Below are 57,671 nucleotides of genomic sequence, written 5' to 3'. Positions count from 1 at the left end.
GCTCGTCGACGAGGCGGTCGGCGCCGGCGAGGATGTGCTGGCTCATCAGCGAGCGCACCTTGCGCACGTCGCGCCGGTGCAGGGCTTCGACGATCTTGGGGTGGTCGCGGCGCGCGCCCTCCACGTGCCCTTCGATCGAGGCGTAGAAGCGGTTGGGCAGGTGCTTGACGGCCGCGGCGAGCAGGAGCGCGAGCCGGCGCGAGTCGGCCGCGAGGTTGATCTCACGGTGGAACGCGTGCCCGAGGTCGGCCATGCGATCCGTGTCGTCGACGTCCTCCGCGCGGTCGTGCTCGGCGAGGATGGCGTCGAGACGCTCGAGCTGCTCGGGGGTGATGCGTTTGGCGGCCCGGGCCGCCAGCTCGCTGGCGAGCTGGGCCTGTACCCAGAACAGGTCGCGGACGTCCTGCTCGGTGAACGCGGCGGCGACGAAACCCCGGCGGGGGACCAGTTCGACGAAGCCCTCGCTGCGCAGGGAGAGCAGGCCCTCGCGCACCGGGGTGTTGCTGACCCCGACGGCCTCGGCGATCGGCTCGAGACGCAGGAAGTCGCCGGGTCGGACCTTGCCCGAGATGATCTGCTCGCGGACGTACGTCGCGACCTCTTCAGGTAGCTGCTGACGCCTGCTGTCGCGGTCCGGGATCCTGACCACCTCGTCGACCATGACATCTCCCGTATCGAACATCATATGGCAGACGCCGCTGTCCGATTTCCCGTCGATCGCGGAGTGTAGCAACGGTGACCGGCGTCCCGTCGCGCCGACGCGCCCAATCCTTGATGCGACGTACTGTGCATTTTATATTTAGACCCTCGATGAGGGAAGGTGCGAGCATGGACGTGCGCGCGGGCAGACCGGCCTCGGCTGCCCACTGGAGCTGGGCGGAGGTCCTGCCGGCGGACGAGGCCCGGCGGGTGCAGGAGGAGCGGCTGCGGGAGCAGCTCGACCACCTCGCCACGCACAGCGCCTTCTACCGGGCGAAGTTCGCCGAGCACGGGGTCGACGCGTCACGTGTGCGGACGGTGGAGGACCTCGCTCACCTGCCGTTCACCGAGAAGCAGGAGCTCCGTGACAGCCTCGCCGCGGCGCCGCCCCTCGGACACCACCTCGCGGCCGACCCGGCCGACGTCGTCCAGATTCAGGCGTCGTCCGGCACCACCGGCAGCCCGTCCTACGTCGGGCTCACGGCCGACGACGTCATCACCTGGTGCGAGCTCGGGGCGCGCGCCCTCTACGCCAACGGCTTCCGGCCAGGCGACCGGCTCCTGCACGCCTTCGGGATGAGCAAGGGGTTCGTCGGCGGTCTGCCCGTTGTGCAGATCCTCCAGCACATGGGGATCGTCGACATCCCGATCGGCGCCGAGGCCGGCGTGGAACGGCTGCTGCGGGTCCAGGCCGACCAGCGCCCTGAGGCCGTCATCGGCACGCCCTACTTCCTCACCCACCTCGCCGAGCAGGCGCCCGCCGTCCTGGGCCGCGAGGCGCACGACCTCGGCGTCCGATCGATCAGCGTCGGTGGGGAGCCCGGCGGAGGTCTGTCTGCGGTCCGCGAGAAGCTCGAGGGGCTCTGGGGCGCGACCGTCCGCGAGATGCTCGGCGGCACGGACATCGCGTGCACCTACTGGGGCGAGTGCGAGGCGGCCGACGGGATGCACTTCCTCTCGCCGGACCTCATGGTCGCGGAGCTGATCGACCCGGCCGACGGCACCGTGCTCGATCCGGTCGCGGGCGCCGAGGGCGAGCTCGTCTACACCGCGCTGCGGCGGCAGGCCTCGCCGCTGCTGCGCTTCCGCACCCGTGACCAGGTCGTCGTCACCGGCACCGACTGCGCGTGCGGGCGAACCGGCTACAAGGTGCGCTGCGTCGGGCGCACCGACGACATGCTCATCGTGCGCGGCATCAACGTGTTCCCCTCGGCGATCCGCGACCTGGTCGGCGGGATGGCGCCGTCGACGACGGGGGAGATGCGCATCCGGCCCGACTTCGACGGCCACTCCACGCAGCGCCCGCTGCCCGTGGTCGTCGAGCACGCAGCGGACCTGCCCGCCGAGCGCCACGGCGAACTGCGGGCCTCGATCGAATCGACCATCCGGTCCGCCCTCAACGTCAAGACCGCCGTCGACCTGGTGCCCGAGGGGACGCTGAAGCGCCCGGACCACGTCAAGGTCGCCCTGGTCGAGCGGGCGGGCTCGTGACGCTCGCGTCGCACGTCCAGGACGGTGCGCTCGGGGCCTGGTTCCGGTCGGGGCTCGCGACGCCGGACGGGCGTGCGGCCGTGCACGACGTCCTGGCCGAGGCGCTGCGCGGCCGTCGACCGATGCGCTCCCCGCGGCACGCGGGTCCGGGCCATGCGGCCCAGGTGCAGGCGGCGGTGGGCGCCCGACTCGGGTTCGTGGTGCAGCACGCCCCGCCCTACCGGGCGCTGGCCGGGGCGCACCGCCTCGGCCTCGCCTCGCCGGGCCACGTGCACGAACTCGCTGCCCGGTTCCCGAGCCACGCCGCGCTCGATCCCGTTCGACGCCGCGAGGCGCTGCGCTGGCGACCGAGTGCCGCCGGCTGGGTGGACGCCGGGCCGTGGCCCGGTCCGCGCGAGCGTGCTGCTCGCCCGGCCCGCCCGTCCTGCCGTGACGTCGTCGGCGATGTCGTCGGACGGGCGCTCGCGCTGCTCGACGTCTGCGCACCGCCCGGGCGGCTGGGCGGCCGGGCGGGCGAGGCCGAGCTCGCGCGGGCCTGCACGGTCCTCGTGGGCTGGGGGACCGGTCTCCCGGTCCGCGCTTCGGTGCCGGAGGAGGTCGCCGACCTGGTCGCGCTCGCGAGCGAGTCGGGCGTGCTGCACCGCTGGCGCGAGCGCGCGGGCTCGCCGCCGTGCGGCGTGGCGCTGGGCGTCGCCGACGCCGTGTTCGTGCCGGGGTGGGCCGAGGGCGGGGCCGTCGTCTCGGGCGCCGGCGACGGGGCACTACTCGTCGACGTGCTGACGACCGCGGACCCGCTGCGCCGCCTCGACCAGGTCGTCGGCCGGTTCCACCACCTCCTCGCCCGTGCCTGGCTCGACGGGCAGGGTCGCCACGGCGTTGACGAGGTGGGGCTCTACCTCGCCCGGCACGGGGTCCTCGTGACCTGGCCGGTCGACGAGCTGGCCGTGCTGCTGGGCGGCGGGACGACGTCCTCGGGGTTCCGTGACGCGGCGTCCCGTGCCGCGGTCGCGGACGGAGTCAGGCTCGGGACAGGGTTCCTCGCCGCCTCTAAATAATATATTGTGCATGGCATGAAGCCTTACCGATCCATGCTCTTCGTCCCGGGCCACAAGGCGAGCTGGGCCGACAAGGCCGTCGCCTCGGGGACCGACGCCGTGATCCTCGACCTCGAGGACTCGGTCCCGGCCGCGGACAAGGACGCCGCACGCACGACCGTGCGGGAGACGCTGGGGCGCCTGCGCGCCGAGGGAGTCCGCGCCGACCTCTGGGTGCGCCCCAACAGCATGGACTCGGGCCTGTTTGGCGCGGACGTCGAGGCGGTCCTGGCCGAGGGGCTCGCCGGGCTCTTCCTCCCCAAGGTCTTCACCGCGGAGGAGATCGTCCGCATCGACGCCGTCGTCTCGCACCTCGAGGCGCGTGAGGGCCTCGCGGCCGGGTCGGTCGGCCTGATCATCAGCTTCGAGACCGCGGTGGCGATGGCGCACTGCGAGGAGATCGCGGCCGCGAGCCCCCGGGTGTCGAGCCTGCTCGGGGCCACCGGACCGAGCGCCGACGTCGGGCGGGAGCTCGGCTTCGAGTTCACCCCGGAAGGTCTCGAGACGCTGTACCTGCGCAGCCGGATCGTGCTGGCGGCTCGCGCCGCCGGGTTGCACCACCCCGTCACGGGCGTGTGGCAGGACATCAAGGACCTCGACGGCTTCCGGCGCTTCGCGCTCGACGCCCGTGGACTCGGCTATCGCGGGATGGTGTGCATCCACCCGTCCCACGTGGCGGTGTCGAACGAGGTGTTCACGCCGTCGCCGGAGGCGGTCGACCACGCCCGCCGCATGATCGACGCCTTCCGCAAGGCCGAGGCCGAGGGCAGCGGGGCCGTCGACTTCGAGGGTCAGCACATCGACCTCGCCCACGCGAAGACGGCCGAGGGGATCGTCGCCCTCGCCGACGCCATCGCGGAAGGTGCCTAGCGCGCAGCGCACCGCGCGGTGTCGGACGGGCGCTCGCCGAAGCGGGCGCGGTACTGCTGGGCGAACCGGCCGGGGTGGAAGAACCCCCAGCGCGCGGCGACGTCGGTGACCGCGCCGCCGCGGGTCGAGAGCTCGAGGTGCACGCGGTCGAGCCGGACACCGCGCAGGTACGCCATGGGGGACATGCCGGCGACCTCGCGGAACCCGGCCTGCAGGGCGCGCTCGCTGACACCGACGCGGTCGGCCAGGTCGGCCGTGCTCGCGTCGCCCTCCGGATGGGCGTCGAGGTACTCCATGACCTCGCGCACCCGGGTGCGGGCGCTCGGCGACGCCGACGGGTGGAGCTGGTCGGTCAGCTGGCTCGGGATGGTCATCAGCAGCTGGGTCATCAGCGCCGACTCCATCTCGTGACGCGCCGTCGGCATCGTCGCGAGGCCCCCGGGGCGGGCCAGCTCGGCGTAGAGGAACCCGGCGGTCGAGAGGAGCGCCTGGCCCGGGCCCCCACGGACGTCGAACGTCAGCGCGAAACGGATGGACCCGTCGAGCGGCCGGCCGACGAGCTTCGCGGCGTGGGCCTCGAGCATCTCCTTGGGCAGCTTGACGACGTACTGGGTCGCATCCGGCGCGAAGCGGATCGTCAACGGGGCGTCGGGACCGAACACGTTGCCGGTCGTCCCGGCGCGAACGGCGCCCTCGGCGCCGTCCTGGCGCACGTCGCAGGTGCCGGCGATCGGCAGGTTCACGTGGTAGCAGCGCTGCATCGGGGGGCCGTCGATCGTCACGTCGGCGCCGTAGCCCAGCTTGCCGAGGACCACGCGCGAGGCGGGCGCGAGGTCGAGCCGGAAGTCGAGCGCGCGGCCGTCGGCGACGCGGACCTCGTGGTCGGCGAACGTCTCGGTGATCCGCTCGCGCGCCACGTCGAGGTCGTCGGTGCGGAAGCGGAGCGGACTCGCGTCGCCGGGCCTCGTCGTCTCGTCGAGCATGCTTCCTCGCAGGCGCTCGGGCCGGCCGCTGTCGTGAGCCAGAGACCTTATCCTAGCACATAATATTTTTTCTAGGGGGCCACCACCGAGGCTGTGACGTGCTTCGGTTGGCGGACTGAAGCCAGCGCTCACGGGATGGTGACTCGGCTCTCGTCGGCCCTAGCGTCCCGGTGCATGACAGAGGCACCTGTCCAGGAGCGCGCACCGGTCGAGGGCGACTGCCCGCGGTGCGGCGCCGCCGAGCTCCGCCGCTACCCGGTCAATTCCGAGGGCGGCTGGTTCGACGTCGTGAAGTGCCAGTGCTGCCTGTGCTCGGTGAGCCGCGAACACGGACCGCGTCTCGGACCCATCCAGCTGCTGTCCGACCTGATCTAGGAGGGGCCCGATGATCGCAGTCGACGTGGGCGGCACGTTCACGGACGTGGTCGCCCTGCGGGACGGGCGGATCGAGACGGCGAAGGTCTCGACCGACTACACCGACGTGGCCGCGCCGGTGCTCGAGGGGGCCGCGCTGTTGGGGGTCGGCGACGCGCCCGTGTTCAACCACGCGAGCACCCACGGGCTGAACGCCGTCATCACCCGCAACCTCCCGAAGATCGGCTTCCTGGCCACCGAGGGGCACCGCGACATCCTCGACATGGGCCGGGTCTGGCGGCCGGCCGAGGCGATCCTGGACCCGGGCTGGCGGCGCAGCTTCGGCGACGCCTCCCGTCCACTCGTGCCGCGCTACCTGCGCCGCGGGATTCGCGAGCGCGTGACGGCCGACGGCGGTGTGCTCTTCGACCTCGACGAGGACCAGGCCCGCGCCGAGCTCGAGGTGCTGCGCCGCTGCGGGGTCGTCGGCGTCGCGATCTGCCTGATCAACGCCTACGTGGACCACACCCACGAGGAGCGCCTGCGCGAGCTGGTGCGCGAGGTCCTCGGTGACGTCCCGTGCTCGATCTCCAGCGAGGTCTCGCCGCTGGCCAAGGAGTACACGCGGGCGTCGACGACGGTCGTCGACGCCCTGATGAAGATCATCTACTCGGACTACGCGGCCACACTCGAGAAGGGTCTGACCGATCTGGGCTTCGCCGGGCGGCTGCACTTCGCGGACTGCGCCGCGACCCTCGTCCCGGCGCACCGCGCCATGGAGCAGCCGTTCCGGATCGTGTTCTCCGGGCCGGCGGCCGGCACCGTCGCGAGCGCCCACTTCGGCTCCCTGATCGGGGAGACCGACCTGCTGTGCGCCGACGTCGGGGGCACGTCCTGCGACATCAGCGTCGTCACCGCGGGCGAGCCGTTCGTCAACACGACCTTCGAGCTCGAGCACGACCTCGTGGTCAACGCCCTCGCCAACGACGTCACGGCGATCGGGGCGGGCGGGGGCAGCGTCGTCTCGATCGGGCGCAACGGCGAGGTCCAGGTCGGTCCCCACAGCGCGGGCTCGACGCCCGGCCCGGCCTGCTACGACCGCGGGGGCACCGCACCGACCACCACCGACACCTGCCTGATGATCGGCCTCATCGACCCCGGCGGCTTCGCCGGCGGGCGCCTCACCCTGCGGCCGGAGCTCGCGCAGCAGGCTTTCGAGGGCCTCGACTGCGAGCTCACGCTCGCCCAGCGCGTGCGCCACGCCTACGAGATGGCCGTGCACACCATCGCCGAGGGCGTCGTCAACGTCGCGATCAAGAACGGCGTCGACCCCCGGGACTACTCCCTCATCGCCTACGGCGCGGCGGGCCCGATGCTGCTGCCCGCCGCGATGGACGAGGTGCACTGCAAGCAGGTGATCGTCCCGCCGAACCCGGGCCTGTTCTCCGCGTTGGGCCTGCTCTCGACCGACCAGGTGTTCACCCTCAACCGCAGCGCCTACATGATCCTCGGCCCCGAGGTCGCGCCCCGGATCGACGAACTCTTCGCCGAGATGGAGCAGCAGGTGCGCGAGCGGCTCGAGTCCGGCGCGACCGTGCGCCTCGAGCGCAGCTTCGACGGCCACCTCATGGGGCAGAGCTGGGACACCCCGATCGTGCCCGTGCCCGACGGCACCATCGACGCGGACGCGGTCGCCACGATGATCGCGTCCTTCCACACGACCTACGAGGAGCGCTCGCGCAACCGCTTCGACATGGTGCCGGTCGAAGGCGTCACCTTCCGGGTCCGCGCGATGATCGAGACGCCGAAGGTCGACTACCCCGAGCTGCCCGCCCGGGCGGCGGGCGAGGACCTGGCCCCGGCCCGGACCGCCACCCTGCGGTTCCTCACCGACACCGACCAGCAGGCCCCGGTCTACCGACGCACCGACCTGCGGGCGGGCGACGAGCTGGACGGTCCCGCGGTCATCGACGAGGGGCTCTCCACGACCCACGTGGGTGCGGACCAGCACCTGACCGTCGGCCGCCACGGCGAGCTCGTGATCACCAGGAGCGCACGATGACCCGCATCCGCGAGATGTCCGACGAGGACTTCGAGGCGACCTACCACGCTGACCGCTTCACAGCCTCGGTGATCCGCAACCGGCTCAAGTACGCCGTGGAGCACATGTCGACGGCGTTCCTGCGCGAAGCGTTCTCGCCGATCATCCGGGACTGGTACGACTTCGCGTGCACCATCAGTGGCCCGCCCGAGCAGGACTACCGGATGGCCGTGGTCAGCAACAGCCTGACGGTCTTCCTCGGCTCGATGCCCGACGCGGTGCGCAACGCGGTCGAGGAGTACGGGGCGGAGAACCTCGGGCCCGGCGACGTCCTGATCTGCAACGACCCGAACCGCGGCGGCCGGCACGTCAACGACGTGCTGTTCACGCGGCCCGTGTTCGTCGACGGGGAGATCGTCGCGTTCGTCAACATCTGCGCCCACCAGCTCGACATGGGCGGCACCGTGCCCGGCGGCTTCTCGGCGACCAAGGCCAACGTCTACGAGAACGGTCTGGTGATCCCGCCGATCCTGATGTGGCGCGGCGACGAGCCGGTGCGGTCGACGTTCAGCCTGATCTTCGACAACTCGCGCTTCGGGGCGATGCTGCTGCCGGACTTCAAGAGCATGCACCAGCAGCTGCAGCTCGGGGAGCGGCTCGTCCGGGAGAACATCGAACGCTACGGCCGCGACGCGGTACTGGGCACGCTCGTCTACGCCTGCGACACCTCGGCGGACCGGATGCGCGACGCGCTCGCCGCCGTCCCCGACGGCGACTACCACGGGAGCGCGACGCTGGACGCCGACGGCCTCGACGCCTCGCGCTCCTACACCGTCGAGGTCACCCTCCGGAAGCGCGGCGAGGACATCGAGGCCGACCTCTCCGGCACCTCCGGGCAGGCCCGCACCTGCATCAACTGCGGGATCACCGACGCGAAGACCGCGCTCGGCGTGGCCCTGACGATGTTGCTCGATCCCGAGATCCCGTTCACCTCCGGAACCTGGCGCCACGTCGACCTCGTGGCCCCGCCGGGCACGCTGGTGACCGCCCTGCCGCCCGAGGGCGCGCCGATGATGTTCTGGGAGGCGTCGGGGACGCTCATCGCCGCCGTCTTCCGGGCGCTGAACCCCGTGCTCGGCGAGAACGCCGTGGGCGGGGACTACGGCTCGACCAACACGCACAACGCCAGCGGGCTGCGCGCCGACGGGTCGTTCTGGACCAGCGCCACGCAGTGCGGCGGCGAGCACGGGCCCTGGGGCGCGACCCGCGACGGCGACGGCGACAGCTACACCGTGCTGTTCAACCTCAACAACCTCGACCCGGCGACCGAGACCATCGAGCACGACTCGCCGGTGGTCGTGCTGCGCAAGGAGCACGCGATCGACACGGGAGGCCCGGGCCGCCACCGCGGCGGCGCGGCCAACCTCAAGGACAGCCTCTGGCTGACCGACGCCGAGCAGTACCTCTCGCCGTTCCGCACCAAGGAGCCCAGCGGCGTCGGCGCGAACGACGGCCGGCCCGGCCCCAACGGGGCCATGTGGATCTTCCCGCCGCACGGGGAGCGCACCGGCCTGGTCGGGACCGGCGACGACGTCTACGCCGGCAGCACCCCGGTGGCCGGCGTGCTGGACCCGGCGACCAAGGCGCTCGACCCCGAGCACGGGACCTACCACCACTTCGGCGGCGAGAAGGCCTGGCGGACCACGGCCGGCTCGGTGCTGCGCTGTCTGACCAACGGCGGCGGTGGCTGGGGCACCCCCTTCACCCGCGACCCGCAGAAGGTGCTCGCCGACGTCCGCGACGAGTACGTCAGCGTCGAGGGGGCCGCGCGCGACTACGGCGTGGTCGTCGTCGGCGACCCGCACTTCGACCCCGAGAACCTGCGCATCGACGAGGCCGCGACGGCCGCGCTGCGCAGCGCCTGAGAGGAACCCATGCCCCCTACGTTCACCGAGCGCAACCTCTTCTTCGCGTGGAGCACCTACACCGGCGACTACGAGACCTACGCGCACTGGTACGACGTCGAGCACATCCCGCAGGTCATGGACACCACCGGGATGGTCGGCGCCCAACGGTTCCTGCTCGGGGACACGAAGAACCTGCCCGGCGTCGTCCCCGTCGACCTCGGCCACCTCGCCCTCTACGAGATCGAGGGCAGCTCCGCGGGTTTCCGCGAGGAGGTCAAGCAGATGCTGATGTCCGGCGCGATGGTGCTGCCGGACTTCATGAACCAGCCCTTCGACGCCCTGTTCCTGGCGCCCGTGAGCGAGCCGCAGTACGGGGCGAGCTGGGACAAGGCGGACGACTCCACTGCCCTCGACGACCGGCACCTGTTCTTCGCGTGGTGCAAACCTGCCGCCGACGCCGTGGCCGACGGGACGTTCGCCCGCTGGTACGACGGCGAGCACATCCCGCAGATCCTCGGCGCGACCGGAATGCTGCGCGCCCAGAGGTTCGAGTCCTCGCCGGTCAAGCCGCTACCCGGTGTCCGCGTCCCCGACCTCGGGCACCTCGCCCTCTACGAGATCGCCGGCGACCCGTCGGCGTTCCGCGAGGAGATCAAGCAGATGCTGATCTCCGGCGAGATGTCGATCCCGGACTTCATGAACCCGCCGTTCAGCTCGATGTTCATGAGGCCGGCGAGCCCGTTCCACGCGGCCACCTGAATGATCGACGTGCCGCACGCGGACGACATCCTCGTCGGGAGCCGGTGGCAACCGGCCACCGGCGAGCCCTACGCGGTGATCTCGCCCGCCACCGAGCAGCCGGTCGCCGAGGTGACACTGCCCTCGGAGAAGGACGCCGAGGCCGCCCTTGCAGCGGCGGACACCGTCGGTCGCGCGTCGTGGAGCCGGCTGCCGGTCGCCGAGCGCGTCGCGGCGGTCGGGCGGTTCTGTGCGGCGATGGAGGGCCGGCTCGACGAGATCGGCGAGCTCTGGGCGTCCGAGGCGGGCATGCCCGTGCGGTACAGCCGCACGCTGCACCGGTTCGGCGCCGTCGGATCGTGGACCGCCACGCTGGAGTGCGCGGCCGACGCGCTGCGCGACGACGTCCGCCCATCGCCGCTGGGCGAGACCCTCGTCCGCCGCGAGCCGGCCGGGGTCGTCGGGGCGGTGATGGCGTTCAACGGCCCACTGGTCACCGTCGCGACGAAGGTCGTGCCGGCACTGCTCGCCGGGTGCCCGGTGGTCGTCAAGGCGGCGCCGGAGTCGCAGCTGGTCCTGCGCGTGGTCGCCGCGTGCGCGGAGACCCTGCCCGAGGGCGCGCTGTCGATCCTCTGCGGCGGCGCCGACCTGGGGCGGGCGATCACCGCCGACCCCCGCGTGGACATGGTCAGCCTCACCGGCGGGCGCACCGCAGCCCTGGAGATCGTCGACGCCACGAAAGCCCGCTTCGCCCGCACCCACCTCGAGCTGGGCGGCAAGTCGCCAGCGCTGGTCCTCGACGACGCACCGCTGGACGCGGTGCTCAAGTCCCTGGTCCCCGGCGCCACCGGGGGCGCCGGCCAGGTGTGCGCGCTGCTCTCCCGCGTCCTCGTCTCCGAGCGGCGAGCCGACGAGCTTGTCGGGCGTCTGCGCGAGGCGTGGCAGGGGCTGCGCGTCGGCGACCCCCTCGACCCCGGCACGCGCATCGGGCCGATGCTGAACGCCGCGGGCGTCGCACGCGCTGCCGGTTTCGTCGACCGGGCCCGGGTCGCGGGAGGCCGGATCGAGGTGGGCGGCCGGGAGCCCGACGGGGCGGGCTTCTTCTACGAGCCGACCCTCGTCACGGGCCTCGACCGCGACGCCGACCTCGCGCAGCACGAGGTGTTCGGGCCGGTCACGGTCGTCCAAACCTTCACCGACCTCGACGATGGGGTCCGGCTGGCCGGCGACACGAGCTACGGGCTGGCCGCGACCGTCTACACGACCGACCGCGACGTCGCGCTCGACGTCGCGTCCCGCATCGAGGCCGGGTCGGTCGCGATCAACACCTTCGGGCCGACCGTCACGGCGCCGTTCGGGGGCCGGAAGGGCTCCGGCTGGGGACGCGAGTGCGGACCTGAAGGCATCCAGGAGTTCACCGAGCTCAAGCAGATCGTCCTCGGACCAGGAGTGTGACGTGGTGACGCAGCGACGCAGGAAACCCGAGCTCGCCCTTGTGACGGGCGCGGCCGGGGGACTCGGCTCGGCGACGACCCGGCGGCTGGTCGAGGACGGCGCGAAGGTCGTCGTCACCGACATCGACGCCGACGGGCTCGCGGCGCTGGCCGACGAGACCGGGGCGCTCGCGCTGCCGGCCGACGGGACCGACCGCGAGGCGGTGCGCGCGGTGGTGGCGGACGCCGTCGCTCGGCTCGGCGGGCTGGACACGGTGGTGGCCGCCCAGGGCGCCGCGATCGCCGGGACGGCCGCCCCGAAGCACGCCGACGCCTACGAGCGCGCCCTGGACGTGAACCTGCACGGCACCTACCACCTGGCCGGTGAGGTGCTCCCGCACCTCGTCGACGCGCAGGGCTCCCTGGTGCTGGTCGCGTCCACCGCCGGCCTGATCGCCGGCCCGCCCGGGACCGTGGGCTACACCGCCGCGAAGGCGGCGATCATCGGCGTCACGCGGTGGCTCGCCCGCGACTACGGGCCGAAGGGCGTCCGGGTCAACGCGGTGTGCCCGGGGTGGATCCGCACGCCGCTGGGGGAGGGGGCCATGAGCTACCTGTCGCAGCGCGAGGGGATCGGCCTGGAGGAGGCCTACGCGCTCATGGCGGCGCACGTGCCGCTGCGCCGGGTCGCCGAGCCGGAGGAGATCGCCTCCTGCTGCGCCTTCCTGGCCTCGGGCGACGCCTCCATGGTCACCGGTCACGTGCTCGTCGCGGACGGGGGCGGTGCCGTCGTCGACGCCTCGACCATCGCTCTCGACTGACGGGGCCGCGCGGATGAGCGAGGAGATCCTCCTGGGCCGGGCGGCTAAGGGTGTCGCCACCCTCACGCTCTCGCGGCCCGAGCGCCTCAACGCGCTGGACGGCCCGACGGTGGCGCGCCTGCGCGCTGCGATCGACGGGCTGGAGTCGGAGTGGCCGGCGACCCGGGTCGTCGTGCTGTCCGGTGCGGGGTCGTCGTTCTGTGCCGGCGCCGACCTGCGGTGGGTCGAGTCCGAGGTCCTGGGGGACGAGGCGGCGATGGCGGCGTTCCTCGACGACCTGGGCGGACTGCTCCGCCGCCTGGAGGCTTCTCCGCTCGTCGTCGTGGCCGCGGTGCACGGTCACGCCGTGGCCGGGGGCTTGGAGATGCTGTTGGCGTGCGACGTCGTGCTCGTCGCCGAGGGCGCCCGCGTGGGCGACGAGCACATCCGGCGCAACCTGGTCCCGGGGGCCGGAGGCACCCAGCGCCTTCCCCGCAAGGTCGGCCGGTCCCGAGGGCTCTACGCCCTGCTCACCGGGCGTCGGCTGACCGGTGCCGAGGCGGTCGACTGGGGGATCGCGCACGAGCTCGTCGCCGATGGCGAGCTCCTGGACACCGCGCTGGCCCGGGCGGCGGAGATCGCCGGGCGCGACGGGCACGCGCTGCGCGCCACCAAGGCGCTGGTGCGGCGGGGCACGGAGCTTCCGCTCTCCGAGGCCCTGCTGCTCGAGCTATACGAGCTGCGGCGCTACCGCGACATCTCCGGGGCGCTGGACCGCGGCGTCACCGGGTTTGCGCGCCCGGACCGGGACTAGGGCGTGCCCGCCAGGAACGCCTCGAGGATGGGCGCGGCCTTCTCTGGCTCGTCGAACAGCACCATGTGGCCCGCACCGGGAACGACCTCCGTCGTCGCGTGGCGCAGGCGCCACGCCATGAGCCGCGCGTTGGCCACGCGCACGACCGGATCGTCCTGACCGTGGAGGACCAGCGTCCGATGAGGCAGCGTCGGGAGCCAGCAGAAGCTGGTCCATCCCAGCACGGCGAGCTGCTGGAAGTGGTAGCCCAGACGGCTCGGGGGGTGGCCCTCGCGATCGGCCAGGATCGCTGCGAGGACGTCAGGGTCGCGGGCCGTCCGGCCGCCGGCGAGGATGGGGATCTCGCGGGCGGCGGCCTCCCGGCTCCGGTAGCGACGGGTGGACATCAGCGCGCGCTGGACCGCGAGGCCGGGCGGACGGGCCCAGACACCGCAGATCGTCGCGACGAGTGCCAGCCTGCGGACGAGCGCCGGATGGCGGTGCGCGATCTCCTGTGCCACCACGCCGCCGAGCGAGAACCCGAGCACGTCCGCCCGCTCGACGCCGAGCTCGCGCAGCGCGCCCACGACGTGGTCGGCGATCGCGGGAACCCGGATCGGCAGCGTCGACCGTTCCGAACGTCCGACGCCCGGGCAGTCGACCATGACGACGTCCCGGTCGGGCAGGTGCTCGAGCAGCGGCGTCCACGACTCCATCGAGCCGCCGATCCCGTGAATGAGGACCAGCGGCGGACCGACCGGTCCCGGTCGGCGCCGGGTGTGCAGGCGCAGCCCGCCGCTCACGACGTCCTGTACGAGGTCCATGTGCGCTCCTCGGACTCGGCAGATGCTCGATTTAATCTAGCATCATATATTTTACTGAGAAACCAGACGTTGAAGCTCGGTCGGCGCCTCCCACGGGACGAGGTGGCCGACCCCGGCGAGTTCGACGTGCCGAGCGTGGGGGATGAGCGCGGCGAGCAGTGCGCTGTTGCGCGGCGTGACCACCGGGTCGTCGCGGCCGGCGACCACCGTCGTCGGCCGGTCGATGCCGCGCAGTCGTGCCGGATCGCGCCAGGCGACGATCGCGCGTGCCTGCGCGACCACGCTCGCCGCGGGCGTCCCGCGGCGCAGCAGCTGCTCGGTGAGTTCGTCGACCAGCGCCGCGTCCGGGGCGAAGGAGCGCGAGGACGTGCGGAGGTAGAACCGCGCCAGCATCTCGGCCCGGGTGCGGCGATCGACCCCGAGCCGGCTCCTGGCGACCTGCATCATCGGTCCGTAGAGCCCTGGATACAGCACGGTCGGGACGTGCGCGGGCGCCGGCGGGATGGTCGAGACCAGCACCAGGCGATCGATGCGCCCGGGGTGTCGCAACGCCAGTTCCTGGGCGACGATCCCGCCCATCGAGAGGCCGAGCACCGTCGCGGTCTCCAGGTCCATCCGGTCGAGCCCGGCGGCCACGTCGTCGGCGAGGTCGGCGATCGTGAACGGCACGGCGGCCGCCCTCGACCACCCCGTGCCGCGGGCGTCGAGGCGGATCACGCGGTGGGTCCGCTCCAGTGCGTCCACCCACGCGCGGGGCCACACCAGCCCGCTCGCACCGATGCCGTTGAGCAGGACCAGGGGTGGCCCGTCGCCTCCGACGTGGGCTTGCACCCCGCGTCGCCCCGACCCGGACCCGATCGCTCTCCGCGCGATCTGCTCGGTCCGGATGCCCCATCCGGCGGCGGCGGCGGTGACGGACGCGACGGTTCGGCGCACGCTGCTCCTCCTCGGTCCGCGGCCCTTGACCTGAGCGGCCGCGTACTTCACATTATATACGATTAACGGTGAGGTGGATCACCGCAAGAGGAGACGTCGTGAGCTTCAACTGGGTCCTGGACAGCGCGGTGGAGCCGATCCCGCCCGCCGGGTGGGACAACGTCGCGGTCAGCTTCGACGGACACCACCGGCTCACCTACCGGGAGCTGAGGGACCGGTCCCTGTCCTACGCACGGGCCCTGAGCGAGCTGGGGCTGACGAAGGGCGACCGCCTTGGGCTGATGCTCTACAACGACGCGGAATACCTGCCGCTCTACTTCGCGGCGATGCGCCTCGGCGTGATCGCCGTGCGACTGAACTTCCGGCTGGCCGCGCCGGAGCTGCGGTTCATCCTCTCCGACTCCGGGTGCCGCACGGTGCTGATCCACGCCAGCCTGCTCGACCGGCTCGAGCCCGTCCGGGAGGAGAGCGGCGCGGAGACCGTCGTCGTGCTGCCCGACGGCGACCCGCCGGACCGCGACCTGCCGGAGTGGGCGCTCCCCGTCGAGACGCTGCAGAGGCGATCCCCGCTCGTGGAGGTCCCGGCGATCGCGCCGGACGATCCCATCGCCCTGCTCTACACGTCGGGCACGACCGGCCTGCCGAAGGGTGCGCTCCTGAGCCACGCCAACACCGTCGGCACCGCGACGATGCAGGCACTGAAGTGGCGGTTCTCGGAGCGCACGGTCGCCCTGGTCCCCGGGCCGCTCTACCACGCGGGTGGCTTCGAGGCAGTGACCGCGCCGGCCCTGCTAGCCCACGGCACCGCGGTATGCCTGCGCTCGGGGAGCTTCAGCATCTCCCACCTGCTCGACGTGATCGCCGCCGAGCGGGTCACCGACTGCCTGCTCTTCTCGTTCATGCTGGGCGAGATGCTGCGCTTCGACGACCTCGAGGCGCGGCTGCCCGACTCGCTGGACCACCTGATCATCGGCGGCGACACGATGATGCCGTGGACGGTCGGCGAGGTGCGGCGCCGCATGCCGCACGTGCGGCTGACCCAGGTCTTCGGGCTGACCGAGGGCGGCGCGATCTGCACGACGCTCGACGACGGCGACTTCGACGCCCAGCTGGGCAGCATCGGACGCCCGCTCCCGCTCGCGGAGGCCAGGGTCGTCGACGACACGGGCCGCCCGGCCGGGATCGACGAGGTCGGCGAGATCCTCGTCCGCAACCCGGGGACGTGCGGGGGCTACTGGCAGCGGCCGGACGCCAACCGGGCCACCTTCACCGACGGCTGGTGCCACACCGGTGACCTCGGCCTGGTCAACGCCGACGGCTTCCTGTCGCTGGCGGGCCGGGCGAAGGACATGATCCGGAGCGGCGGCGAGAACGTGTACCCGGCCGAGATCGAGAAGGTGCTGACCGAGCACCCCGGCATCAGCGACGCCGCCGTCGTGGGCGTGCCCGACCCGAAGTACCTCGAGGTCGGCTGCGCGGTCCTGGTGCTGGAACCGGACGTCGACCTGGACGAGGCAGCGCTGCGGTCCTACTGCCGCGAGCGGATGGCGGGCTACAAGGTGCCGAAGTACTTCGCCCGCCAGGACGAGCTGCCGCGCAACGCCTCGGGGAAGGTCCTGAAGTACGTCCTGCGCGAGCAGTACGTCGCCGTCGGCGACCAGCAGCCCGCCCACTGACCGGTGCCGTCGCCGGGTGCGGCGGCCCCTCTCGATCACATCAAAAACATGATATGCCAACAACGACGCGTTCACGCAGGAGGCGCTCATGACGACCCACCCGGACCTGGCCGACCCCGCCTGGGTGGTCGGCATCGACGTGGGGGGCACGTTCACCGACATCATCGGGCTGCACCGCGGGACCGGCGAGGTCCGCGACGGGAAGGTGCTCTCGACCCCTCGCCAGGAGGAGGGCGTGCTGGCGAGCATCGCGGCGATCGGGCTCGGGGCGCGCGAGGTCGCCGAGATCGTCCACGGACACACGGTGGGCATCAACGCCCTGCTCAGCCGGGCCGGCGAGCGGACCGGGCTGATCGCCACGCGCGGGCACCAGGACCTGCTCGACATCGGGCGCATGCACCGCGAGTTCGGTGAACGGTTCTACGACCCGACCTGGCTGCGTCCCCACCAGGAACGCCCGATCGTGCCCCGGGAGCTGCGCTTCGGCGTCCTCGAGCGGATGCGCTACGACGGGTCCGTCCTCGCCCCGCTGGACGAGGACTCGGTGCGCGAGGCCGCCCGCGAGCTGGCCCGGCAGGGCGCGAAGTCGGTCGCGGTGTGCCTGGTGAACTCCTACACCAACGACGAGCACGAGCGGCGCGCCGCCGAGATCGTCGCCGAGGAGATCCCCGGCGCCTACGTCCAGACCTCCGCGCTCTACCCGGTCACCAAGGAGCACGAGCGAACCACCACGGTGGCGCTCGACGCCTACGTCGGCCCCCGGGTCGTCGGCTACCTCGACCGCCTCGAGACCGGTCTGACCGAGCAGGGCTTCGTCGGCACGCTGTGGATCATGATGATGAACGGCGGCGTGGCGACCGTCGCCGACGCCGGCCGCGCACCGGTGTTCCAGCTCGTCTCCGGCCCGGTCGGAGGGGTGAGCGGCAGCATCCGCCTGGCGAACGAGGGCGCGACCCCCAACCTGCTGACCATCGACGTGGGCGGGACCAGCACCGACGTCGCCGCGATCCGCGGTGGCCAGACGCCGCTGACCGACCTGTGGACCCTCGAGACCGGCCTGACGCTGACCATGCCCCTGGTCGACGTGGAGAGCATCGGCTCCGGTGCCGGGAGCCTGATCCGCCCCAACTCCCTGGGCAACGTCGCCGTCGGGCCGGCCTCGGCCGGGTCGGACCCCGGGCCGGTCTGCTACGGCCGCGGCGGGACCGAGCCCACCCTGACCGACGCGTGTGCCGTCCTCGGGGTCCTGCAGCCGGACCTGTTCGCGAATGGGGCCATCGAGCTCGACGTCGAGGCGTCGCGGGCCGCGCTGGAGAAGGCCGGCGACCGGTGGGGGATGTCGGCGACCGAGCTGGCGGCCGCGGCCTACGAGGTGGCCTGCCAGGACATCGCGGCGAAGGTCCGCACGATCTCGGTCTACCGAGGCCTCGACGTGCGCGAGTTCGCGCTGCAGCCGTCGGGTTCGGCCGGCCCCATGCTCGCCGACCGCGTGGCGCAGATCCTCGGCGCTCAGGAGGTGATCGTGCCGCGCAGCCCGGGGCAGTTCTCGGCGCTGGGCCTGCTGCGCACCGACCTCCGGGTCACCCGCGCACAGTCGATCATGGCACCGCTCGACCCGGGCGGCACCGAGGCGATCGAGGCCGCCTTCGCCACCCTGGAGGCCCGGGTCCACGACGAGCTCAAGAGCCAGGGCGCCGACGTCGAGCGGCTGCACTTCGAACGGGCGGTCTTCGCAATGTACCGCGGCCAGACCTGGGACAACCGGATGCCCATCCCGCCCGAGAGCCTCACGGCCGAGCGCGTGCAGGAGCTGGTGCCGGCGTTCCACGCCTTCTACGACGAGCACTACGGCTTCGCCGCACGGGAGATCCCCGTCGTCGTGTCGACCGTCGAGGTGACCGCGGTGATCCCCCGCGAACAGGGCCGCTTCGAGCTCGCCCCCGACGAGGGCGACGCGTTCCTGCGCACGGCGGCGCTCGTCCTGCCCGGAGCCGGCAGCACCACAGCCGCGGCCGACGTGTCGGTGTTCGTGCGGGAACGCCTCGCTCCCCGCGAGCGGGTTGACGGCCCCGCGCTGATCACCGAGAAGTTCGCGACGACGGTCGTCCTGCCCGGGCGCACCGCCCACGTCGACGACGACCTGAACCTGATCATCGAGCCGAAGAGCTGAGGATCCCATGACCGTGACGACCCCCGCGCCCGCCGGCTCGGACGTCGAGCTCGACATCCTGCGCTACGGCCTCATCGAGGTCGCCCGCGAGATGCTCGACTCGCTGATGCGCAGCGCGTTCTCCCCGATCTGCCGCGACATCCTCGACTGCACCGTCGTCATCCACATGCGCACCGACGAGGGCTGGGAGGTGGCCGCCCTCTGGGAGGGCTGCATGCAGCACGCCTTCGTCGCGCCGCACATCGCGAACTTCCTCATGGACGACTGGGACATCGACACGATGCAGCCCGGCGACGTCGTCTTCACCAACGACCCCTGGCGCGGCTCGCTGCACCAGGCCGACGTCAACCTGTTCCGGCCGGTGTTCGTGAACGGCCGCGTCGAGTTCCTGCTGCAGTCCACCTCGCACCTGGTCGACCTCGGCGGCCCGATCCCCGGGGGCTTCTCCAACGGCGCGACGTCCCACTTCGAGGAGCAGCTCAAGCTCCCGCCGACGCTGCTCTACGCGAACGACGTGGCGGTCCGCCCGACGTTCAACTTCCTGCTGGAGAACAACCGCGTCCCGCACCTGGTGCTCGGCGACTTGCGCGCGCTGCACGGCTGTCTGGTCGTCGGCGAGCGCCAGCTCCAGGACCTCGTCGCGCGCGGCGGTCTCGAGCAGGTCCGGGCCGCCGGCCGGTACGCCATCGACGCCACCGAGGCGAGCATGCGCCGCGGGATCGCCGCCATCCCCGACGGGGACTACACCGCGGAGGATCTCCTCGACGAGGACGGCGTCACCGACGAGCTCATCCCGGTCCGCGCCACGGTGAAGGTCCGCGGCGACTCGATGGAGATCGACTTCTCGGGGTCGGCCCGCCAGCCCCTGGGCAACAGCAGCACCGCCTGGTGCGAGGCGGGGCGCTGCATCGAGGCGGTCAAGCTGATGGTCGACCCCTCGACGCCGGTCAACAGCGGCACCCTGAAGCCGATCGACGTGCTATTGCCCGCGGGCAGCGTGGTGCAGACGCTGCCACCCTCGAGCTGCTCGAGCCACGCCGACATCGGCCCGCGCGTGATCAACGTGGTGACCCAGGCGCTCGGCCAGGCCACCGAGGAGTCCTTCGCCTGCGACACCGGCACGGCGGTCTACATCGGCTTCAGCGGCATCGACACCCGGCCCGGGCACGAGGGCACACCTTGGGGTGCCTACGGGCTCGCCGGCGGCGGTTGGGGCGGCACCTGGAAGGAGGACGGCGTCTCCTTCTGCGTCACCCCGATCGGCAACTGCCGGACCTCGGTGCAGGAGCACGTCGAGATCGAGAGCCCGCTGGTCGTGGCTCAGCACGAGATGCTGATCGACACCGCCGGGGCCGGACGCTTCCGGGGCGGGCTCGGCTCCGTCTACACGATCGTCGCCGAGTCCGACACGCTGGTCACCGTCGTCGCGGACCGGCTGCGCCGCGGGGCGGCCGGGGCGAACGGCGGCGGACCCGGCGCCCCCGCCGTCGGCTGGTACATCGCGGGGTTCGACCTCGCCGCGCACGGCGACCCGATGAACCTGCGCGGCGCCGAGCCGCTGTTCGGCGTGTTCGACGAGCAGGGCCGCCCCGACCCGGTGCACGGCGAGTTCGGCCGCGGCGCTCGCTACACGACGGGCAAGTTCTCCAACCTCGTCATCAAGGCAGGCGACGCCATCCGCCTGATCATCGGCGGGGGCGGCGGGTGGGGCGACCCGCTGACCCGCGACCCCGAGCGGGTGCGCCAGGACGTCCGCAACCGGCTGGTCAGCGTCGAGGGCGCCCGGCTGACCTACGGCGTGGTGCTGGCCGACGGCGGGACCGACGGGGTGGTCGACGCGGCTGCCACCGAGGCCCGCCGCGCCGAGCTGGCCGCCGCTCGCGACGCCGGGACCTGGGAGGTCCCGATCGCGGCACCCCTGGAATGGACCGTCTGACACCCGGCCGACCCGAGCAGGAGCACACCATGGCCACCGACCGCCTCATGTTCCCCCGTCCCCAGACCGCGCGCATCTCGGTCGAGCGCACCCCCGTCGAGGCCGAGTGCCCGTCGTGCGGCAGCCGCGACGTCGCGCGCTACCCCGTGTCGAACCACCTCGGCCCCCGCATGGTCGTCAAGTGCCAGGCCTGCTTCACCCGCCTGTCGGTGACCCGCGGCGAGCCCGAGGACATGTGGCCGGCCTGGCGCTCGCCGACGCGCGACTGGCCCGCGTCCCGGGTCGGCTGAGCCGTGGTGACGACCATGTCCGACCTCGTGCCGCTGGGGCGGATGTACGCGAGCACCTTCGCCGAGTTCGCCGACCGACCCGCCGTGCGCGACGACCGCGGCGAGCTCACCTACGCCGAGGTGGGCGTGCAGGCCCGGCGCCTCGCCTCCTCGCTGCGCGGGCTCGGCCTGGCCCGCGGTGACCGCGTCGTGATCGTCGCGCCGAACAGCACCGAGTGGGCCGTGGTCGACCGGGCTGTCGCGATCGGGGGCTTCGCGCGGGTCGCGCTGCTCCCGCGCCTGCACACCGCCGAGCTGACCCAGATCGCGGCGGACGCGGACCCGTCCGTGCTGTTCGCCGACGCCGGCTGGCTCGGCGCCCACGGGCGGGCCTGGCTGCCGGCGGAGGTCGGGACGGTCGTCGCGATCGGACCGGGGGCGGCGCCCGAGGGCGCCGTCGGGCTCGCGGAGCTGGTGGCGGCGGGCCGCGACGAGGAGGCGCCGCTGCCCGACGGCACCGATCTCGCCGCGATCCTCTACACCTCGGGATCGACGGGTCGGCCCAAGGGCGTCGAGGTCACCCACGACAACGCCGGGGCCCGCATGCGCGGCATCGCACACGAGCTCCCGGCCCTCCGCGTCCTGGGCGAGCGGGCCGTCGCGCTACACACCGCGCCGATCAGCCACTTCAGCGGCGGCATCAACGAGGCCGTCACCGCCGCGGGCGGGCTCAACGTCTTCGAGCCTGCGTTCGACGCGGCCCGCGTCGTCGACCGGGCCTCGTCGGGGGAGATCACCGTGCTGCCCCTGGTGCCGACGATGATCTCGATGGTCATCGAGGAGCTCGAGCGGCGATCGGCGCCCACCGGGCGGGTCGGGGCGGTGACCGTCGTCCCGTACGCCGGCTCGGCCATCCAGCCCGACCGAGCCGAGAAGGCCCACCGCTGGTTCGGCGACACCATGCACCAGCTCTACGGGGCGAGCGAGGCCCAGATGCCGATCTCGGCTCTGGCGCCGCAGGACCACGTCACCGACACCAACGACCGCGGGCTGCCCCGGCTTGCGTCGGCGGGCCGCCCGGGCGCCCACGCCGAGGTCGCGATCGTGGACGCCGACCACCGGCCGCTGCCGTCGGGGGAGACCGGCGAGATCGCCACGCGTGGCGCGCACGTCGGGCCGGGCTACTGGCGCAACGACGCGGCCACGGCCGAGGCGTTCCGCGACGGGTGGTGCTACACCGGCGACGTCGGCTACGTCGACGAGCACGGCTTCCTGTTCCTCCTCGACCGCCGCAAAGACATGATCATCACCGGCGGGTTCAACGTGTACCCCCGCGAGATCGAGAACGTGGTGTCGGCCATCCCGGGGGTCCGCGAGGTCGCGGTGCTCGGCGCTCCGGACGAGCGGTGGGGGGAGTCCGTCACCGCGTTCGTCGCGCTCGACCCCGACCGCGGCCCGACCTCGGACGCCGTGATCGACCACTGCCGGGAGCACCTTGGCGGCTACAAGGTCCCCAAGCGGGTGATCCCCGTGGACGAGCTCCCGAAGGGCGGCACCGGGAAGGTCGACAAGGTGTCGCTGCGCGAGCGGCTCTGGGCCGGGCAGGAGCGTCGGGTGTGACCGCCGGCCCCCTGACCGGCGTGCGGGTGGTTGAGATGGCCGGCATCGGCCCGGCCCCGTTCGCCGCCATGTCGCTTGCCGACATGGGCGCCGACGTCATCCGTGTCGACCGTCCCGTCGCCGCCGAGATGCGGACCGCGCCGCCCGAGCAGGACGTGCTCAACCGCGGCAAGCGCTCGATCGTGCTCGACCTCAAGCACCCGACGGGCCACGCGGCGCTGCTGACCCTGATCGAGGACGCCGACGTCCTGATCGAGGGCTTCCGCCCCGGCGTCATGGAGCGCCTCGGACTCGGGCCGGAGGTGCTGCTCGCGCGCCGTCCCGGCCTGGTCGTCGGACGGATGACCGGGTGGGGCCAGAGCGGACCCCTGGCCGACACCGCCGGCCACGAGGTCAACTACCTGGCGGTGGCCGGCGTGCTCGGGTCCCTCGGGACCGCGGGCGGGCCGCCCCAGGTCCCGCTGCCGCTGATCGGGGACTACGGCGCGGGCGGCGCCTACCTGGTGATCGGCGTGCTCGGCGCGCTGTTCGCGGTGTCGCGCACGGGGCAGGGGCAGGTGGTCGACGCAGCCATGGTCGACGGCACGACCCACCTGCTGGCGGCGACCTACTCGATGCTGGGCGCCGGGGCCTGGAACGACGCCCGGGGCACCAACGACCTCGACGGCGCCGCCCCCTTCTACGCCGTCTACGAGACCGCCGACGGCGGGTGGGTGTCGGTCGGGGCCCTGGAGAACACGTTCTTCGCGACCCTGTTGCGGGAGCTGGGGATCGACGGGTTCGACCCCGCCGACCAGCACGACCGCGCCCGGTGGCCGCACCTGCGTGCGCTGCTGACCGCGGCGTTCGGCACCCGCACGCGCGACGAGTGGGCCGCGCACTTCGCGTCCTCCGACGCGTGCGTGACGCCGGTGCTCGGCCTGCGCGAGGCCGCGCGACACCCGCACCTGGCGGCGCGCCGCAGCGTCCTGACCGACGGCCGGCGCATCCAGCCCGGCACCGCGCCGCGGTTCGGCGCGTCCCCGCCGACCCCGCCCGGACCCTCGCCGCGACCCGGCGAGCACACCGTCGCCGTGCTGGCGGAGGCCGGGCTCCCGGCCGCCGAGCTGATCGAGAGCGGCGCGGCCCGCTCCGGCTGACCCGACCATCACGAAAGGCCGACTCGTGCCCTCGCTGCCCTCGCTCGACGACCTGCCCGGAGCCTCGTCCGTCCTGGGGCTGCTACGTCGGGTCGGGGCCACCGCCGTCAACGCCACGGACGTTCTCGCGCACGGTGGCTTCGTCACCGACGAGCAGTACTCGCCCTACGAAGTGGTGAGCACCCACCGGGTCCACAAGCTGCGCCGCTACTTCCCCGACGACGTGCCCCCGGATGCGCCAGTGATGCTGCTGGTGCACGCCTTGATGATCTCCGGCGACGTCTGGGACATCTCGCCGGACACGAGCGCCGTCGCGGCCCTGCACGGGATGGGCATCGACGTCTGGACCATCGATTTCGGGTGGCCCGAGCGCGAACCCGGCGGGTTGGAGCGCACCCTCACCGACCACGCCCTCGCCCTGAGCGACGCCGTCGACGAGGTCAGCGCCGCCACCGGGCGCGACGTCGTGCTGGGCGGGCAGTCCCAGGGCGGCATGTTCTGCTACCAGGTCGCCGCCTACCGGCGCGGCGCGAACATCGACTCCCTGATCACCTTCGGGTCGCCGGTCGACACCCGCGCGCCGATGGGCGTCCCGATGTCGCCCGAGAACGCGGCGGTGCTCGCCAGGGCGTACCTCGCCTCGGGTCTCGCCCGGCGAATCTCGATCCCGGGCTGGGCGATGCGGGCCGCGACCCAGATGCTCACCCCGATCGGCGTCGCCCAGGGCAAGGCGCAGTGGTACGCGAACCTGCACGACCGGGAGCGCCTGCTGCCCCGGGAGCGCCTGCGGATGTACCTCGACGGGCAGGGCTGGACCGCGTACGCCGGGCCGGCCTTCGCCGAACTGCTCGAGCAGTTCATGGTCCACAACCGGATGCTCGAGGGCGGCTTCGTCTTCCGCGACCGGCTGGTGTCGCTGGCCGACATCGACGTCCTGATCCTCACCGTGGTCGGCAGCGCCGACCTCCTCGCGACGCCCCCGGCGGTCCGCGCGATCCGGAGGGCGGCACCTCGGGCCGAGGTCTACGAGCTCAACGTCCCGATCGGGCACTTCGGCATCATCGGCGGCGCGCGGGCCCGCAAGCTCACGTGGCCGACAGTGGGCGGGTGGATCCACTGGCGGGACGGGCAGGGCGAGCTCCCCGCCGCGCTGGTGCCCGCGGACCGCGTGGAGGAGTGGGACGCCGACGCCCTGAGCGGGATGCGGCGATGGTTCGGGACCGCCGCCGATCTCTCGGTGGGCACCGCGGTCAGCGCGATCTCCGGAGCCGTCGGGGCCGTGCGCGGCGCGGAGGATCTCGTCCGGGCGGGGGTCGACCAGCTCGCGCGGCTCGGCGAGCTGGGCGACGTCGGGTCGGGGACGCGGATCTCGCTGGGGCTCCTGCTCGACGAGGCGGCGCGACGGGATCCGGGCGCGATCGTCTACGCCTTCGGCGACCGGGTGATCCGCCACGGCGACTTCAAGCGCCGCGTCGACAGCATCGTGGCCGTGATGCTGGGGCTCGGGATGCGCCCGGGGGAGCGGATCGGCGTGCGGATGGCGTCGCGCCCGTCGCTGCTCAGCGCGCTGGCCGCGATCAGCCGCCTCGGAGCGACCGCCGTGCTGCTGCGGCCCGACGGCGAGCTGGCCCGGGAGCTCGCGCTCGGCCGGGTCACCCGCCTGGTGACCGATCCGGAGAACGTGCCCGTGACCGCGGTCACGGACCTGCCGTGCTCGGTGCTCGGAGCGGGGTCGAACCGCGACGACCTTCCGGGACACGTGATCGACATGGAGGCGATCGACCCGGACCGGGTGCGCGTGCCGGCGTGGTACCGCCCCAACCCGCGGAACGCCGAGGACCTCGCGTTCGTGCTGTTCACCGGCTCCGGCGCGGGGACCCGCGAGATGCTGATCACGAACCGTCGCTGGGCGCTGTCGGCCCGCGGCGCCGCCGAGGCCGCGGGCCTCACCGCGACCGACACCGTCTACTCGGTCGCGCCGCTCCACCACTCGTCGGCGATCCTGCATGCGATGGCCGGCGCGATCGCCTCCGGCGCCCGGCTGGCCCTCGCGAGCGATCCCGACCCGGACACCTTCTGGAACGAGGTCCGCCGGTACGGCGCCACCCACGTCTCCTACACCTGGACGTCGTTGCGGGCGATCACCGACCGGCCGCCGCACGCGAACGAGCCCGACCACCCGATCCGGGTCTTCATGGGCTCCGGTCTGCCCCGCGGGCTGTGGCGCCGCGTGGCTGAGCGGTTCGCGCCCGCGCGGGTCGTCGAGGTGTACGCCTCGGCGGAGGGCGAGGCGATCCTCGCCAACCCGAGCGGGGAGAAGGTGGGCTCCGTGGGGCGGCCGCTGCCAGGCACCCCCGAGGTGCGGGTGGTCGACTACGCGCTCGCCTCCGGACCCCATGGGTCGAGCTCCGCAGGCTCCGTCTCCCGGGGAATCGTGACCGACGCCGACGGCTACGCCCGGCCGAGCGCGCCCGGCGAGGTGGGCCTGCTGGTCGTCCGCGGTCGGGGGTCTGCCCGCCAGGACGTGGTCCCGCTGCGCAACCTGGTCGAGCCCGGGGACAGCTGGCTGGCGACCGGCGACCTGTTCACCCGCGACGAGGACGGCGACCTGTGGTTCGTCGACCACGTGCGCAGCCTGATCACCACCGCCGACGGCCCCGTGCTGCCGTCGGTGGTCAGCGGCACGCTGGAGACCGTCCCCGGGGTCGCCCTGGCCACGGCCTACGGGGTGGGGGACGACGGGAACGACGGGAACGAGGTCCTCGTCGGCGCCGTGCGCCCGCTACCCGGCGCCCGGATCGCCGGTGACGCGCTCGCCCGCGCCGTCCACGGCCTGCCCCGGGCGCAGCGGCCCGCGTATGTCCAGTCCGTCCGCATCCCCACCACCACGTGGGCGCGCCCCGACGTGGCGTCGCTGCGCCGCGGCGGGGTCCCGGCCCCGCGCCGGAACGTGACGGTCTGGTGCCTGGCGACCGACGGGGAGACCTACGCGGAGCTGCCCCGCGCGTGACGCGCGCTCGTAGATTATATATGATGCGTGGATGCGACGTGCTGCGATCGTGTCCCCCGTCCGCACCCCGGTGGGGGCCTTCGGCGGGGCGCTGCGGGCCGTGTCGGTGGAGGACCTCGCGGCCGCGGTGGTGACCGCCGTGATCGAGCGGACCGGGGTCGACCCCGAGCGGATCGAGGACGTGGTGTTCGCGCAGTCCTACGCGAACTCCGAGACACCGTGCGTCGGGCGGTGGGCGGCGCTGCACGCCGGCTTGCCGATCTCGGTGCCGGGCCTGCAGACCGACCGCCGGTGCGGCGGCGGGCTCCAGGCCCTGGTCACGGGCTCGATGATGGTGCAGACCGGTGCCGCCGACGTGGTGCTCGTCGGCGGTGTGGAGAGCATGTCGAACATCGAGTACTACTCCACGACGGCCCGGTGGGGCTCGCGCGCCGGCACCGTGTCGCTCTACGACCGCCTCGACCGCGGTCGGGAGCGCTCGCAGCCCGAGCACCGCTTCGGTGCGATCAGCGGCATGATCGAGACCGCCGAGAACCTCGCCGAGCGCTACGGCATCACCCGCGAGCAGGCCGACGAGTTCGCCGCCGCGAGCCAGCAGAAGGCGGCCGCGGCGTGGGAGCGCGGGGCGTTCGCCGACGAGGTCGTGCCGGTGAGCGTGCCGCAGCGGCGTGGCGAGCCGGTGGTCGTCGACCGCGACGAGGGGGTCCGGCCCGACTCCACGCCGGAGACGCTCGGGAAGCTGCGCACGATCACCCCGGGCGGCACGGTCACCGCGGGCAATGCCGCCCAGCAGAACGACGCCGCGGCGGCCTGCCTGGTGGTGGCCGAGGACGCGCTCGGCGACATGGAGCCGCTCGGGTTCCTGGAGGGCTGGGCGGCGGCCGGCTGCGACCCGGCGGTCATGGGGATCGGACCGGTGCCCGCGGTCGAGAAGCTGTTCGCGCGGACCGACGCGACCTTCGAGGACCTCGACCTCGTCGAGATCAACGAGGCATTCGCGGTGCAGGTCCTCTCGGTGCTCGCCGCCTGGGGGTGGCACGACCCGGACCGGCTCAACGTCAACGGCTCGGGCATCTCGCTGGGACACCCCATCGGAGCGACCGGCATGCGGATCCTGACCACGATGCTGCACGAGCTGCGCCGGCGCGGCGGGCGGCGCGCACTGGAGACCATGTGCATCGGTGGCGGCCAGGGCATGGCCGCCCTGTTCTCGGCGGCGTGAGGGAGGCCTGACGTGGGACCCCTGGACGGACTGAAGGTCGTCGAGCTCGCGGCGGTCGGGCCCGGCCCGCACGCGGGCATGTACCTGGCCGACCTCGGCGCCGACATCGTGCGCATCGACCGGCCCGGCGGCGAGCAGATCGGCCGCCCCGACGCCTCCGACCCGATGCTGCGCGGGCGCCGCCGCGTCGACGCGGACCTCAAGACCGACGAGGGCCGGGCCACGCTGCGCGCCCTCGTCGAGCACGCCGACGTGGTGCTCGAGGGCTACCGTCCCGGGGTCGTCGAACGCCTCGGCGTCGGGCCGGACGAGCTCCTCGCGGTCAACCCGCGGTTGGTCTACGCCCGCGCGACCGGCTGGGGACGCGAGGGCCCGCTGGCCGACCGCGGCGGCCACGACCTCAACTACCTCTCGCTGACCGGGGCGCTGCACGCCCTCGGCGCCGCCGACGCGTGCCCGCCCCCGCCGCTGAACATGGTCGGCGACTACGGCGGCGGATCGATGCTGCTGCTCACCGGCGTCCTGGCCGGGCTGTGGCACGCGGCCCGCACCGGGCGCGGACAGGTCGTCGACGCCGCGATGATCGACGGTGTCGTCGGGCTCTCCCAGAAGGTGTGGTCGCTGCTCGCGCAGGACCGCTGGGTCGACGCCCGGGAGTCCAACGTCATCGACGGGCACGCCCCGTACTACCGGACCTACCGTTGCGCCGACGGCGGGTTCATGGCGGTGGCCGCCATCGAGCGGAAGTTCTACGCCCAACTCCTCGACGGGCTCGGACTCGACTCCGCCGACGTCCCCGACCGCGACGACCGCCACGCCTGGGGGCGGCTCGCCGCGCGCTTCGAGGACGTGTTCGCCACGCGGACCAGGCCGGAGTGGGAGGCCGTGTTCGCGGACCTCGACGCCTGCACGACGCCGGTGCTGTCCTGGAGCGAGGCGCCGCACCACCCGCAGATCGCGGCACGGGGCAGCATCGTCCACGCGCACGGCGCCCACCAGGCCGGGCCCGCCCCGCGCTTCTCGGCGACGCCGCCCGCCCTCCCCGCGCCGATGGCCGACCCGATCCCGCTCGACCACGTGCTCGCCGGCTGGGCGCCGTGACCGTCGCCGAGCACCTCCGTCCGGGCGACACGGTCCTCATCGGCCAGACCGTCGCCGAGCCACCGGTGCTGGTGGACGAGCTCGTCGACGCCGCCCGGACCGTCGAGGGCGTCACGGCGGTGTGCGGGTACGTCACGAGCGACGCGTGGCGACGGGCTACCCCGGGACACCCCCGCGTGGTCGGCTACGCCGCGGCCGGTGCCTTGCGCACGCTCGCCCCCGGCGTGCTCGACTACCTCCCGGTGCACCTGAGCCGCATCGAGGACCACGTCACGTCCGGCCAGTTGGGGGTCGACGTCGTCCTGCTGCAGGTGGGTCCGGCCGACGCCGACGGCTACCACGATCTTGGCGCCACGGTCGACTACGTCGCCGCCGCCGCACAGCGGGCCCGCGTGGTGCTCGCGGAGATCCACGAGGACATGCCGCGCACTCGCTCGCGGTCCCGTCTCCACCGGTCCCGTATCACCGAGGCCGTGCCGTCGCGACGACCCCTGCCGAGCGCCGCCGCCCGTCCGCCGAGCGCGACGGACCGGGCGGTCGCGGCCGCCGTCGTCGACCTCGTGCCCGACCACGCGGTGATCCAGATGGGCATCGGTGGGCTCCCCGACGCCGTCGCCTCCGAGCTGCGTGGCCGGCGGGGCCTGCGCGTGCGCTCGGGCCTGGTGGGGGACTGGCTGCTCGAGCTCGCGCACGCAGGCGCCCTCGCCGAGGGTCCGGGCACGGTGGTTGCCGGCATGGCTCTCGGCTCGCCCGAGCTCTACGCCTTCCTCGACGGCCACGACGGCGTGGAGTTCGCCCCGGGCGCCGACGCGGGCGCCGTCGACAGGTGCTCGCCGTTCGTCTCGGTGAACTCCGCGCTCGAGGTCGACCTCCTCGGCCAGGTCGGGGCGGAGTTCGTCGGTGACCGGCTGGTCGGCGGCGTCGGCGGCCAGGCCGACTTCTTCCGGGCAGCGCACCGCGGCGGCGACGCGAGCGCCGCGGTGGTCGCCCTCCCGTCGGTCACCCCGACCGGCGCGAGCCGCATCGTCGCCCGCGTCTCCAGCGGTGTCGTGACCTCGTCGAAGAGCGACGTCGACGTCGTGGTCACCGAGTGGGGCGCCGCCGACCTCCGGGCGTGCACGGTCTCGGAACGCCTCGAGCGCCTCGTGGCGATCGCGCACCCGGACCACCGCGACGCCCTGCGCGCCGGGGCCCCGCGCTCACTCACTCCGCGGGGGTGAGCGGGCGCAGCAGCGAGGCGACGACGTCGTCGACCTTCTCGAACCCGAGGATGTCGTCGATCATCCGGTCCACCGTCCCGTCGTCGAGCGGCAGCACGGAGAACGGCACACAGGAACGGAACTTGTCGGCGACCTCGTCCTCGCTGAGCGGGTTGTCCGGGTGCCCCTTCACGTACACGTACTCACCGGTGATCGCCCGACCGTCGCACAGCGTGGTGGTCAACCGCGCTCCCCATGCCGGGATCGACGGGTCTTCCTCAGCGGTGACCCGCGTCATGAGCTCGCGGACGTCGGCGCGTCCCCGCGCCTCCGGCGAGTAGGACTGCACGAACACCTTCCCGTCGTGGATCGCTGTGGCGATCGCGTAGGGCAGGCTGAACTGGCACTCCGGGACCGTCCGGGGCTCCCACTTGCGGTCGGTCGGCTCGCACACCGCGCGCCAGCCGGAGGTGGACACGGCGACGTGGATCGATGCGATGTCGGGGGCCGCGAAGCCGTGGGTGTCCATCTGGGCGAGGACGCCGTCGATCGACGAGTGCGAGAAGTAGCAGGCGCTGTGGCGCTTGGTGGTGATCCGGGTCATGGCCCAGTGCTCACCCAGCCTTCGTGTCAGAGCTTCCGGGTCGGTCTCCCACCGTGCCGTGCTCAGGAACCCGTTCGGGCCGGTCAGGACCTCTTGGCGAGGACCCGTGATGCCTCGCTCTGCGAGCTGGCAGGCGGTGATCGCGGTCTGGCAGACCAGCCCGTGGTGCACCCGGACCATGAGGGTCGCGGGCGCGTAGATCGCCATCGTGTGCGGTTGCGTCATCGTCCGCGCGATGCCCTGGGCGTTCTCCAGCTGCTCCTGGGAGAACCCGAGGAGCTTCCCGACCGCGGCGACGGCTCCGAAGACGTAGTGGCCGCCGCAGTCGCCCGCTGGCACCGCCTGGCTGATGACCCGGTAGGCCGACCCTGCGCGCACCAGCACCTCCTGCCCGACCACGAGGGCGGTGAGGAACTCCTCGCCGGTGACGTTCGCCCGCAGCCCGGTCGCCGCGAGCAGGCTCGCCACGACGTACTCGCTGATGTGGCCGGCCTCCTCGTGGAGGTCGCCGCAGTCCATGGCCCGGGGCATCGGACCGATGGCGAGGGCCGCCTCGGCCGCTGGGACCCGGCCGCCGTGGAACGGCAGCAGCGACTCCGGCTTGCCGCCCCGGTCCACGACCAGGTCGACGATCTCGGCGATGCCGTCCATCCCGGAACCGCCGATCGTCACGCCCATCCCGTCGAGCAGGGTGTGCTTGGCGTGCCGGAGGACCTCCGCCGGGAGGTCGTCGAAGCCGGTCTGCACCACCATGCGGCACAGCGTGCTCATCGGGTCCTCGGACCCCTCGATCTGGAACCCGGGCATGCCGGGCCTCCCTCCGCGGTCGTGGTCAGGGCGTGCGGTGTCGCGGGGACGGGAGGCGCAGCAACACCGCCGTCGTCACCGCCGCGACGGCCAGGGGCACGACCGCGGCGAGGTAGAGCGCGTTCGGTGACATGACGGCCAGCGCGTACCCGGCGACCACCGGCGCCACGATGGCGCCGACCCGCCCGACACCCAGCATCACGCCGTAGCCCTTGGCGCGGGCGAGCACGGGGTAGGCGATCGGCACCAGGGCCGTGTAGCCGACCATGGAGGCGAACACGCCGAGGCCGAGCAGGCCGGCGAAGACGTATGACGCGCCGCCGGGCAGGAGGACGGAGAACCCCAGCAGGGACACGATCGACAGGCCGAGCAGCCACGCCGTGACCGTGGTGGCGGCGAAGCGGAGCCCGAGCAGCGCGAAGCACACCGCCCCGGCGAGTGTCCCCACGCTGACGACGATCCCGGCCGTGGCGCCGCTGTCCGCGTCCCGTGTCGCGTCGGTGATGAGCTGCGGGGTCCAGGTCCCCACGAAGTAGTACGCCGCCGAGAGCATCCCGTAGCCGGTGGCGAGCAGCAGCGTGCGCGCGCGCAACAGCGCGCCGAGCAGGTGGGGGACACCGGCTCCGTCGTCGACGTCCTCCGCGTCCGCCGTCCCCTCCCTCTCGCGCGCGGCGGGCTCCGTCCGGGTGCCGTCGCGGTCGGCGAGGAACGCCTCGGACTCCGGAACCGCGGCGGCGGCGACGACCAAACCCAGCACGGCCAGCGCGGCGCCCAGCCAGAACAACGACTGCCACGCGCCCCCCGACAGGCTCAGCGCCCACGCGCCGCCGAAGCCGGCGACTGTGCTCCCGAGCGGGAAGCCGATCATCACGATCCCGGTCGAGGAGTTCTTCCGGGAGTCCGGGGACGCTTCCTGGGCGATCACGACGATGACGACGCTGATCGTGCCGACGGCCAGTCCGGTGACGAAACGCGAGGCCATGAGCAGCTCGAGGTTCGGCGAGAGCGCGGAGAGCGACAGCCCGGCGATGTTGACCGCGAGCCCGCCGAGGACGGTGGCCCGGCGACCGATCCGGTCCGCGAGGCGGGCCAGCACGATGGCGCCGACCCCCATGCCGACCAACGCGGAGCTGATGAGCAGGCCCTTCTCGCCGGGACTCGCGAAGCCTGGTGGGAGGTGCGGGACGGCGAAGCCGACGATGAACAGGTCGTAGCCGTCGGTCATGTTCAGGAACATGCAGAGAACGACGACGCCGAGCCCCTGCGCGGTCATGCGGGTGGGGGCGCTGGTCCTCGCCGCCCGCGACGTGGGTGCGTTCACGGACGTGACACCTTCTCGTGTGTGTGGGGGGGGGATCAGGACTCGGCGCCGAGCACGCCGGTGGCGATCAGCTTCTCGACCTGCTCGTCGTCGTAGACCTCGCCCGCGATCTCCCGGGTGTGCTGGCCGATCCGCGGGGTCGGGCGGCCGCGGTCGGGGCGGGTGCCGTCGAACCGCCACGGCGGGCGCAGCAGCGTCGTGTCGTTGCTGCCGGGCTCGAACAGCTCCAGCCACTCGGTCTGTGGGTGCGCGACGTAGGAGGCCATGGTCTGCACCGGGGCGAACGGGACGTCGAAGCGGGTCAGGCGCTCCTCCCACTCGTCCAGCGACCGCCGGGCGAACTCGGCCTCGACGATCGGGACGAGCTCGAAGTAGTTCGCCTCGCGGTGCCGGTACGGGGTGAACCGCGGGTCCTCGATGAGCTCCGGGCGCTCCATGGCCGCGCAGAGGTTGCGCCAGAACTTCTCCGAGGACGACAGGTGGACCGCGATGTTCTCGCCAGACGCCGTGGGCGCGCAGAAGTTCTGGGCCTGCGGGTGCCGGGTCGTGCGGCTGGGATCCGCGCCGGTGTCGACGTACTGGCTCAGGGCGTCGGTCGTCAGGACGCTCACGGCCTCGTACAGCGACGTGTCGACCCGGACGCCCGCGCCGGTGGCGCCGCGACCGACGAGCGCGGCGAGGATGCCGGCCGCGCTGGTCAGCCCGGTGATGACGTCGGCGAAGATCGTGCCGGAGAGCTGTGCCTGACCGGGCTCGCCGAGCAGCGAGTAGATGCCGCCGTAGGCCTGCCCGATGGTGTCGTACGCCGGGCGGTCCCGCAGGGGTCCGCCGTCGCCGAAGCCGTTGACCGACGCGAACACCAGGTCGGGTGTCAGTGCGGTGCACACGTCGGGCCCCAGCCCCAGCGCGGCGAGCTTGCCCGGCCGCATGTTCTCGAACAGGACGTCGGTCGTCGGGAGGAGCTCCTTGACGAGCTCGAGACCCTCGGGGGTCTTGAGGTCGACGGCGAGGCTGCGCTTGCCGGCGTTGACCTGCGCGAAGTAGGGGCTGCGGTCGTTGTCCTTGCGGCGGAAGTCGTCGCCCGCCGTCGACTCCACCTTGATGACGTCGGCGCCGAGCGCGCTGAGCAGCGCGCCGCCCATGGGCATCGAGATGTAGCCGCCGACCTCCAGGACGCGGATGCCGGCCAGCGGCTTCTGCGGGACGCGGCTCACCGGACCACCAGCTGGTCGGCGAGGAGGGAGACCGGGGCGTCGAGGTCGCCGCCGGTGATGGTCGCGAGCAGCTCCTCGCTGCGCTCGGTCCCGAGCCGCCCCACCGTCAGGTCCCGGAACTTCGCGTCGAGGTCCGCCCGAGAGATCGGGTTCTCGGCCGTGCCCGCCGAGTCCTCGACGAACAGGTGGGTGCGCGTGCCGTCGGTAAAGCCCACGTCGATGTCGGCGACCCACTTGCCGGGATAGCCGGCGTCGAGCTCGGGGTCGGGCGTGATCCGGACCCGGCGGGCGAGCTGGGCGACCTCGCTGTCGTCGGTGAGCTTCAGCCGACCCTCGAGGTAGTCGTGGTGGGTCGTGAAGCCGTTGCCGTGACCGGTCGCCGCCAGGGCGAACTGGAAGGGCAGGCTGTACTGCAGGCTCTCGATGGAGTGCGGGGCGTAGGCGTTCGCGTTCCGGTTGCCGACGACGACGTCGCCGCCGGACTGGATGCGCAGCTCGACGCCGTCGATCTCCGCGGCCCGGTCGGTGAGCGTCCGCGCCCCGTCCACGAAGCCGTGGCAGCAGCCGCAGCAGCAGTACGGCTTGATCCAGACCTTCGTGATCTCGAAGGGCCGGTCGGGCGCGAACCGGGCGGCGGCGTCGGCCGCGATCTCCCGGCCCTTGTAGACCGGGAAGAAGCCTTTGGAGCCGGTCAGGTAGGCCCGCGGGCCGGTGATCCCGGCGGCGGCCATCTCGGCCGCGCGGATCCCGTTGCGGGTGCCGATCCCGGCGTGCAACCGCTTCACCGACCCTCCCGACGAGGTGTACTCGGTGGTGCCCGCGCAGTGGCTCATCGCGATGGCGAGGGCGTGCGTGGTCTGCTCGACGTCGTAGCCCCGCATGGCCGCGACGACCGCGGCCGCACCGAAGGGCGACAGCAGGGCGTGCGGGTGGAACCCGCGTTCGAGCAGGTCCGGCGCGGCCAGCACGCCGATGCGGGTGTAGGCCTCGTAGCCGGCGACGACGCCGAGGAGGAGCTCGCGCAGCGAGGCGCCGTCCTCCTCGCCGATCGCCAGCGCGGTCGAGACCACGCAGCTGCCGGGGTGACTCGAGCTGGCGCGGTGCGCGTCGTCGTACTCGAAGCTGTGCCCGAGCGTGGCGTTGACGAACGCCGCGTCGCCCGCGCCCATGACGTCGCCGCTGACGACCACGCGCGAGCTCCCCGGGGTGTGGTTCCCCCGCGCCAGGTCGACCACGGCGCGGCTCCACGGGAGCGCCTCGCACCCGACCTGCAGCCCGAGCTGGTCCTGCATGAGGCGTCGTGCGCCGTCGAGCACTGCGGGGGAGAGCACGTCCGCGTCGAGGGTCGCGACGAGGTGCGCGAGAGCGGCCTCCACGGGTGGGGTCTCGTCGGTCATCGGGGTGTCCCTCGCTCTCATCGTCCCTGGCGTGCCCTACGAAGATAATATATTGTGCATCTCGTTGGAACCCGTTCGACGAAGGAGCGCGAGCCATGCCCGGTCTGTACTTCGAGGAGCTCGAGCCCGGTCTCGTGGTCGACCACCCGACGCGCCGGACGGTCACCGAGATGGACAACGTCCTGTTCTCGAGCCTGACGCTCAACCTCGCGCCGCTCCACCTCGACGAGGAGTACAGCAAGGGGTCGATCTACGGTCAGCGGCTGGTGAACAGCCTGTTCATCCTCGGTCTGGTCTCGGGCATCACCGTTCCCGAGACGACCCAGGGCACCACGTTGGGCAACCTCGGTTTCGGTGAGGTCAAGTTCCCGAAGCCGGTCTTCCACGGCGACACCGTCCACGTGCGGACCGAGATCGTGGACCGGCGCGAGTCCAAGAGCCGGCCCGACTCCGGGATCGTCACCTTCCGCCACTTCGGGATCAACCAGCGCGACGAGATCGTCTGTGACGCGACCCGGATGGGCCTGATGCAGAAGCGCTCGGCGGCCGAGCAGCAGACCGCCGGCGCGCAGGCCTGACCCGTGGTCAGCACCGAGCCCGCGTGGGTTCCCACCGCCGCGCAGCGGGAGCGCAGCCGCCTGCTCGAGGCCGTGGCGCGGTACGGCTACGACGACCTCGACGACCTGCACCGGACGTCGGTCACCGATCCCGAGCGCTACTGGCGCGAGGTCGTCGACGACCTCGACATCGCCTTCTCCGAGCCGTTCGACAGGGTGCTCGACGAGTCCGAGGGCAAGCCCTTCCCGCGCTGGTTCCCCGGCGGCCGGATCAACGTGGCCGGCCTCTGCGCCGGTCGCCACGCCGAGGGTCCCTCGGGCGGCAAGGAGGCGGTCGTCTACGAGGGCGATGCCGGCCAGCGACGCAGCCTGACCTACGCCGAGCTCGACGCCGAGGTCCGGCGGTGCGCGGCGAACCTCGCCGCGCTCGGGGTCGCCCGCGGTGACCGTGTGGTGCTCTATCTGCCCGTCGTGCCCGAGGCCACGGTGGCCTTCCTGGCGATCGCCTACCTCGGGGCGGTGTCGGTGCCCGCGTTCACCGGCTACGGGCCTGAGGCACTCGGGACCCGGCTGCGGGAGTCCGGTGCCGTCGCCCTGGTCACCGCCGACGCCACGACCCGCCGCGGCAAGCGCGTCCCGCTCAAGGAGATCGCCGACGCCGCGGCCGCGTCGGCGCCGGAGCTGCGCCACGTCGTGGTGGTGCGTCATCTCGGCGACGAGGTCGCCATGGAGCCCGGCCGCGACGTCTCCTGGGACGAATTCCCGGCCGACCCCGCGCCGGTCACGATGGCCGACACAGGGTCGAACGACCCGCTCTGCATCGTCTACACCTCGGGCACGACGGGTCTGCCCAAGGGCATCGTCCATTCCCACGCCGGGTTCGCTGTCAAGACGGCGGTCGACTTCGCCTACGGGTTCGACGTCCGCAGCGACGACGTCGTGGCCTGGATCGCCGACCTCGGCTGGCTGGTCGGGCCCATGCTGATCGTGGGACCGCTGCAGCTCGGCGCGACGGTGGTGTTCACCGAAGGGGTGCCCACCCACCCGCGACCGACCCGGATGTGGGAGATCGTCGAGCGCAACGGGGTCACCGTCCAGGGCATCGCTCCGACCGCGGCGCGGGCGATCCTCGCCGCGGACGGCGCGCCCCGCACCGACCTCGCGACCCTGCGGGCGTTCGTCTCCACCGGCGAGGCCTGGGACGAACCGACGTGGCACTGGCTGTTCGGCACGGTCGGCCGCTCGCGCCGTCCGATCATCAACTTCTCCGGCGGCACCGAGGTCGGCGGCGGGATGCTCATCAGCTACCCGTTCCTGCCGATGGACGCGGCGACCTTCACCGCCGCGCTGCCGGGGGTCGATGCCGCGGTGGTCGACACCGACGGCCGGCCCGTGATCGACGAGGTGGGGGAGCTCGTCGTCCGCACCACCTTTCCCGGTATGACCCACGCCTTCTGGGGCGACCGCGAGCGCTACCTCGCCACCTACTGGGATCGCTGGGACGGCATCTGGCAGCACGGCGACCTCGCCAGCGTCGATCACGCGGGCGTGTGGCGGATCCACGGCCGCTCCGACGACACCATCAAGGTCTCGGGACGGCGCGTGGGACCGGCCGAGATCGAAGCCGCCCTGCTGGTCGATCCGCGGATCGCCGAGGCCGCGGCCATCGGGGTGCCCGACGACGCGCGCGGTCAGCGGGTGGTCGCCTTCGTCGTCCTGCGGGGCGACGACGCCGAACAGGCCGACGTGGCCGCCACAGCCGTGACGAACGTCGGTCGCTCGTTCGCCCCCGCGCTGCACGTCGTCCGCGGCCTGCCCAAGACCACCAACGGCAAGATCATGCGCCGCGCCATCCGCGCCCGACACCTGGGCACGCCGCCCGGCGACCTCTCCTCGCTGGACGCCTCGACGTCCCTCGACGACATCCCGACCCTGGAGGAGGCACGATCATGAGCGCCACCGATGAGGGTGACCTCGAGCTCATCCGCAAGACCGTCCGCGAGCTCGCCCGCAAGTACGACTGGGAGTACTGGCGCGAGAAGGACAAGAAGCACGAGTACCCGTGGGAGTTCGTCAAGGCGTTCGCCGACGGCGGGTGGCTCGGCGCGATGATCCCCGAGGAGTACGGCGGGATCGGGCTCGGGCTCACCGAGGCCGGGGTGATGATGCAGGAGATCGCCGGCTCCGGCGCCGGGATGAGCGGCGGCTCGGCGATCCACTTCTACGTCTTCCCGCCCGCGCCGATCGTGCGGCACGGCTCGGAGGAGATGAAGCAGCGCGTGCTGCCGAAGATCGCCTCCGGTGAGCTGCTCATGGCCTTCGGGGTCACCGAGCCGACCGCGGGGGTCGACACCTCGCGGATCACGACGAAGGCCACGAAGATCGACGGCGGCTGGGTGATCAACGGGCAGAAGGTCTGGATCACCAACGCGCAGAACGCCCACAAGATCCTGCTCCTGGCGCGCACCTCTCCGCGCACCGAGGAGAAGCCGTTGCACGGCATGACGCTGTTCTATGCGGACATGGACCGCTCGAAGATCACGATCCGCGAGATCGACAAGCTCGGCCGGGCCGCGATCGACTCGAACGAGCTGTTCATCGACGGGCTGGAGGTCGCCGACGCCGACGTCGTCGGTGAGGTCGACAAGGGCTTCTACTACCTGGTCGACGGGCTCAACCCGGAGCGCACCGTCGTCGGGCTCGAGGGCGTCGGCCTCGGCCGTGCCGCGCTCGACCTGGCGAGCCAGTACGCCAAGGACCGCCGGGTGTTCGACCGGCCCATCGGCCAGAACCAGGCCGTCGCCCATCCGCTCGCCGACTCCTGGATCCGCCTGGAAGCCGCCGAGATGGTCGCGATGAACGCGGCCCGGCTCTTCGACGACAACAAGGCGTGTGGGCCGGAGTCCGCCGCGGCGAAGTTCCTCGGCGCCGAGGCCGGCTTCGAGGCCTGCGACCGCGCCCTGTCGACCTTCGGCGGCTACGCCTACGCGAAGGAGTACCACGTGGAGCGGCTGTGGCGGGAGGTCCGGCTGCTGCGCAACGCCCCGTTCTCCCAGGAGATGGTGCTGAACTACGTGTCGAACCAGGTCCTCAAGCTGCCGCGGGCCTACTGATGGGGCTCCTCGACGGTCAGGTCGCCGTCGTCACGGGTGCCGCGCAGGGCATCGGCCTGGCCATCGCCGCGGCCATCGTCGAGGCCGGCGGCCGCGTGCTCGTGGCCGACCTGGACGCCGGCGCGGCGAAGGAGGCGGCGGACTCGCTCGGCGACGGCGCCGACGCGACCGTCTGCGACGTCACGTCCGAGGCCGACCAGGCAGCGATGGTCGACGTGGCCCTGGAGCGCTTCGGGCGCCTCGACCTGCTCGTGAACAACGCCGGCGTCACCCGGGACGGCTACATCGCCAAGCTCGCCGAGTCCGACTTCGATCTGGTGGTGGACACCAGCCTCAAGGGTGCCTGGCTGGGTACCCGCGCCGTGGCGCCGTTGTTCCGGCGCCAGCAGGGGGGTGCGATCGTGAACATCTCGTCGCTGTCGGGGAAGGTCGGCAACCCCGGCCAGACCAACTACAGCGCGGCCAAGGCCGGGCTGGTCGGTCTGACCAAGGCCGCGGCCAAGGAGCTCGGCCCGTCCGGGGCGCGGGTCAACGCCGTCCAGCCCGGTCTGATCCGCACCGCGATGACCGAGGCGATGAAGCCGGAGATCTTCGCGGCCAAGGAGGCCGAGGTACCGCTCGGTCGCGCCGGGACCCCGGAGGAGGTCGCCGGCACGGTGATCTACCTCGCGTCGCCGATGGCCTCCTACGTCACCGGCGCGGTGATCGAGGTGACCGGGGGGCGCGGCCTGTGACCGGGCCGCTGGCGGGGGTGCGCGTGGTCGCCCTGCACGGCATGGGGCCGACGCCGTTCGCCTGCATGCTGCTTGCCGACCTCGGGGCCGACGTCGTCCGCGTCGTCCGTCCCCCGAACCGGCGCAGCCGCGCGCTCACCCAGACCGACGGGATGGCCCCGGAGCACGACCTCGCCAACCGCGGTGTCACGTCCACGGCCGTCGACCTCAAGTCGCCCGACGGCGTCGAAGGGGTGCGCTGCCTCGTGGACGCCGCGGACGTCTTCGTCGAGGGCTACCGACCGGGTGTCGCGGAGCGCCTGGGGCTGGGGCCCGACGACCTGTGCCCGCGGAGACCCGCGCTGGTGTACGCGCGGCTCACCGGCTACGGCCAGTCCGGACCCTTGGCGCACCAGGCCGGCCACGACATCAACTACCTCGCCCAGTCCGGGGCGCTGCACGCGATGGCCCGGCGGGGCGAGGCGCCGACCCCGCCGATCAACCTGCTCGGCGACTACGCCGGCGGCGGGCTCATGGCGGCCTTCGGCATCGTCTCCGCCGTCCTCGCTGCCCGGGCCGCCGGGCAGGGCCAGGTCCTCGACGCCGCGATGCTCGACGGCGTCGCCGTCCTGACCACGAAGATCCAGGGACTGCGCGCCGCCGGCCTCTACTCCGACGAGCCCGGGACGAACGACCTCGATACAGGGGCACCGTTCTACGACACCTACCGGTGCGCCGACGGTCGGTACGTGGCGGTCGGGGCCCTCGAGCCCGACTTCTACGCCGAGTTCGTCAAGGGCCTCGGCGTGGACACCGACGGGTGGCCCGAGCAGGAGGACCGCCCGGCGTGGCCGCAGCTGCGCGAGCTCATCGCCGACGCCCTGGCGACGCGGACCCGCGACGAGTGGGCGGCGGTGTACGCCGGGACCGACGCGTGCGTGAGCCCCGTGCTGACCTTCGGCGAGGCCGCCGGGCACCCGCACAACGCCGAGCGCGAGGTCTTCCGCGACGTCGACGGCGTGCTGCACCCCATGCCCGCGCCCCGCTTCGACACCACCGGGTGCAGGGCACCGACCGCGCCGTCCCCGGGCACCGTCGACCTGGCCGAGCTCGTGCGGGCCTGGGCTCCGTGCTGACACGCGGAGCGGTGATCCGGCAGGTGCCCGGGGAGCTGGAGGTGGTCGACCTCGAGCTCGACGCCACGCGCCGCGACGAGGTCCAGGTGCGGATGGTCGCCTCGGGCCTCTGCCACTCCGACGACCACCACGTCACCGGTGACCTGCCGGTCGGGACCTACCCGTTCGCCCTCGGGCACGAGGGAGCCGGGGTCGTCACCGAGGTCTTCGACAACGACAAGGGCATCCGCGAAGGAGACCACGTCGTCTTCTCCGCGATCCCGTCGTGCGGGCACTGCCGCTTCTGTTCCACCGGACGGCAGAACCTCTGCGACCTCGCCAAGGGCATCCTCGCCGGCCCGCGCTGGACCGACGGCTCCTATCGGTTGCACCAGGTCGAGGACGGCAGACCGGTCGGGCAGATGTGCGGCATCTCGACGTTCACCGCGTCCACCACGGTCTCGCTGGCGTCGGTCGTGAAGATCGACGACGACATCCCGCTGGAGAAGGCCTGCCTGATCGGCTGCGCGGTCAGCACGGGGTGGGGCTCGGCGGTCAACTCCGCCGACGTGCGGCCCGGCGACACAGTGATCGTCATGGGTGTGGGCGGCATCGGGGCGAGCGCGATCCAGGGTGCGGCGCACGGGGGAGCGGGAACGATCATCGCCGTCGACCCGGTTGCCCTGAAGCGGGAGAAGGCGCTCGAGTTCGGCGCGACGCACACGGCCGCGTCGATCGAGGAGGCCACCGAGCTCGCGAAGCAGGGCACGAACGGCCAGGGCGCCGACGCCGCGATCATCACGGTCGGGGTACTAGCGCCCGAACACATCGGTCAGGCGCTCGCGGCGATCCGCCGGGCGGGGACCGTGGTGGTGACGGCCGTCGGGCAGCACGCGGTCAGCCAGACCCCGCTGGAGCTCTTCGACCTCACCCTGTCGCAGAAGCGCATCCAGGGGTCGCTGTTCGGGTCGACCAACGGCGGTTGGGACGTGCCGCGCCTGCTCGGCCTGTACCGCGCGGGGAAGCTGAAGCTCGACGAGATGGTCACCCGCACCTACGCGCTCGACGACATCGCCCAGGGATACCGGGACCTGCACGCCGGGCTCAACGTCCGCGGGGTCGTCGTCTACGACTGATCCGCCGTGCCTTGGAGGAAGGCCCGCAGGCCGGTGGTGAACACGTCGTTGTCGTCGCCGGTGACCATGTGGCCCGCGCCGTCGACGTCGATCTGCTCGGCGTGCGGGACCAGCGCTCGCAGCTCCGCCGCCGCCTCCGGGCTCACCACCTCGGACTGCACACCGCGGACGAGCAGGGTCGGGACGACGACGCGGGCCGCGGCCGCGCACGCCCGCTCCGGGTCGGCGCGACCGGGCCGCTCCGGCGTCGGTGCGTCGCCGGCGACGAAGCGCGGATCCCAGTGCCAGAACCACCGCCCGTCGCGCCACCGCAGGTTGCGCCGGAGCCCGTCAGGGCGCGCCGGGCGCGGCCGGGACGGGTCGTAGGCGGCGATCGCGTCGGCCGCATCCTCCAGCGACGCGAAGCCGTCGAGGCCGCTGCGCATGAAGTCGAGGATCCGGTTCACGCCGGTCCGGTCGACGCGCGGCGTCACGTCGACCAGCACGAGCCCGGCGGCCAGGCTCGGGCCCTCACCCTCGGCGAGGAGCGCGGTCCGCCCGCCCAGCGAGGCCCCGACCAGGACCGGCCGGACCCCGAGCGTCGCGACGACGGCGCGCAGGTCGTCGGCGAGCACGCCGAGCCCGTAGTCCCCGTCCGGGGACCAGTCGCTGTCGCCGTGCCCCCGCGCGTCGACGGCCACGGTCGTCCAGCCGTCGTCGGCGAGCGTCTGCGCGGTCCGCCGCCACGAGTGCCGCGTCTGCCCGCCGCCGTGCAGGAAGAGCACGGTGCCCCGGGGTGCGCAGGGAGGGTTCCACCGGGTGGCGGCCAGGTCGATCCCCGCCGCACCCTCGACGCGCAGCTCGTTGATCGCGGGGGCATCCGTGCTCACCGAGTCACTCCAGGACGAGACGGGTGGTCGAGCCCGCCGCGGGGTCGTCGAGCATCGGTCGCAGCGCGCCGGGCTGGCCGGCGTACTTGGACCGGTAGGCCTCGCCGACCTGCTCCCGGACCGCCTCGTCGGCGACCGGCTCGAGCGTCACGTCGGTCTCGACCCCGCCCGCGCGGACCCGGGCCACACCGCGGGACAGGGCGCGCCTGAACCAGCCGCCCTCGCTCCCGTACGCCGACCGGACGTAGAGGTCGTCGCCGACCCGGACCACCCAGATCGGGGTCCAGCGCCGCAACGATCCGTCGTCGCGGTAGCTGGTGACCTGCAGCTCCTCGGAACCCGCCACCCGCGCCAGGTCGTCCTTCGACCAGCTCACAGGTGCTCGGTGAAGAACGGGGTCGCCTCGGCGACGGCGCGGTCGACGTACTTCGGGACGTCGTAGAAGTCCATATGCGTGCCGCCGTCGACGATCACCAGCTTCTTCTCGCCGCGCAGGCGGGCGTGCAGCTCGGTGGTGTGCCACAGCGACCCCGCGTCGGACCCGGCGACCATGAGGACGGGCTGGGTCAGCAGATCCTCGGCGAGGTGGAACCCGTCCCAGGCCATGATCTTCGGAATGCTCTTGGTCGCGAGGTAGGTGTTCTTCGCGTTCGGGTGCTGTGCGCGCGGCGTCAGGTAGTACTCGCTGGCCTGGACCATGTCGTACGGGGTGTTCTCGTCCGGCTCGGCGGGGACGTACGCGCTGGTGGCGACCTCGGCGCCGTGGGCGCACTCGGCGGTGCGCTGCTGGGCGATCGCGTCGAGCGCAGGGACGGCCGCGGTCGCGGGGTCGGCGCCGAACCAGCCCTGCCGCCACGCCGTGCCGATGTTCAGGGCGCTCACGGTCGCCAGGGCCTTGACGCGGTGGTCGGTCATGGTCGCGTTCGCGCCGTAGGCGCCCCCGGCGCAGACGCCCAGGACGCCGATGCGCTCGGGGTCGACGTCGTCACGGGACTGCAGGTAGTCCACCGCCGCGCGGACGTCCTCCACCCGGGCGGCGGGGTCCTCCAGGAAGTGCGGTTCGCCGCCGGACTCGCCCTGGTAGGAGGCGTCGAACGCCAGGGTCACGAACCCCTGCGCAGCCATCTTCTCCGCGTACAGGCCCGCCGTCTGCTCCTTGACCCCACCTCCGGGGTGGACGGTGACGAGCGCCGGGTACCGGTGTCCCTGCTCGAACCCGTCCGGCCGGAACAGGTTGCCGGCCATCGTGATCGATCCGTTGGCGAACGTGACGGCGTCCACGGTTGGTCACTCCTCGATGTCGTCTGACGTGGGTCGTGCACGGAGTTCCACGGAGCCGGGACCTCCATGCCTAGACGCAAAGTATTTTATACGATACGTTGCGGTCAGTGGTTCGGGTCACAGCGAGGGGATGAAGCGGTGCGGGATTACTCGACGTTCTTCATCGGGGGACGGTGGGTCGAGCCGCAGGGGAGCGACCTGCTCGCGGTCACCTCTCCGTTCACCGGTGAGGTGATCGCGCGCGTGCCGGCGGCGTCCGCCGCGGACGTCGACGACGCCGTCGCGGCCGCCCGGCGGGCGTTCGATCTCGGGGACTGGCCACGCCGCACGGTGGACGAGCGGGCCGAGGTCCTCGGTCGTCTCAGCGAGCTCCTCGGCAAGCGCGCCGACGAGATCGCCGGCCTCGTGACGAGCGAGATGGGCTGCCCGATCACGCTGTCGCGCTCGATGCAGGCCGCCGGGCCGAAGGTGCTCCTCGACAGCTTTCTCGAGCTCGCGCCGGACTACCCCTGGCGCTCCGAGCGCGAGGCCGTCACCGGCCGCGCGCTCGTGCTGCGCGAGCCCGTCGGCGTCGTGGCCGCGGTCGTGCCCTGGAACGCGCCGCTGCTCATCTCGGTCATGAAGCTCGCCCCGGCCCTGCTGGCGGGGTGCACCCTCGTGCTCAAGCCGGCCCCGGAGACCCCGCTCGACGCCTACCTCCTCGCCGAGCTGCTGGCCGAGGCCGGGCTGCCGGAGGGGGTCGTCAACGTCGTCCCGGCCGACCGCGAGGTCAGCGAGCACCTCGTGACTCACCCGGGGGTCGACAAGGTGGCGTTCACGGGCTCGACCGCCGCCGGGCGCCGGATTGCTTCGCTCTGCGGGCACGACCTCAAGCGCGTGACGCTCGAACTCGGCGGCAAGTCGGCCGCCGTGTTGCTCGACGACGCCGACGTCGCCGCCGCGGCGGAGTCGCTGCGCATCGGCTCCTTCCGCAACAGCGGCCAGGTGTGCAGCCTCAAGACGCGCGTCGTCGTGCCGCGGTCGCGCCAGGAGGAGTTCCTCGACGCCTTCGGGGCGGTCGTGGCGAGCATGCCCGTCGGCGACCCGATGGACCCGGCCACCCAGATCGGCCCGATGGTGAGCGAGCGTCAGCGCACCCGGGTCGAGGGCTACATCGCGGCCGGCCGCGACCAGGGAGCACGGCTCGTCACCGGCGGCGGGCGGCCCGCCGGTCTCGACGACGGGTTCTTCGTCGAGCCCACGATCTTCGCCGACGTCGCCACGGAGATGACGATCTCCCAGGAAGAGATCTTCGGGCCCGTGGTCTCGGTCCTGGCCTACGACGACGAGGACCAGGCCGTCGCGATCGCGAACGACTCCAGCTACGGGCTCAACGGGTCGGTGTTCACCGCCGACCCCGGCCGCGGCGTCGCCGTCGCGTCCCGCCTGCGCACCGGCACCGTCGAGGTCAACGGCAGCCCGGTGGGCTTCCACGCGCCCATCGGCGGCTTCAAGTCCAGCGGGATCGGCCGGGAGGCCGGTCCCGAAGGGTTCGACGCGTACGTCGAGCTCAAGTCCGTGGGTCTCCCGCGAGACCTGATCCTGAGCAGCTGAAGGAGACCGACATGGCAGGCAAGCACCTCGAAGCCCAGGCGCGCGTCGTCGTCTCGGGACTCGACGAGAGCGGGAAGTCGACCATCGTCAGTGACGGGAACACCGCTACACGGATCGCCGCCCCCGGGTTCACGGTGATGGACACCTGGCAGGTCGACGCGGTCCCCGCCGAGGTCGCCGCGGCGTCCACACTCGGCGAGAACCCGGTCATCGACCCGCCCAAGAGCGGCCTGGTCGTCCGGCTGGCGAGCTTCCCGCCCGACAGCGAGTTCGACGCGGCCGCCTATGCCGCCTCCCTGGACGACTTCGGTGGTGGCGACTCCCACGGCGGTGCCGAGGACGGCGCGGCCGGGGTGTGGCACGAGACGGACACCGTCGACGTCGTGACCGTCATCAAGGGCGAGCTGTACGCCGTGATGGAGACGGGCGAGACGCTGCTGCGCGAAGGCGACACGTTCGTGACCCGCGGGGTGAAACACATCTGGAGCAACCGCACCGACGAGCCGGTCCTGATCGTCGCGACCATGATGGCGGGCACCCGATGAGGGGCGTCGTCTTCGCCGGCGACAAGCAGCTGGAGGTCATGGACTTCCCCGACCCGAAGCCGGGCCCGGACGACGTCGTGATCGACATCAAGGCGTCGGGCCTGTGCGGCAGCGATCTGAAGTTCTACCGCGACCCGCCCGGTGCCGCGCTGAAGGCGCTGGGCTTCAAGAGCTTCGACGAGCGCGGGGTCGAGGGCGTGCCGTCGATCATCGCCGGCCACGAACCGTGCGGCGTCGTCGCCGAGGTCGGTGCCGACGTCGACCCTCGCGCCTTCAAGGTCGGCGACCGTGTCATGCAGTTCCACTACGACGGCTGCGGGCACTGCGACCTCTGCCGCAGCGGCTGGACGCAGATGTGCCCGCAGGGCGCGACGATCTACGGAGCCACCGCGCACGGCGGCCACGCGCACCACATGCTCGCCCCGGCCCGCACTCTCGTGCACCTGCCCGAGGCGATCAGCTTCTCGGCCGGCGCGGCCATCGCCTGCGGGACCGGCACGGCCTACGGCGCGCTGCGCCGCACCGAGGTCACGGCCGCCGACACCGTGGCCGTGTTCGGGATCGGGCCGATCGGCCAGTCCTGTGTGCAGTTCGCGACGGCGATGGGCGCGACGGTCATCGCCGTCGACGTCGCCGACGCCAAGCTGGAGCGGGCCGGCGAGTTCGGCGCCCACCACGTGGTCAACTCCGCGCAGACCGACGCCGTCGCGGCGATCAAGGAGCTGACCGGCGGCCGTGGTGCCACCGTGTCGATCGAGTGCTCCGGCGCGCCGCCCGCCCGGGCGGCGGCCGTACGGTGCCTGGCCGTGTGGGGCCGTTCCGCGATGGTCGGCCTCGGCGGCGAGCTCACCCTCGACGTCGCCCCCGACATCGTGATCAAGCAGATCACGATCTACGGCACGTACACGTTCTCCAACGTCGGGCTCGCGGAATGCGCCCGGTTCGTGGCCGACCACGGCATCGACGTCGACAAGCTCTTCACCGACCGCTGGAGTATCGACCAGGCCGACGAGGCCTACCGGGTGTTCGACAAGCAGGAGCGAGGCAAGGCGGTCATCGAGTTCTGACGCCGTGGTGCTCGCTACTCTCCGCTCCGGCACAGGATCGCCGCTGCGAGGAGCCCGATGACGACGCAGGAAGGCCGGCCACAGCTGCTGCGGCCGGAGGGTGCGGGCCACGCCACGGTGGCGCCGATCGAGCTGTTCTTCGACCTGGTCTACGTCTTCGCCATCGTCCAGGTCTCGCACACGCTGTTGGCGCACCTGACCGCCCTGGGCACCCTCGAGACCGCCCTGCTCTTCGCGGCGGTGTGGTGGGTGTGGAACTACACCACGTGGGCGATGAACTACCTCGATCCTCGCCGCAGCGCGGTGCGGATCCTCAACGCGGTGCTGATGCTGGCCGCCTTCGGCATGGCGCTGGCCCTGCCGTCCGCGTTCGGTGGCGGGGGTCTGGTCTTCGCGGGTTGCTACGCCGTCGCCCAGGTCGGTCGGCCGGCCTTCATGTGGATCACGTTGCGCGGCCATGTCCTGTCGCGCAACTACCGCAACCTGCTCGTCTACAGCGCGATCGCGTCGGCGCTGTTCCTCGCCGGCGCGTTCCTGCCGGCCGGTGCGCGTCTCGTGGTGTGGGCCGTCGCGGTGGCGATCGACATCCTCGGACCCCGCGTCGAGTTCCGGTCCCGGGCCTGGGCTCCACCCCGATGGACACCTGGCCCGCCGACGCCGAGCACCTCGCCGAGCGGAACCGTCTCGTCTTCATCATCGCGCTCGGAGAGTCGATCCTGATCATGGGGCTGACCATCACCGAGCTTCCGTCGATCGACGCGTACGCGGTACTGATCGCCGTACTCGGCTTCGTCGGGCTGTTCGGGCTGTGGTGGTCCTACTTCGCGCTCGCCGGTGACGACACCACGGCCAGCCACGGCGACCGCAGCACGGCCGCCCTGCGCGGCGCGTTCCCGTACGCCCACGGCCTGATGGTGGCGGGGGCGATCCTGTTCGCCGTGTCCATCGAGCTGCACCTCACGCATCCTGAGACCGAGCCGGGACTCGTCCTCACCTCGATCGGCGGTCCGCTGCTCTACCTCGCCGGCAACGTGCTGTTCCTCCGATCGCGGAGCGGCGCGGTGGCCCGTGCGCGCTACCTCGCCGCCGGAGTGCTGGTCCTCGTCGGCGTCCTCGGTCTGCTCGTCGGGCACGGCCTGCCGGCGCTGGTCATCGGACTCGCGGTGCTCGGTGTCGTCCTCGCGCTCGCAGCTGTCACCGAGCTGAGCTCGAGCACTCCCTCGACGTCTGCCTGAGTCGGGACTGGCTCGTCCAGGCACCTGGTGGCGTTGGCGGCCGGCCGGGGTTCGCCCAAATCGGTTTGATCTTGTTGAAGATCGCTACGACTGACGCCAGACGATCGTCAGGAGAGCGGTCGAGAGGAGTAAGCGTGCCCCGAAGCGATCTGCGATCAGATCGGAGATCGCTCCGCAGAGCTGTGACCAGCAGAAAGAGTGCGCCGTCAGGGACTCGAACCCCGAACCCAGTGATTAAGAGTCACTTGCTCTGCCCATTGAGCTAACGGCGCGTGATCAGAACCCTAGCAAAGCTTCGGGACCGATCCGGCAGCGGGTGGCCCCTCTGCCGTCCGGGTGAGTGACGGGACTTGAACCCGCGACACCTGGGATCACAACCCAGTGCTCTGCCAACTGAGCTACACCCACCATGGCAGGCCCTCCGGGTCTCCCCGGCGAGCCTCGACAAGCCTACAAGCCGAGCGCGGGCGGCTCGCCACCGGCCCGATCGCGAGCCTCACCCACAGAAGGTGAGGCGCCTCCCGTGGCCGGGGCCGCAGTGTCGGGCCGCGCCCGCAGGCCGACAGCCCCAGGAGGACCCATGCCCGGTGGACAGCCGAACATCCTCGTCATCTGGGGCGACGACATCGGCATCACCAACCTGAGCTGCTACAGCGACGGTCTGATGGGCTATCGCACACCGAACATCGATCGCATCGCGGACGAGGGCATGCGGTTCACCGACTCCTACGGCGAGCAGAGCTGCACCGCCGGGCGGGCGGCCTTCATCACGGGTCAGAGCGTCTATCGCACCGGCATGAGCAAGGTCGGCTTCCCCGGCATGGACGTGGGTCTGAACGCGGCCGACCCGACGATCGCCGAGCTCGTCAAGCCGATGGGCTACGCGACCGGGCAGTTCGGCAAGAACCACCTCGGCGACCTCAACAAGTACCTGCCGACGGTCCACGGCTTCGACGAGTTCTTCGGCAACCTCTACCACCTCAACGCCGAGGAGGAGCCGGAGCTGCCGGACTACCCGGGCAAGGAGGAGTACCCGCGGCTGCACGGGTTCCTCTACCCGAGGGGTGTCCTGCACTGCTGGGCCACCGAGGAGGACGACGACACGGTCGACCCGAAGTACGGGCGGGTCGGCAAGCAGCGGATCGAGGACACCGGCCCGCTGACCAAGAAGCGCATGGAGACCGTCGACGACGAGTTCACCTCGGCGTGCGCGGGGTGGATCCGCACGCAGCACGAGGCGGGCACCCCGTTCTTCTGCTGGATGAACATGACCCACATGCATCTCCGGACGCACACCAAGCCGGAGAGCCTCGGGCAGGCCGGCTTCTGGCAGTCGCCGTACCACGACACGATGATCGACCACGACCGCAACGTCGGACAGCTGCTCGACCTGCTCGACGAGCTCGGGATCGCCGACGACACGATCGTCATCTACTCCACCGACAACGGCCCGCACGCCAACACCTGGCCGGACGGCGCGACGACCCCGTTCCGCAGCGAGAAGGACACCAACTGGGAGGGCGCCTTCCGGGTGCCCGAGGTGATCCGCTGGCCCGGTCACATCCCGGCCGGCGTCGTCTCGAACGACATCGTCCAGCACCACGACTGGCTCCCGACGCTCGTCTCCGCGGCCGGCGAGCCCGACGTCGTCGAGAAGCTCAAGACCGGTCACCGGGGCTTCCGCGTCCACATCGACGGCTACGACCTGCTGCCCTACCTCACCGGCGAGGTGGAGCACTCGCCGCGACGCGGGTTCGTCTACTTCTCCGACGACGGCGACGTCCTCGGTCTGCGCTTCGAGAACTGGAAGATCGTGTTCCAGGAGCAGCGCAAGGAGGGCACGCTCGGGGTCTGGGCCGAGCCGTTCACCGTGCTGCGCATCCCGAAGCTGTTCAACCTGCGCACGGACCCGTTCGAGCGCGCGGACGCCACCTCGAACACCTACTGGGACTGGTTCCTCGACCACGACTACATCGCGCTCTACGGCGGCGGCATCGTCACGAAGTTCCTGGAGACGTTCGAGCAGTTCCCGCCGCGCCAGGAGCCGGCGAGCTTCACGATCACCCACGCGGTCGAGAAGCTGCACGCGTTCCTCGCGAAGGACTGAGGATGCTCGACTCCTGGCGCGACGGATCGGCCCGCCGAGCGATCGAGGACTTCGTCCGTCGCGCCACCGACCCGGCATCGCCCGAGGTGATCCCGCACGAGGAGCGGATCGTCGTCACCGACAACGACGGCACGCTGTGGTGCGAGAAGCCGATGCCGATCCAGCTCGACTTCCTGGTCCGGCGCCTCGGCGTGCTGGCGACGGCCGACCCGACGCTGCGGGAGCAGCAGCCGTACCGGGCGGCCTACGAGCGCGACAGCCGGTGGATGGGCGACGCGATGCTCAAGCACTACCGCGGGGACGACACCGACCTCGGCCTGCTCAAGGCGGCGGTGACCAGCGCGTTCGACGCCGTCGAGGTCGAGGAGTACGACCGTGCGGTGCGGGCGTTCTTCGCCGAGGCCGACCACCCGACGCTCGGGCGGCCGTACCGGACGTGCGGCTTCGCGCCGATGGTCGAACTGCTGCGCTACCTCGAAGCGCACGACTTCACCGTCTACATCGCCTCCGGCGGCGACCGTGACTTCATGCGACCGATCGCGCCGCAGCTCTACGGGGTGCCGCCGGAGCGGGTGATCGGCAGCGCGCTCGGGATCGACTACCGGGAGGGGCAGCTGCTCTACCGGGCCGAGATGGACTTCTTCGACGACGGCCCCGAGAAGCCGGTCCGGATCTGGAGCCGGATCGGGCGGCGGCCGGTCATCGCGATCGGCAACGCCAACGGCGACCTGCCGATGCTCGAGTTCGCCGGGGGAGGGCGACCCGCCCTGCGGTTGGTCGTGCGCCACGACGACGCCGAGCGGGAGGCCGACGACTCCGGCGGTGCGGAGGACCTGCTGGCCCGGGCGGGGCACGAGGGGTGGACCGTCGTCAGCATGCGGGACGACTGGGAGAAGGTCTTTGACTGATCTGCGGTGGGTCCCCGCCCAGACGTTCGCGATGGGCTCCGACCGTCACCACGCCGAGGAGGCGCCGGCCCGCCCGGCGACCGTCGACGGGTTCTGGATCGAGCGGCACCCCGTCACGAACGCGCAGTTCGGCCGCTTCGTGCGCGAGACCGGCTACCGGACCGTGGCCGAGCGTCCGCTCGACCCGGCCGACTTCCCGGGCGCGCCGCCGGAGAACCTGCAGCCCGGCTCGATGGTCTTCACGGGCACCGACGGCCCGGTCGACCTGCGCCACCTCGCACAGTGGTGGGCCTGGACGCCCGGCGCGCTCTGGCGCCGCCCCGAGGGCCGCGGCTCGTCGCTCGCTCACCGCCCCGACCACCCCGTCGTGCACGTGGCGTACGAGGACGTCGCGGCCTACGCCACCTGGGCGGGCCGCGCCCTCCCGACCGAGGCCGAGTGGGAGGCCGCCGCCCGCGGCGGGCTCGAGGGCGCGGCCTACACCTGGGGCGACGAGCCGCGCGACGGCATGGCGAACCACTGGCACGGCGCGTTCCCGTGGCGGGCCGACCGGGGGTACGGGTCGACGACACCGGTCGGCGCGTTCCCGCCCAACGGCTACGACCTCGTCGACATGGCGGGCAACGTCTGGGAGTGGACCGCCGACCGCTGGGAGGGCGCGGCGGAGCCGAGCCACGTCGTGAAGGGCGGCTCGTTCCTCTGCGCCGACGAGTACTGCTCGCGCTACCGGCCGGCCGCGCGGCGGCCCCAGCCCGCCGACACGGGCATGAGCCACCTCGGGTTCCGGTGCGTGCTGCGCGATCAGCCCGCCGGCGGCGGGGCCTGACCGCCGGCCGGCCCGGGCTCGGCCGCCTCGGCCGCGACGACGCCGGTCTTGTCCTCGGCCACCACCGACGAGGCCGCGGTCTGGGCCTCCTCGGTGCTCGGGCCGGGCAGCGCGACGAACGCCGTGCGCCGGTAGTACTCGAGCTCGCGGATGGACTCGCGCACGTCGGCGAGCGCGCGGTGGGCGAGGCCCTTCTCCGGCTGCGCGTAGTAGATGCGCGGGTACCAGCGCCGGCACAGCTCCTTGATCGAGCTGACGTCGACCATGCGGTAGTGCAGGTAGCCGTCGAGCTCGGGCATGTCGCGGGCGAGGAAGCCGCGGTCGGTGGCGATCGAGTTGCCGCACAGCGGCGCCGAGCGGCCCTCGGCCACGTGCTCGCGGATGTAGTCGAGGACGAGCTTCTCGGCCTCGGCCATCGTCACCGTCGACTGGCGCACCTCGTCGGTGAGCCCGGACTTCGCGTGCATGTCGCGCACGACGTCGGGCATCGCGTCGAGCGCGGCATCCGGCGCGTGGATGACGACGTCGACACCCTCGCCGAAGGGCACGAGGTCGGCGTCGGTCACCAGGGCGGCGATCTCGATCAGAGCGTCGTTCTTCAGATCGAGGCCGGTCATCTCGCAGTCGATCCACACCAGACGGGCACTCACCTGACCGACCCTAACGGCGCACGAAGCGCCCGGCCGCCCGGCCGTGGATCTGCCCGTCGATCACGAACGGCGCCAGCAGCCCGGGCGTGACGTCGTCGACGAGCTCGAGCGCCCGGCCGGCGCCGACGTCGAGCACCTCGTAGCGCCCGCGCCCGGCCGCGGTGACGGCGTGCAGCGTGACCAGCCCCGCACGTCGCTGGGTGAACGACTGCGTGAGCCGCCAGCCGATCACCCCGCCGCGGCGCAGCACCACGGTGCGGCGCACCCAGGAGCCGTGCCGGGTGACCAGGTGCTCGCCGGTCAGCGCGTGCCCGAGCGAGCGCACGCGGTCCAGCGCGAACAGCAGGGCCACGACCAGCAGGGCCGGGACGACGATCCCGTCGGCCGGGGCCTGGGGCAGCGCGAGCAGCACGGCGGCGACGACGAGCGCGGGACCGACGCCGCGCGTCAGCCGCCGCACCACCGCGGCGCGCGGGTGGCGCTCCAGGGGCGTGCGCGTCGCCTGCTGCGCGCCGACGCCGAGCACGCCCGCCGCCACGCGGTGCGCCTCGCGCCGCGGCATCGCGGGCCCGACGCCGCCGACGTGCTCGCCCGACCCGTCGGCGCGCAGCCCGGTGGTCAGCGCGAGCGGGCGCGCGCCGCGGCCGAGGCGCACGAGCAGGGGCTCGTCGAGCTCGACACCGCGGATGCGGCGCCCCTCGAGCGAGAGCGTGCGGCGGGTCAGCAGGCCGCGGCGCAGCACCAGCCCGCCGTCGTCGGCGCGGGTGAGCCGGTAGCCCCACCAGTTCTCGACGAACACCACGGCCGCCCCGAACACCGCGGTGACGACGAGCGCCGCCGCCCCGAGCCACACCGGTGCGCGGCCCGCGGTCTGCTCGAGCACCACCGCGCCGGGGCGGACCGAGAACTCGTCGGCCAGCCGGATGAGCCCCACCCAGACCGCGCCGACGACGGCGAGCGCCGAGAACGTCAGGGGGGCGAAGCGGACCCAGCTCCAGCGCAGGCGGGCGAGCACCGGGGGCGCGTTCGCGGCCGGGTCGGGCTCGCCGAGGAGCAGGGCGCGCAGCCGCTCGGCCTCGCCGCGGCGCACGGCGTCGAGGGTCAGCTCGGCGTCCTCGCCGCCTTCGCGGCGTCCCGTCCCGACGCGCACGACGGCCAGGCCGAACAGGCGGTGCGCCGGGTTGGCGGTGAGGTCGGCGGTGCGGATGCGGTCGCGGTGCACGCTGCGGTGGTGGCGGCGCAGCAGGCCGTGGCGCAGCTCGACGCGGTCGTCGCCGATCCGGTAGCTGGTGGTGAACCAGCGCGACACCCCGTACACGAGCACCGCGACCGCCAGCAGCACCCCGCCGCCGAGGCGCCAACGGTCGTCGCTGGACCCGCCCGTGATCGCGATGATCAGCAGTACCGGCACCAGCTTGATCAGGTCCACCGCGGGGTGGACGACGAGCATCCGACGGTCGAGGCGCTGCCACTCCGACGCGGCCGGCGCGCTCACGTCGCGTCCCCGCCCGCGTGCTCGGTCGCGCGGGTGAGCCGGTCGGCGAGGGTGAGGGCGTCGTCGGCGTCCAGCCCGTCGATCGACAGCGCCCCGCTCGACGAGGCCGTCGTGACCGTCACCGACGACAGCCCGAGCAGGCGCTGCAGCGGGCCGCGGTCGGTGTCGACGGTCTGGACGCGCGTGATCGGCGCGATCCGCCACTCCAGGCGCAGCCAGCCGGTCAGGGTGTGCACGGCGTCGTCGGTGATCTCCCAGCGGTGCAGCGCGTAGCGCATCCGCGGCACGACCAGCAGGTGCGTGAGCCCGACGAGGACGGTGAGCGCGCCCGTGAGCAGCATGAGGTCGCCGTACGCGGGCAGGAAGAGCGCGACGGCGACCTGCGGTACGAGCACCGCGAGCGTGCCCAGCCCGGAGCGCAACGCCCACCAGAGCCGGGCACGCGGGCTGACGCGGTGCTCCGGCGTCCGCAGCCGGGCACCGGTGCCCCCCTCCGGCGTCGTCACCGGTTCAGTCTGTCCGATCCCGGCGCCCCTCTGCGCGGTCGTGACGGCCGGCGCGTGGTGATCGAAGTACCGATACGGACGCTGAGTGTCTGCAACGGCACTTCGCTGACACGACTAGGACGACTACGAGGCCGAGGTCCCCAGCTCCTTCTTCAGCACCTTGCCGGTGTTGTTGCGGGGCAGCTCGTCGAGGAACTCCACGTCGCGGGGCGCGGCGAAGCGGGCGAGGTGGTTCTTGACGTGGTCGCGCACCCCGTCCGCGTCGACCTTCGCCCCGGACTCGAGCACGAGGTAGGCGGCCAGGCGCTGGCCGTACTCCTCGTCGTCGACGCCGACGACCGCGGCCTCCTTGACCCCGTCCATGTCGGCGAGCAGGCCCTCGACCTCGCCGGCGTGGATGTTCTCGCCGCCCGAGACGATCATGTCGTCGGCGCGGCCGGAGATGAACAGCAGGCCGTCGCGGTCGTAGTGCCCGAGGTCGCCGGTGCCGAGCATGTCGTCGACGACCTCGGTCTCGCCGCGCCCGCCGGTGTAGCCGGTGAAGAGCATGTCGTTGCCGACGAAGATGCGCCCGGTCTCGCCGGTCGGGAGCTCGCGGTCGTCGTCGCCGAGGATCTTCACGGTGGTGCCGACCGGCGGGCGGCCCGCGGTGCCGGGCTGCGACCGCAGCTCCTCGGGCTTGGCGATCGACGCCCAGGACACCTCGGTGGAGCCGTAGAGCATGTAGAGCTTGTCGCCGAACGTCTCGAGGAACTCGGTGACCTTCGCCGGCGGCATCGTCGAGCCGGTGGCGGTGACGGTCACCAGGGCCGAGGTGTCGTAGCGCGCCTTGACGTCGTCGTCGAGCTCGAGCATGCGCTGCAGCATCACCGGCACCGCGAACATCGCGGTGCACCGGTGCTGCGCGAGCTGGGCCAGCGCGTCCTCGGGGTCGAACTTGCGGCGCAGGATCAGCGTCGAGCCCATGAGCGCGCCGATCTGGAAGGCCGCGAAGCCCCACGTGTGGAACAGCGGCGCGGACACCAGCGCCGGCTCCTGGGCGGTCAGGGGGATGCGCGAGAGGATCGCGTTGACCACCCCGATGCCGTTCGGCGACGGGCGCTCGGCGCCCTTCGGGGTGCCGGTGGTGCCCGAGGTCAGCACGATCGTCTTGCCCACCGGCGGCTTGGTCGGCAGCGGCTTGGATCCGTCGGCGCCGATGAGGCCCTCGAGGGTGTCGTCGCCCCAGCAGCCGGTGCCCTCGGTCCAGGCGTGGATCCGCTTGACGTCCTCGGGGACCTGCTCGAGGCGGTCGTCGAGGTCGGAGTCGACGACGATCGTCGTGATCTCCTGCTCCTCGGCCACGGCCTTCATCTGCGCGGGCGAGAGGCCGGTGTTGAGCAGGACGACGTCGGCGCCGACCTTGCTCACCGCGAGGATCGTCTCGATCGGCCCGCGGTGGTTGCGGCAGAGCACGGCGACACGGCTGCCCGGCCCGACGCGGCGGTCGGCGAGGGCGCGGGCGAGCCGGTCGGTGCGGTCGTGGATCTCGCGGAAGGTGACGGTGCCGCGGTCGTCGACGATCGCGACGCGGTCCGGGTGGCGCCAGCGCCCGACGACGAACGCGGTGGTCGGGGTGAACCCGTAGCGGTAGAGCGCGGTCGGGAACAGCGCCGCGCGATGGGGGGCGACGGGGGCGATGACGCCCGCTCCGGTCAGCAGCCGCAGCCCGGTCGCGAGCTCGGTGGGGGTGCCGAACGGGGTCTTCACCAGTGCACTCCAGGGAGAAGTCGGGCCATGGCCTGGGCGCCGCGCGAGAGCGGGCCCGTGTCGAGGGTGCGGGCGTCGTCGTGCCTGTCGATGTCACTACCCTCACGCGCCGCCGCCGACTCGGGGAACACGCGGTAGGCGATGTGCATGACACCGTCCTTGATCCGCGGCGTCAGCGCGCCCGCCACCGCGCCGAGGGTGCCCAGCGCCGTGCCGACGTGCTTGGGACGGTCGACCAGCGCGCGCATGACCTTGTCCGCCGCCTCCTCGGGGGAGTCGGTGGGGAAGGCGTCGTAGATCCGGGTCGGCGCGATCATCGGGGTGCGCACGAGCGGCATGTGCACCGTCGTGAACGTGACGCCCTCGCCGAGCACCTCGGTGGCGACGATCGAGGCCCACGCGTCCAGCGCGGCCTTGCTCGCCACGTACGCCGAGAACCGCGGCGGGCCCGTCTGCACACCGATGGAGGAGATGTCCACGATGTGCCCGAACCGGCGCTCGAGCATGTGCGGCAGCAGCGCGAGCGTCAGCCGGACCGCGCCGAAGTAGTTGATCGCC

General features: G+C 72.6%; 50 protein-coding genes and 2 tRNA genes (2 of these 52 only partly in view). 34 read left to right on the top strand and 18 right to left on the bottom strand.

Going from position 1 to position 57,671, the window contains the following annotated elements; genetic code table 11:
- Positions 1-661, bottom strand: partial view of a GntR family transcriptional regulator gene (locus ACR9E3_RS26435; protein ID WP_337718532.1) — the 5' portion only. 44 nt of this gene lie to the left of the window's left edge; only the first 661 of its 705 coding nucleotides appear in the window; the start codon lies at positions 659-661; its stop codon lies beyond the left edge, outside the window.
- Positions 662-828: 167 nt separating this feature from the next.
- Here ACR9E3_RS26435 and ACR9E3_RS26430 point away from each other — a divergent pair, with 167 nt between their 5' ends.
- The 3 genes from ACR9E3_RS26430 to ACR9E3_RS26420 are packed head-to-tail and all read left to right on the top strand — an operon-like array spanning position 829 to position 4,154.
- Positions 829-2,190, top strand: coding sequence for a phenylacetate--CoA ligase family protein (locus tag ACR9E3_RS26430; protein WP_460383727.1), 1,362 nt, complete (start codon positions 829-831; stop codon positions 2,188-2,190).
- Positions 2,187-3,245 (top strand): hypothetical protein, encoded by a 1,059-nt coding sequence (locus ACR9E3_RS26425; RefSeq protein WP_460383726.1) that lies wholly within the window; start codon positions 2,187-2,189, stop codon positions 3,243-3,245. The genes ACR9E3_RS26430 and ACR9E3_RS26425 overlap by 4 nt, the downstream gene beginning before the upstream one ends.
- Before the next feature lie 15 nt (positions 3,246-3,260).
- A complete protein-coding gene (locus ACR9E3_RS26420) occupies positions 3,261-4,154 on the top strand; it encodes an HpcH/HpaI aldolase/citrate lyase family protein (protein WP_460383725.1) in 894 nt (297 codons plus the stop codon).
- Here ACR9E3_RS26420 and ACR9E3_RS26415 read toward each other — a convergent pair.
- Complete coding sequence (locus ACR9E3_RS26415) at positions 4,151-5,137, bottom strand: AraC family transcriptional regulator (RefSeq protein ID WP_460383724.1); 987 nt, start codon at positions 5,135-5,137, stop codon at positions 4,151-4,153. The two genes, ACR9E3_RS26420 and ACR9E3_RS26415, sit on opposite strands and share 4 nt — an antisense overlap.
- 174 nt (positions 5,138-5,311) lie before the next feature.
- Between ACR9E3_RS26415 and ACR9E3_RS26410 the strand changes: the two genes are divergently transcribed.
- The 7 genes from ACR9E3_RS26410 to ACR9E3_RS26380 are packed head-to-tail and all read left to right on the top strand — an operon-like array spanning position 5,312 to position 13,224.
- Entirely contained in the window at positions 5,312-5,512 is a 201-nt protein-coding gene (locus ACR9E3_RS26410) for a hypothetical protein (RefSeq protein ID WP_460383723.1), read from the top strand.
- A 10-nt stretch (positions 5,513-5,522) separates the two neighbouring features.
- The gene (locus ACR9E3_RS26405; protein ID WP_460383722.1) at positions 5,523-7,553 is read left to right on the top strand and encodes a hydantoinase/oxoprolinase family protein; all 2,031 of its coding nucleotides are present in this window, start codon (positions 5,523-5,525) and stop codon (positions 7,551-7,553) included.
- Positions 7,550-9,457, top strand: coding sequence for a hydantoinase B/oxoprolinase family protein (locus ACR9E3_RS26400; RefSeq protein WP_460383720.1), 1,908 nt, complete (start codon positions 7,550-7,552; stop codon positions 9,455-9,457). Before ACR9E3_RS26405 ends, ACR9E3_RS26400 begins: the two co-directional genes overlap by 4 nt.
- Positions 9,458-9,466: 9 nt before the next feature.
- Entirely contained in the window at positions 9,467-10,198 is a 732-nt protein-coding gene (locus tag ACR9E3_RS26395) for a hypothetical protein (RefSeq protein ID WP_337718524.1), read from the top strand.
- A 9-nt stretch (positions 10,199-10,207) separates the two neighbouring features.
- Complete coding sequence (locus ACR9E3_RS26390; RefSeq protein ID WP_460383718.1) at positions 10,208-11,632, top strand: aldehyde dehydrogenase family protein; 1,425 nt, start codon at positions 10,208-10,210, stop codon at positions 11,630-11,632.
- A 1-nt stretch (position 11,633) separates the two neighbouring features.
- Complete coding sequence (locus ACR9E3_RS26385; RefSeq protein ID WP_337718522.1) at positions 11,634-12,431, top strand: SDR family NAD(P)-dependent oxidoreductase; 798 nt, start codon at positions 11,634-11,636, stop codon at positions 12,429-12,431.
- A 13-nt stretch (positions 12,432-12,444) separates the two neighbouring features.
- A complete protein-coding gene (locus ACR9E3_RS26380) occupies positions 12,445-13,224 on the top strand; it encodes an enoyl-CoA hydratase/isomerase family protein (protein WP_460383717.1) in 780 nt (259 codons plus the stop codon).
- On the opposite strand, the gene ACR9E3_RS26375 is transcribed toward ACR9E3_RS26380, so the two are convergent.
- The gene (locus tag ACR9E3_RS26375; RefSeq protein WP_460383716.1) at positions 13,221-14,027 is read right to left on the bottom strand and encodes an alpha/beta fold hydrolase; all 807 of its coding nucleotides are present in this window, start codon (positions 14,025-14,027) and stop codon (positions 13,221-13,223) included. The genes ACR9E3_RS26380 and ACR9E3_RS26375 overlap by 4 nt on opposite strands.
- 51 nt (positions 14,028-14,078) lie before the next feature.
- Positions 14,079-14,963 carry an alpha/beta fold hydrolase gene (locus ACR9E3_RS26370; RefSeq protein WP_460383715.1) on the bottom strand — a complete coding sequence of 295 codons (885 nt, stop codon included), beginning with the start codon at positions 14,961-14,963 and terminating at the stop codon, positions 14,079-14,081.
- Positions 14,964-15,061: 98 nt separating this feature from the next.
- Between ACR9E3_RS26370 and ACR9E3_RS26365 the strand changes: the two genes are divergently transcribed.
- The 10 genes from ACR9E3_RS26365 to ACR9E3_RS26320 all read left to right on the top strand — a co-directional run bounded on the left by ACR9E3_RS26365 (position 15,062) and on the right by ACR9E3_RS26320 (position 30,326).
- Entirely contained in the window at positions 15,062-16,639 is a 1,578-nt protein-coding gene (locus ACR9E3_RS26365) for a class I adenylate-forming enzyme family protein (RefSeq protein ID WP_460383714.1), read from the top strand.
- 88 nt (positions 16,640-16,727) lie between these two features.
- Positions 16,728-18,809, top strand: a complete 2,082-nt coding sequence (locus ACR9E3_RS26360; protein ID WP_460383713.1) for a hydantoinase/oxoprolinase family protein — start codon at positions 16,728-16,730, stop codon at positions 18,807-18,809.
- A gap of 7 nt (positions 18,810-18,816) precedes the next feature.
- Positions 18,817-20,745, top strand: coding sequence for a hydantoinase B/oxoprolinase family protein (locus ACR9E3_RS26355; protein ID WP_460383712.1), 1,929 nt, complete (start codon positions 18,817-18,819; stop codon positions 20,743-20,745).
- Positions 20,746-20,774: 29 nt separating this feature from the next.
- Positions 20,775-21,035 (top strand): hypothetical protein, encoded by a 261-nt coding sequence (locus tag ACR9E3_RS26350; protein ID WP_460383711.1) that lies wholly within the window; start codon positions 20,775-20,777, stop codon positions 21,033-21,035.
- Positions 21,036-21,050: 15 nt separating this feature from the next.
- A complete protein-coding gene (locus tag ACR9E3_RS26345) occupies positions 21,051-22,634 on the top strand; it encodes a class I adenylate-forming enzyme family protein (RefSeq protein ID WP_460383710.1) in 1,584 nt (527 codons plus the stop codon).
- Positions 22,631-23,773 carry a CaiB/BaiF CoA transferase family protein gene (locus ACR9E3_RS26340; RefSeq protein WP_460383709.1) on the top strand — a complete coding sequence of 381 codons (1,143 nt, stop codon included), beginning with the start codon at positions 22,631-22,633 and terminating at the stop codon, positions 23,771-23,773. Before ACR9E3_RS26345 ends, ACR9E3_RS26340 begins: the two co-directional genes overlap by 4 nt.
- A 25-nt stretch (positions 23,774-23,798) precedes the next feature.
- Complete coding sequence (locus ACR9E3_RS26335; protein WP_460383708.1) at positions 23,799-26,783, top strand: AMP-binding protein; 2,985 nt, start codon at positions 23,799-23,801, stop codon at positions 26,781-26,783.
- A gap of 31 nt (positions 26,784-26,814) precedes the next feature.
- A complete protein-coding gene (locus ACR9E3_RS26330; protein WP_460383707.1) occupies positions 26,815-28,005 on the top strand; it encodes an acetyl-CoA C-acetyltransferase in 1,191 nt (396 codons plus the stop codon).
- Positions 28,006-28,017: 12 nt separating this feature from the next.
- A complete protein-coding gene (locus ACR9E3_RS26325) occupies positions 28,018-29,106 on the top strand; it encodes a CaiB/BaiF CoA transferase family protein (protein ID WP_460383706.1) in 1,089 nt (362 codons plus the stop codon).
- A complete protein-coding gene (locus tag ACR9E3_RS26320) occupies positions 29,103-30,326 on the top strand; it encodes an acetyl-CoA hydrolase/transferase C-terminal domain-containing protein (protein WP_460383705.1) in 1,224 nt (407 codons plus the stop codon). The genes ACR9E3_RS26325 and ACR9E3_RS26320 overlap by 4 nt, the downstream gene beginning before the upstream one ends.
- Here ACR9E3_RS26320 and ACR9E3_RS26315 read toward each other — a convergent pair.
- From ACR9E3_RS26315 to ACR9E3_RS26300, 4 genes are read right to left on the bottom strand one after another with little or no spacing between them, the layout of a single operon-like run.
- The gene (locus tag ACR9E3_RS26315; protein ID WP_460383703.1) at positions 30,310-31,716 is read right to left on the bottom strand and encodes an MmgE/PrpD family protein; all 1,407 of its coding nucleotides are present in this window, start codon (positions 31,714-31,716) and stop codon (positions 30,310-30,312) included. The genes ACR9E3_RS26320 and ACR9E3_RS26315 overlap by 17 nt on opposite strands.
- A gap of 25 nt (positions 31,717-31,741) precedes the next feature.
- Complete coding sequence (locus ACR9E3_RS26310) at positions 31,742-33,037, bottom strand: MFS transporter (RefSeq protein WP_460383702.1); 1,296 nt, start codon at positions 33,035-33,037, stop codon at positions 31,742-31,744.
- Between the two features lie 35 nt (positions 33,038-33,072).
- Positions 33,073-34,251, bottom strand: coding sequence for a CaiB/BaiF CoA transferase family protein (locus tag ACR9E3_RS26305; protein WP_460383701.1), 1,179 nt, complete (start codon positions 34,249-34,251; stop codon positions 33,073-33,075).
- Positions 34,248-35,648, bottom strand: a complete 1,401-nt coding sequence (locus ACR9E3_RS26300) for an MmgE/PrpD family protein (RefSeq protein ID WP_460383699.1) — start codon at positions 35,646-35,648, stop codon at positions 34,248-34,250. Before ACR9E3_RS26300 ends, ACR9E3_RS26305 begins: the two co-directional genes overlap by 4 nt.
- Before the next feature lie 95 nt (positions 35,649-35,743).
- Here ACR9E3_RS26300 and ACR9E3_RS26295 point away from each other — a divergent pair, with 95 nt between their 5' ends.
- The 6 genes from ACR9E3_RS26295 to ACR9E3_RS26270 are packed head-to-tail and all read left to right on the top strand — an operon-like array spanning position 35,744 to position 42,282.
- Positions 35,744-36,226 (top strand): MaoC family dehydratase, encoded by a 483-nt coding sequence (locus tag ACR9E3_RS26295; RefSeq protein WP_460383698.1) that lies wholly within the window; start codon positions 35,744-35,746, stop codon positions 36,224-36,226.
- Positions 36,227-36,229: 3 nt separating this feature from the next.
- The gene (locus tag ACR9E3_RS26290) at positions 36,230-38,158 is read left to right on the top strand and encodes an AMP-binding protein (RefSeq protein WP_460383697.1); all 1,929 of its coding nucleotides are present in this window, start codon (positions 36,230-36,232) and stop codon (positions 38,156-38,158) included.
- Positions 38,155-39,318, top strand: coding sequence for an acyl-CoA dehydrogenase family protein (locus ACR9E3_RS26285; protein WP_460383696.1), 1,164 nt, complete (start codon positions 38,155-38,157; stop codon positions 39,316-39,318). Before ACR9E3_RS26290 ends, ACR9E3_RS26285 begins: the two co-directional genes overlap by 4 nt.
- Positions 39,318-40,052: a 3-oxoacyl-ACP reductase FabG gene (fabG, locus tag ACR9E3_RS26280; RefSeq protein WP_460383695.1), complete on the top strand. Its 735-nt coding sequence runs from the start codon at positions 39,318-39,320 to the stop codon at positions 40,050-40,052. The genes ACR9E3_RS26285 and fabG overlap by 1 nt, the downstream gene beginning before the upstream one ends.
- The gene (locus ACR9E3_RS26275) at positions 40,049-41,167 is read left to right on the top strand and encodes a CaiB/BaiF CoA transferase family protein (RefSeq protein ID WP_460383693.1); all 1,119 of its coding nucleotides are present in this window, start codon (positions 40,049-40,051) and stop codon (positions 41,165-41,167) included. Before fabG ends, ACR9E3_RS26275 begins: the two co-directional genes overlap by 4 nt.
- A gap of 11 nt (positions 41,168-41,178) precedes the next feature.
- The gene (locus ACR9E3_RS26270; protein ID WP_460383691.1) at positions 41,179-42,282 is read left to right on the top strand and encodes an NDMA-dependent alcohol dehydrogenase; all 1,104 of its coding nucleotides are present in this window, start codon (positions 41,179-41,181) and stop codon (positions 42,280-42,282) included.
- Here ACR9E3_RS26270 and ACR9E3_RS26265 read toward each other — a convergent pair.
- From ACR9E3_RS26265 to ACR9E3_RS26255, 3 genes are read right to left on the bottom strand one after another with little or no spacing between them, the layout of a single operon-like run.
- Positions 42,273-43,151 carry an alpha/beta fold hydrolase gene (locus tag ACR9E3_RS26265; RefSeq protein WP_460383689.1) on the bottom strand — a complete coding sequence of 293 codons (879 nt, stop codon included), beginning with the start codon at positions 43,149-43,151 and terminating at the stop codon, positions 42,273-42,275. The two genes, ACR9E3_RS26270 and ACR9E3_RS26265, sit on opposite strands and share 10 nt — an antisense overlap.
- 4 nt (positions 43,152-43,155) lie before the next feature.
- Positions 43,156-43,527 (bottom strand): DUF2255 family protein, encoded by a 372-nt coding sequence (locus tag ACR9E3_RS26260; RefSeq protein ID WP_460383687.1) that lies wholly within the window; start codon positions 43,525-43,527, stop codon positions 43,156-43,158.
- Entirely contained in the window at positions 43,524-44,432 is a 909-nt protein-coding gene (locus tag ACR9E3_RS26255; RefSeq protein ID WP_460383686.1) for an alpha/beta hydrolase, read from the bottom strand. Before ACR9E3_RS26255 ends, ACR9E3_RS26260 begins: the two co-directional genes overlap by 4 nt.
- 138 nt (positions 44,433-44,570) lie before the next feature.
- Between ACR9E3_RS26255 and ACR9E3_RS26250 the strand changes: the two genes are divergently transcribed.
- Genes ACR9E3_RS26250 through ACR9E3_RS26230 form a run of 5 tightly spaced genes read left to right on the top strand, consistent with a single transcriptional unit; the run spans position 44,571 to position 48,872 of the window.
- Positions 44,571-46,025 (top strand): aldehyde dehydrogenase, encoded by a 1,455-nt coding sequence (locus ACR9E3_RS26250; RefSeq protein ID WP_460383685.1) that lies wholly within the window; start codon positions 44,571-44,573, stop codon positions 46,023-46,025.
- An 11-nt stretch (positions 46,026-46,036) separates the two neighbouring features.
- The gene (locus ACR9E3_RS26245) at positions 46,037-46,570 is read left to right on the top strand and encodes a cupin domain-containing protein (RefSeq protein ID WP_460383684.1); all 534 of its coding nucleotides are present in this window, start codon (positions 46,037-46,039) and stop codon (positions 46,568-46,570) included.
- The gene (locus tag ACR9E3_RS26240; protein ID WP_460383682.1) at positions 46,567-47,637 is read left to right on the top strand and encodes a zinc-dependent alcohol dehydrogenase family protein; all 1,071 of its coding nucleotides are present in this window, start codon (positions 46,567-46,569) and stop codon (positions 47,635-47,637) included. Before ACR9E3_RS26245 ends, ACR9E3_RS26240 begins: the two co-directional genes overlap by 4 nt.
- Positions 47,638-47,694: 57 nt before the next feature.
- Positions 47,695-48,357, top strand: coding sequence for a low temperature requirement protein A (locus ACR9E3_RS26235; RefSeq protein ID WP_460383681.1), 663 nt, complete (start codon positions 47,695-47,697; stop codon positions 48,355-48,357).
- Positions 48,273-48,872: a low temperature requirement protein A gene (locus tag ACR9E3_RS26230; protein WP_460383680.1), complete on the top strand. Its 600-nt coding sequence runs from the start codon at positions 48,273-48,275 to the stop codon at positions 48,870-48,872. The genes ACR9E3_RS26235 and ACR9E3_RS26230 overlap by 85 nt, the downstream gene beginning before the upstream one ends.
- A 199-nt stretch (positions 48,873-49,071) precedes the next feature.
- Here ACR9E3_RS26230 and ACR9E3_RS26225 read toward each other — a convergent pair.
- Both ACR9E3_RS26225 and ACR9E3_RS26220 read right to left on the bottom strand, forming a co-directional pair.
- Positions 49,072-49,144 (bottom strand) — tRNA-Lys (locus tag ACR9E3_RS26225).
- Between the two features lie 63 nt (positions 49,145-49,207).
- Positions 49,208-49,280 (bottom strand) — tRNA-His (locus ACR9E3_RS26220).
- A gap of 172 nt (positions 49,281-49,452) precedes the next feature.
- Here ACR9E3_RS26220 and ACR9E3_RS26215 point away from each other — a divergent pair.
- The 3 genes from ACR9E3_RS26215 to ACR9E3_RS26205 are packed head-to-tail and all read left to right on the top strand — an operon-like array spanning position 49,453 to position 52,713.
- Positions 49,453-50,979 carry an arylsulfatase gene (locus ACR9E3_RS26215; protein ID WP_460383678.1) on the top strand — a complete coding sequence of 509 codons (1,527 nt, stop codon included), beginning with the start codon at positions 49,453-49,455 and terminating at the stop codon, positions 50,977-50,979.
- A gap of 2 nt (positions 50,980-50,981) precedes the next feature.
- The gene (locus ACR9E3_RS26210) at positions 50,982-51,887 is read left to right on the top strand and encodes an HAD family hydrolase (RefSeq protein WP_460383677.1); all 906 of its coding nucleotides are present in this window, start codon (positions 50,982-50,984) and stop codon (positions 51,885-51,887) included.
- Positions 51,880-52,713, top strand: a complete 834-nt coding sequence (locus tag ACR9E3_RS26205) for a formylglycine-generating enzyme family protein (RefSeq protein WP_460383676.1) — start codon at positions 51,880-51,882, stop codon at positions 52,711-52,713. Before ACR9E3_RS26210 ends, ACR9E3_RS26205 begins: the two co-directional genes overlap by 8 nt.
- Here the strand turns inward: ACR9E3_RS26205 and orn are convergent.
- The 5 genes from orn to ACR9E3_RS26180 form a co-directional block, all read right to left on the bottom strand.
- Complete coding sequence (orn, locus tag ACR9E3_RS26200) at positions 52,689-53,363, bottom strand: oligoribonuclease (protein WP_460383675.1); 675 nt, start codon at positions 53,361-53,363, stop codon at positions 52,689-52,691. The genes ACR9E3_RS26205 and orn overlap by 25 nt on opposite strands.
- Positions 53,364-53,373: 10 nt before the next feature.
- A complete protein-coding gene (locus tag ACR9E3_RS26195) occupies positions 53,374-54,858 on the bottom strand; it encodes a PH domain-containing protein (protein WP_460383674.1) in 1,485 nt (494 codons plus the stop codon).
- Positions 54,855-55,364 (bottom strand): PH domain-containing protein, encoded by a 510-nt coding sequence (locus tag ACR9E3_RS26190; RefSeq protein WP_460383672.1) that lies wholly within the window; start codon positions 55,362-55,364, stop codon positions 54,855-54,857. Before ACR9E3_RS26190 ends, ACR9E3_RS26195 begins: the two co-directional genes overlap by 4 nt.
- A gap of 123 nt (positions 55,365-55,487) precedes the next feature.
- Positions 55,488-57,113, bottom strand: coding sequence for an AMP-binding protein (locus ACR9E3_RS26185; RefSeq protein ID WP_460383671.1), 1,626 nt, complete (start codon positions 57,111-57,113; stop codon positions 55,488-55,490).
- Positions 57,110-57,671: the end of an SDR family oxidoreductase gene (locus tag ACR9E3_RS26180; protein ID WP_460383670.1), read on the bottom strand. Its footprint extends 1,460 nt past the window's final position; 562 of the gene's 2,022 nt are visible here — the last part of the coding sequence; the start codon falls outside the window, past its right edge; the stop codon is at positions 57,110-57,112. Before ACR9E3_RS26180 ends, ACR9E3_RS26185 begins: the two co-directional genes overlap by 4 nt.

The sequence above is a fragment of the Actinomycetospora sp. C-140 genome, from assembly GCF_054796175.1.
The sequence above is the reverse complement of the archived record's forward strand: the minus strand, read 5'-3'. Positions and strand labels throughout refer to the sequence as shown.

What these genes read in the sequence shown, in the direction of transcription:
- ACR9E3_RS26430 (WP_460383727.1), top strand. Translation starts at nt 829, where the DNA reads ATGGACGTGCGCGCGGGCAGACCGGCCTCGGCTGCCCACTGGAGCTGG.
- ACR9E3_RS26420 (WP_460383725.1), top strand. Translation starts at nt 3,261, where the DNA reads ATGAAGCCTTACCGATCCATGCTCTTCGTCCCGGGCCACAAGGCGAGC.
- ACR9E3_RS26415 (WP_460383724.1), bottom strand. Translation starts at nt 5,137, where the DNA reads ATGCTCGACGAGACGACGAGGCCCGGCGACGCGAGTCCGCTCCGCTTC.
- ACR9E3_RS26410 (WP_460383723.1), top strand. Translation starts at nt 5,312, where the DNA reads ATGACAGAGGCACCTGTCCAGGAGCGCGCACCGGTCGAGGGCGACTGC.
- ACR9E3_RS26405 (WP_460383722.1), top strand. Translation starts at nt 5,523, where the DNA reads ATGATCGCAGTCGACGTGGGCGGCACGTTCACGGACGTGGTCGCCCTG.
- ACR9E3_RS26400 (WP_460383720.1), top strand. Translation starts at nt 7,550, where the DNA reads ATGACCCGCATCCGCGAGATGTCCGACGAGGACTTCGAGGCGACCTAC.
- ACR9E3_RS26395 (WP_337718524.1), top strand. Translation starts at nt 9,467, where the DNA reads ATGCCCCCTACGTTCACCGAGCGCAACCTCTTCTTCGCGTGGAGCACC.
- ACR9E3_RS26380 (WP_460383717.1), top strand. Translation starts at nt 12,445, where the DNA reads ATGAGCGAGGAGATCCTCCTGGGCCGGGCGGCTAAGGGTGTCGCCACC.
- ACR9E3_RS26375 (WP_460383716.1), bottom strand. Translation starts at nt 14,027, where the DNA reads ATGGACCTCGTACAGGACGTCGTGAGCGGCGGGCTGCGCCTGCACACC.
- ACR9E3_RS26360 (WP_460383713.1), top strand. Translation starts at nt 16,728, where the DNA reads ATGACGACCCACCCGGACCTGGCCGACCCCGCCTGGGTGGTCGGCATC.
- ACR9E3_RS26355 (WP_460383712.1), top strand. Translation starts at nt 18,817, where the DNA reads ATGACCGTGACGACCCCCGCGCCCGCCGGCTCGGACGTCGAGCTCGAC.
- ACR9E3_RS26350 (WP_460383711.1), top strand. Translation starts at nt 20,775, where the DNA reads ATGGCCACCGACCGCCTCATGTTCCCCCGTCCCCAGACCGCGCGCATC.
- ACR9E3_RS26345 (WP_460383710.1), top strand. Translation starts at nt 21,051, where the DNA reads ATGTCCGACCTCGTGCCGCTGGGGCGGATGTACGCGAGCACCTTCGCC.
- ACR9E3_RS26330 (WP_460383707.1), top strand. Translation starts at nt 26,815, where the DNA reads ATGCGACGTGCTGCGATCGTGTCCCCCGTCCGCACCCCGGTGGGGGCC.
- ACR9E3_RS26315 (WP_460383703.1), bottom strand. Translation starts at nt 31,716, where the DNA reads ATGCCCGGGTTCCAGATCGAGGGGTCCGAGGACCCGATGAGCACGCTG.
- ACR9E3_RS26300 (WP_460383699.1), bottom strand. Translation starts at nt 35,648, where the DNA reads ATGACCGACGAGACCCCACCCGTGGAGGCCGCTCTCGCGCACCTCGTC.
- ACR9E3_RS26295 (WP_460383698.1), top strand. Translation starts at nt 35,744, where the DNA reads ATGCCCGGTCTGTACTTCGAGGAGCTCGAGCCCGGTCTCGTGGTCGAC.
- ACR9E3_RS26285 (WP_460383696.1), top strand. Translation starts at nt 38,155, where the DNA reads ATGAGCGCCACCGATGAGGGTGACCTCGAGCTCATCCGCAAGACCGTC.
- fabG (WP_460383695.1), top strand. Translation starts at nt 39,318, where the DNA reads ATGGGGCTCCTCGACGGTCAGGTCGCCGTCGTCACGGGTGCCGCGCAG.
- ACR9E3_RS26245 (WP_460383684.1), top strand. Translation starts at nt 46,037, where the DNA reads ATGGCAGGCAAGCACCTCGAAGCCCAGGCGCGCGTCGTCGTCTCGGGA.
- ACR9E3_RS26240 (WP_460383682.1), top strand. Translation starts at nt 46,567, where the DNA reads ATGAGGGGCGTCGTCTTCGCCGGCGACAAGCAGCTGGAGGTCATGGAC.
- ACR9E3_RS26235 (WP_460383681.1), top strand. Translation starts at nt 47,695, where the DNA reads ATGACGACGCAGGAAGGCCGGCCACAGCTGCTGCGGCCGGAGGGTGCG.
- ACR9E3_RS26230 (WP_460383680.1), top strand. Translation starts at nt 48,273, where the DNA reads ATGGACACCTGGCCCGCCGACGCCGAGCACCTCGCCGAGCGGAACCGT.
- ACR9E3_RS26215 (WP_460383678.1), top strand. Translation starts at nt 49,453, where the DNA reads ATGCCCGGTGGACAGCCGAACATCCTCGTCATCTGGGGCGACGACATC.
- ACR9E3_RS26210 (WP_460383677.1), top strand. Translation starts at nt 50,982, where the DNA reads ATGCTCGACTCCTGGCGCGACGGATCGGCCCGCCGAGCGATCGAGGAC.